The organism is Leuconostoc mesenteroides subsp. mesenteroides (assembly GCA_009676745.1).
Classification (GTDB): Bacteria; Bacillota; Bacilli; order Lactobacillales; family Lactobacillaceae; genus Leuconostoc; species Leuconostoc koreense.
The window spans coordinates 1,358,136-1,415,806 of the sequence record CP046062.1; the positions used below are offsets into that span (position 1 = coordinate 1,358,136).

The window sequence follows — 57,671 nt, forward strand, 5'->3', positions numbered from 1 at the left end:
TTTTGATTAATAAACGTAGCAAAGTCGTCCACGAAATTGACAATATCACGCGTTACAAATCTTTCTACAGCAATATTGTGTTCGTGACAGTAATCAAAGAACCCCTGTTCGCGAATAGACGATATATTACGCACAGGTGCCTTTGAAATAAATAAAAGTTGTTTAGCGCCAGACTTAACTAGCGTTTCGCCCGCTAGCTGTCCTCCGGAATAATTATCTGAAACAACCAATGGAACTTGGTCGGAAACTTTTTTTTCAATTGAAACGAGTGGTATATCTGTTGCAATCAAATTAGCTGCATCCGCGTAGGACATCGTGATTAATCCTGCAACTTTTTGCGTATTAGCCATCTGTATATATTCGATTTCATCTTCTGATCGATTATTAGAGTTGCATAATATCATTTTATAGCCTTTTTTTTGCAACTCTTGCTGCATGTAGTAGCTTAATTCCGAAAAGAAAGGTGAATTGACTGTCGGAATGATAAAAACAACGAAATTTGATTGACTAGTTTTTAAAGAACGTGCTGTAGCATTTGGCACGTAGTTTAGTTCCGCTATGGCTTCTGCTATTCTTTTCTGTGTATTTGGCTTGGTTCTCTTCCCATTAATGTAATTAGACACAGATCCTCTAGAAACCTCAGCTAAACGAGCTACATCGTTCATATTAACCAATTTCAAATACCTTCTTCAATAAATTATGTAATAAAAAAGTGCCGACTGGCACTTTTACAATGATTATGGTGTAAACCTTCCTGATAACATTTTATCAAATAATTCTGACATTTGTTGTTGTTTCATATTTTCTATTTGTTGCACCTCTAAATGATTGAAGTCTTCTATCATGAAGTAGGCTTCTAAATAAAGCGTCAATTGATTTTTAATAAATCGTTGGTTTGTGATCTCATTTGGATGATTTGTGTTGTTTATCAGAGACATAGCAAACTCGTGTGGATTAATAGTAAAGTTTTTTTCCATAATTGTCATCCTTTCTGTGATTATTGAATACTATCTTCCAAATTTTCTCTAGCGTGTTTAGCATCAATATAACGTGTCATTTCTAATTCTTTTTCGGGAGTCAAACGATAGAAGAGTATTAGTATGAACGAAATAACAAGGGCGATTAAAGGCACCCAAACATAGTTTGCTTCGATACTAAACAGTGCTGCTGTCGACTGGGTTTTGTTTGGTACGTAGTGGCCAAGTGATAAAAGCATACCGGTAATTGCGCCACCAATACCCATGCCAAACTTAGCGGTAAAACTCGAGGCAGAGGTTACTATCCCTTCGGCACGAACGCCGTTTTTCCATTCTCCATAATCAACAGAATCCGCTAATAAAACGGCAATTAAGGCGCCAACGAAACCATTTCCAAAGTTTCCGATAATCGTACCAATAATTACTAGTGGGATGTTCAAGAATTGTGCACCGAGGCCAAGGATTAATTGACCCAATATACTCAGACCTAGTCCTGATAGTAGTGTCTTCTTTTTTCCTATTTTCATAACAATTTTAGGTGTTAAGAATACAGAAACCAAACCAACAGCATTGAAGAATAAAGCCAAGGAAGCTAGCTCAGGTTTATCTAAGTTGTATTTAAAGAAGTAGATGGTTACCTGTCCTTTTGTCTGCATACCTAACCAATAAATAAAGTTTAAGCCAACAACAATAACCCATGGCCAATTATTTTTAAGCGCTTTTAAGGATGTTTTAATTGGAAGTGCTTGTTGTGACTGACGGGTTTGTACATGTTCACGTAGATTGGCAAACACAACCAGGTAAATGACGAAGAATACTGCCGCTGCCATGACAGCAACCCAGAAAAAACCACGGCGTGGGTTATCTTCTCCTCCGAATAAGGTGACCAGTGGTAAGGCAATCACTGAAATCAGTGTTCCACCAAAGTTAGAAAATAGTGATCTGATTGTTGAGAGTAGAACACGCTCATTTGGATCTGTTGTCATACTTGGCAAAATCGAAGTTAGTGGAATATTGACGGCTGAATATAAAACGTCAATACCAATATAGGTGACATAAGCCCAGACAATTTTCCAATTCATTGGTAAATCTGGTGTTGTAAAACATAAAATTGTGAAGATTGTAAAAGGGGCATTAAACCAAAGAAAGTAGGGGCGGCTACGACCCCATTTTGTGTGCGTATGGTCGATCATAATGCCCCAAAATGGTCCATCAAGTGCATCAATTACACGTGCAACTAACATCAATGTGCCGACAGCTCCGGCTGTGATACCAAAGACGTCAGTATAGAAATACATTAAATATGTGCCGATTAAGCTAAATGTAAAACTACAAGCAAAATCACTAGCACCATAACTTAAACGTTCATTCCAAGGCAACTTTCCATTGCCTTTTTTTACTGTAACTGTTCCATTACTAGACATGTCATACACCTTCCTTTTTATAGATGCAACGTGGTTGAAGAAGTATACAAGTACACTCTGACTTCATATGGTTTTAATGTTTGATTGTCATTTGTTGGGTAATTTTCAACAAGTAACTTGCTTTCAGAGGGGACATCGTATCGGCGTGTGACCGAATGAGAAGTGAAGTTTGCAATGACGAACAAGGTTTCTTTTTTATTTTTCCGTGTGTAGGCGAAGACTTCCTTATCATCTTCGTTCCCTTTGAATAAATTGAAATCACCATCTGTGATTACTGGCAAAGTATGGCGCAATTTGATCAACTTTTGATAAAAATAAAACAATGAATTTGGATTTGACAATTCATCTTCTGCGTTGATTGTTTGATAATTAGGGTTCACAGATAGCCAAGGTTTAACATGACTAAAGCCTGCGTAAATATTGTTGTTCCATTGCATCGGCGTTCTTGAATTATCACGTGACCGTGCACGAAGATATTTCATCATGTCTTCAGATGTAATAAGCTTTTCTTTGTTAACTAGCTCTTCATATGCGTTAATGGATTCCAAATCTTCATATTGTGACAATTCCTGAAAACCAGCATTTGTCATTCCTAATTCTTCACCTTGGTATATATAAGGTGTCCCTTGCATGAAATGTAAAAGGGCAGCCAACATTTTTCCAGAAATTTCTCGATATTCTTCTGAGTCATTACCAAATCTTGATATAGCACGAGGTTGATCATGATTGTTCCAATACAAGCTATTCCACGCCTTACCATACAGCGACTTCTGCCATTTGGTCAAATTATCACGTAAATTTTGTAATGACACTTTTTTATCAGACCATTTTCCGAGCGCTGGGTTGTCGTTACCATCCAGGCTAACATGTTCAAACTGAAAAACCATGTTTAGTTCTGTTCCGTTCAAATTTGCATATTTCTCTGCTTCTTTTGTGTCGACACCGATAGTTTCACCAACTGTAATCCAATCATGTTTTTTCAAGACATGATTGTTCATTTCGGTTAGATAGTCATGAATATGAGGCCCATTGGCAACAACTTCAGCAGCATCACCATATAATTCTGAGCCATGTATTCGACCATCAGGTAATCCCGCTGGTTTTGAAATAAGAGAAATGACGTCCATACGAAAACCATCAATTCCTTTTGTAGCCCACCAATTCATCATGTCGAATATTGAGTGTCTAAGTTCGGGATTATCCCAATTTAAGTCCGGCTGTTCTTTGGCAAATAAATGTAGATAATACTGTCCAGAGTTCTTATCAAATGTCCAAGCAGGACCAGAAAAGAATGAACCCCAGTTATTTGGTTCATGACCATTAACTGGGTCACGCCAAATATAGTAATCTCGGTACTTATTGTCCGAATCTTTACTACTGATGCTCTTTTGGAACCACTCATGCTCAAAAGAACTATGGTTAACTACGAGATCCATCATTATTTTTAATCCACGTTGGTGGGCACTGGCTAGTAGTTCTTCAAAATCGTGCATGTTGCCAAAAGTAGGGTTAATGCTTTTATAATCTGAAATATCATAGCCACCGTCAATATTTGAGGTTTTATAGACGGGATTCAACCAGATAACGTCAACACCTAGTTTTTCGATATAGTCAAGACGATTTATTATGCCTCTCAAATCACCTATACCATCATCGTCACTATCTTGAAAACTTTTTGGATAAACTTGATATACAACAGCATTTTGCCACCACATTGTCTTATTCATAAGATCTCCTTCTCTATAATTGGAACGTTCCATTTATTTACCACATAGTATAAACCGAATAAGGCGTAAATGCAAGCGCTTACATTTGGAAAAGAGATTTTATATTACAATGATGAAAATAGTATATTTAAATTGAAAAGCTAGTAATAATAATGTATAATTCGGGAGACAGTCTCTAGCCCATTTGCGGGACGGTTGCTGTTGTTAGTGGAGTAGAATACAAAACGATTGATATGTATGTGCAATGAAATAAAGCATAATTAAAGATATTTTTTAAGTCTATGAAAACTAATGGTTATAAGTTAAAGGGAGGTATCGTTAATTGCGTTTCAAAAAGATATTAATACTAGTTATTTTGTCAGTAAATTTATTGACAGTTGCCTTATTGTATCCAAGCCTAGTCAAGGCGGATACAGCAAATGATTACAATATTACAATTGATGGTAATTTTTCGGATTGGGCAGACAAACCTAAAACGGACATCTTCTTTGACTATAACAATGGTAATGTTACCAAACAAGGTTCTTTTTTAGCTGACGATAAGTATTTATATATTTATATTGATATGGATCCTTATAATCAGGGACATAATTACAGGTTTCAAGGAAGTGGTTGGAATGTCCAAGTTGGTAACAATGTTACTAGTTTATCATTTTCAGTTGATGGCGGAATATGGTCTTTGCAACCTGGTTCGAAAGCCGGTATTTCTTCCGTTTGGGCTTGGAGTAATAATGACCCTGATAAATTATTTATTAACCAACAAATTCCAGGTGTTACAGGTTATGTGGCTTCTAAAAAAGCGAGTAATGGATGGGCATATCATGATCAGGCAGAGATTAGAATTCCATTAAGTGGCTTTTTAAAAAATCCAGATATGGCGCAAAGCCTTATAATTTATGATACTGATAACATGGGACAACAAAAAGTAACGGTAACTGGTGCTAGTACAGGTGGAAATTTTATCGTTGTGAGTGGTTTTATTATGGCGATCCTATTAGTATTATCTGGCAAATTTTTAAAAAATAGAAAGAGGGGCTAATTTTTTTGAGTATCTTTTTATTAATTAGTGGTGTTATTTGGCTTTATGCTTTATCTGTTTTTAAAAGAGCGAATCTTCCAGCTTTTTATTTTATTGTAGGTAGTATAGGGCTATTTTTTATTTTATTTTTCTTTAGCAAACCTTACTTTATTTGGATAATGGCGCGAGCGGTTACGTTTGCTGTTTCTTTGGTCGCGCATCCCTTAAATTTGGCTACTGTATATTTAGATTATGGTTTAATTGCTATTAATAATGGGTTTAACATGATTACAATGTCAATTGACTATGAATGTTCAGGAGTCATAGAAACAGCGGCATTCTGGGCCTTATTGGCGTTCTATCCAATGTATCAAGCTAAAGAAAAAGCTGTGCTAGCTTTACTAGGCCTTTTATGGATGTACGTTACTAATGTTATTAGATTAATTTTGATTGTATTGATTGTTCATACTTTTGGTGTGGATTATTTCTTTTTAGCGCATTCAATTATCGGCCGAATTGTTTTTTATATCTTTGCAGTTTTCTTTTACTACAAAGTATTTACATATGGTTATTTAGCAAAAAATAAAAAGAAGGTGTAAATGAACTACGTATTTTTTTCAACGTTAAGTCAAATGGGATTCTGGATTACTTGGCTACTGGTTCCTATTTTAGTAGAAACAGTTCCGGCAATCTCATCTTTTCTAAAAATATTCTTTCATACAATTGGTCATTCAAAATCTGAAAAAAGTCCAACTTTTTGGCCTTTTATTTCAATTATTATTCCAGTATACAACTCTGAAGATACACTTTATGAATGCATTCAGTCAGTGTGTCAATCAACCTATCCTATAGATAAAATTCAAGTCATAGTGGTAGATAATAAAAGTAAAGACCAAAGTTTCAAAGCATTTCAATCCGCACAAAATAGTTTTCCAAAAATAAATATGCAGTGGATGAAAACCGAGCAAGGAAAAGCTCGTGCGCTAAACTCTGCGATTTACAATAGCTCAGGTACGTATATTATTAATATTGATAGTGACGGTATTTTAGAGCCTAATGCTTTAAGAAACTTAATCAAAAAGTTTGAAAGTGATATAACCATATCTGCTATGACAGGTAGTATATTGACACAAAAATCTTTGATTAAACGTACTAAAAATGTTGGATTGAAATGGTTGCAACGTTTAGAATATTTTGAGTATGCACAAGCCTTTATGTCAGGCAGGAGTATTGAATCACAAAACAATCATCTATATACCATGTCCGGTGCATTTTCAGGATTCCGAAAAGATGCCTTGATGAAAACCTTTATGTATGACGTCTCAACTGTTGGTGAGGACATTGATATTACTTTTCAAGTTAGAGACAAAACGAATGGAAAAGTCGTTCTTTGCGCAGATGCTTTCTTTTTCGTTGACCCGATTGAAAGTTGGAATAAGCTATATATGCAGCGGCAACGTTGGCAGCGTGGTCAAATTGAAGTATCGAAAAAGTATTCTGGAAATCGTTTAGGATTAAAATCATTTTTCTCAAATTTTTTGGTGAGAAGACTAATCATAGATCATACGTTTATGTTTCTAAAAACAATATGGATTTTCGCAAGCATTGCTCTCTTGTTTTTAAACTATTCACCCTTACTGCTGTTGCTATCATATGTTGCTATTTATCTTCTATATGTTTTCATGAGTATGATGGTTTTTGTTAATGTAAACATGATGTTAAAAAAATTTAGTGACGAGCGTAAATTTTATTTTTCATTATTCGATTGTATATTCTGGATACCTATATATAATTTTATTTTGTCTTGGATACGTTTAATTGGTGTAATTAATACAGAATACCTTTCTGCTAAGTGGACTGCGAAAAATTATCATGAAGAATTCAAGACAGTAGGAACAATTGTTAAACAAGACTTTATTAAAATTAAAGGAGGTAGAAAAAAATGAATTTAGTAGGAACTTATCATTTGAAATATTATATTCATGCTACTCATGCAATTAGATGGGAAAATGGTGAAGGTGAAGAACATGCACATTCTTGGGAAATAGCAGTAGAGTTCCGTTCAACTAACGAAGATATGATTGTATTTGATAAAATTGAGGGCTCTTTAGATGAGCTTTTTAAAACATATTCTGGTAAATTTCTGAACAAGGTTGAACCTTTTACCACAATAGATCCTACTTTAGAAAACATAACAAAGTTCTTTTTTACGTTAGTAGCAAAGCAGATTTCACCAATGCATGCACAACTAAATAAAATTGAGATTGGTGAATCACCAATGAGATTTTACTATGTGACCCGAGATGATATGAGCGGTGAATAGCATATGAAAGAGAAAATATTTTCTTTGGGAAATACTGCTATTCTAATTTTATTTTATTTACTCTTTGGTATTACCTATATTTCAGCGATTCTATCCGATAATTTTACTATCGGCGATAATTTAAAAAGAGGTACCACAACTACGTTGGGACTGCTTATTTTTCTTGGCATCATCTTATTGGTTATCAGTCTGATTTATTTTGTACCTAAAGTCAAAAATTCTGTAATATTTATTTTTAAACAGCATAAAAATATTACATCAGTTGCATTATTTTTATTGCTAGTTTTAGTACAATTTTTATTTGTAACAGTCTTTCATCCTAAAATTGGTTGGGATCCATCAGCATTAATTAATACACTAGACAATGTAGATGATGTAAATAATAGAGCATATTTTAGTTTGAATTCAAATAACCTGCCCATTCTGTTGTTCATGTCATTTCTTTCAAATGTTTTTCAGTTGAAGACATGGTTATTTTTTGATTATCTGACCATAGTTATGGTTGATCTATCGATTGTTTTTTCGGTTGCTACCTCTTATATGGTTGACAGACGTTACTTTGCTGTTTCTTTGTATATTAATATCTTAGTATTCGGCTTTTTCCCTTGGATTGTTGTACCTTATACAGACACATGGGTTTTACCATTTGTATCAGCATTTTTGTTTTTCTATTTCAGCGCAAAGAGAGTGTCTAAACTGTGGCAGAAAAATTTATTAATGGCACTCTTTGCTTTACTGGTGTGTGGAACGTATTTCATTAAGCCATCCGCAATTATTCCTGCTATCGCAATCGGTTTCGTTGAGGTGCTCAGCTTGCTGAAAGAACAACATATGTTGCTACCTAAGGTGCTCAAAAAAATTAGTACAGTTTTGGTAGTTATATTTTCTTTTATTTTTTTATACACGATAACCCAAAGTACAATTACGCAGCAGACATTGATTCACGTCAACCGTGATCGAGCTATTCCGGCGGTACACTTTATGAACATGGGCATTTCCGGTGAAGGTGGATATAATGCACAGGACACCTTAAAAATGGGTGAGTTAGCAACTAAATCTGAAAAAATTGCATATTCGCAAAAAATGTATGTTAAGCGGTTAAAAAAACTAGGTGTTATTGGCTATTTTCGTTTTATCATTCAAAAGCAAATAAACAATACTGCCGACGGCTCGTTTGCGTGGGGAAAAGAGGGACATTTTATTCAAGGTGACCAGATTCCAAGATCCCATGGCTTAAAAAGGATGATAGAAAACTATCTGTATATTTATGGAGAAAATGTGGCCAACTTTCGTTTTATTGCGCAATTTATTTGGTTAATTATCTTAAGCTGTATATTTTTTGGTTGGCATAATAAATCACATGCAACACAAATAATCAGACTAGGCATAACGGGAGCTTTTTTGTTTCTTCTTTTATTTGAAGGCGGTAGAAGTAGGTACATTATCCAATTTTTACCACTATTTTTATTGGGTGCTAGTCTCTTGGTTCATGATTCGAAACAAAATATTCAAAAAATTATGGATGCTACATTATTAAAAAGGACGAACAACGAAACATAATAATTAAAATTTTGGTAGTATAATGTCACTGGTAACAGTGGCTTTTTAATTATGAAAGCGTAAAAATTAAAAGTATAATTATTTTATTTAAAAACACAAATACGGGTTAATGCTAGCAGATTTCAAATTGTATTTTGAAATGTTACGTTGATCTATGAGTTATCAAACGAAAAATGGAGAACATAAAGGTATGACCAAACAAAAAATAGTATTAATAACTGGTGCTAGTAGCGGTATTGGGTATCGAACAGCAGAAAAATTAAGTACACATGGCTTTAAAGTTTATGGTACAGCACGTCGAACCGAAAGAATCAGTCCATTGTCTTCTTTAGGTGTTATTCCTCTTGAGATGGATTTAACTGATGAACACTCAATTAAATCAGCCGTAGCAGAAGTTATCAGTCGAGATGGCCAAATTGATATTCTAATTAATAATGCTGGATATGGTTCGTACGGTGCTATTGAAAATGTTCCTATTGAAGAAGCTAAAAAGCAATTTGAAACGAATTTGTTTGGCCTTGCTACGCTTGTTCAACTGGTTTTACCACATATGCGCCATCAAAAATCTGGTCGTATCGTTAATATTTCATCCATGGCAGGACGTATGACAACATATATGGGTGCTTGGTATCATGCCACTAAGTATGCTTTAGAAGGGTTTAGCGATGCGCTACGAATGGAAGTGAAACCATTTGGTATTGATGTCATTCTTATTGAACCAGGCGGGATTAAAACTGACTGGGGAACTATTGCTGCAGAGAATCTTCGAAAAACTTCAGTTGATACACCCTATGCTGAGCATGCTTTAGCGGCATCCAAAAGAATGCATCAACTTTATACATCTAATAAGCTGACAGATCCAAATGTAGTTGCTTCAACGATTGTAAAGTCAGTAATGACTAAACGACCAAAGCCTAGATACTTAGTGGGTTATGGTGCCAAGTTGTTGGTTAGTTTACATGCCATTTTGCCTACACGAATGTTTGATAAATTAATTCAAAAGGTTGTTTGAATTTAAGTTAACAACAAATAGACAGTTTCTAGAGAATGAGTGCTGACTTTTATCGTAGCATTGCCCGGTTGTGCATGAGAATTTACATTTTCTGTACAAAATTACATTTTCTGTACAGAAAATAATTAAATTTATATACACAAATTGTAAGCGTTGACATATAATATAATTAAAGATATTTATGTCTTTCAAAATTTAAACTGATAGTTAAAAGGAGAAAAAATGAAAGCAGCTGTATGGCATGGTGTTAAAGATGTTCGTGTGGAGGATGTTGAACTTAAACCAACAAAATCTAATGAGGTAGTAGTACGTGTTGCTTATGCTGGAATTTGCGGCAGTGATTTACACGAATACCTTGAAGGGCCCGTATTTATTCCCGTTGATCAAACAGATGAATTGACTGGTGGTCAAGCACCATTAACGATGGGACATGAGTTTTCCGGTGTTATCGAAAAAGTAGGTCCCGATGTGGTTAACTTTAAAGTCGGAGATCACGTTTCAGTCAATCCAACTGTGACAAAGGGAATCTCTTCTGATGATTTGGATGTTTACGATGGCTATAGTTTTATTGGTTTAAGCACGGACGGTGGTTTCACATCATTCGTTAATGTACCAGAAGATAACTTATACCATTTACCCGAAGAATTCTCATTGAAATTAGCAGCTACTATTGAACCAACGGCCGTTGCGGTCCAAGCTATCAAAGAAGCTGATCTTCGTTTTGGCGAAAAGGTTGTGATTTTTGGTGCCGGACCAATAGGTGTGTTGGTTGCTGCTGCTGCAAAGGCAGCGGGGGCCACTAAAATCGTGGCTGTAGATTTGTCAGAAGTTCGCTTGAAAAAGGCGCTTGCAATGGGTGCAACAGACGTAATTAATCCAAGTCAAGTACCTGATACTATCGCAGCTATCAAAGAAATTATTCCTGGGGGTGCTGATGCCTCATTTGAAGTTGCCGGGGTACAGCCAACTTTTGAACAGGCAATAGATGCAACACGTCCGCGCGGAAGTGTCGTTATTGTTTCAATTTTTGCAAAGCCAATCAGTTTTAACCCAATGCAATTGATGAATGCAGGCGTTAAGTTGACTACAACAATTGCATATTCAAAAGAGACTTTCCAACAAACTGTTGCCCTTGTTAGCAGTGGACAAATTAACGTAGAGCCAGTTATTACGGATATAATTTCATTAGACAATATTGTTTCTGATGGTTTTGAGTCATTAACAAGCGATAAGTCACAGGCCAAGATTTTGATTGAGTTAAATCAGGATTAACTACTCCAACATACCTAAGTATACAAGTTGCTACTATCTTTTATTTTTGTTTAGGATAGCAGTGGCTTTTTATTATGAATTACACAGTTAACTTAGCTTTTAGAATTGATAACTAGTCATAGATAATACTTTTAAGAGTATGATTCATTTTAGGCTAACACCGATTTAGTCATGGTTTTAATGATTAAGATAATTAATTGAGTTACATGTTCAAAAATGTCATCTATACTTGGTTCGTACAAAAAGAATAACCGATACTGGTTGTTAGCAATTAAAAAAGTTTATTTGTCAAAATATTTTCCTATCATTTACCCAGTATCAAGTAATAATATTTGGTTTAATCGCAATTTCCGGATGAAGTATAAAAAAGTTATTTGTGTAAAATAAAAGGAAACAAACAACATGTTAGAACAAAAAAATCATACAAAGCAAACTACTATTTTAGCAACCATCATAGCTTTCAACATTGCATTATCATATCTTGTTAAGATACCTGTCCCAGCGACGAATGGATTTGTTAACTTAGTTGAAGCTGGAATATTTTTAGCGGCCTTAATTGGTGGTGCGCGCAGTGGGTTGATTGTCGGTAGTTTAAGTGGACTGCTGTTAGATTTGCTGGCTGGTTATCCCCAATGGATGATTTTTTCTTTAATGATTCATGGAATAGAGGGCTTAATCGTAGGGTATTTTGGCTATAAGAAACATATTATTAGTCAAGTGATTGGCTTAATTATTGGATCACTGATTATGGTGATTGGGTATATGTTAGCTGGTGCTATTTTGTATAATTGGGCGACAGGGCTGGCCTCAATTGTCGGAAATATTGCACAAGCAGTGATAGGCTTAATCGTTGCATTAGTTGTTTTACCAGTATTTAAACGTCTGCCACATGTTGATCTAGAAATCTAAGCTGTTTTGGCAATATTCAAACGGCACGATTTGATATAAAGAATTTGAGGAGAAAAGATTCAACAACATAATGAATCTTTTCTCTTTTTTTGTTGACTTCAGCAAAGAGTTGACGTTCTAACGGAAAAAACTGTGTTCATTTAAGTTGACAAAATAAAGTCAAAGGACTATTATTGTAAGCGGTTACAGGTAGTGGTTTATCGATTTTACTCGAGTAATGTTTTATGTAGCGTAGCAAATTAATTATACAGAAATGGGTTTAAATTAAAGGAAAGTAGGCAATAAAATGGAACAAGCAGATTTTGGTGTTGTTGGGTTAGCTGTAATGGGTCGTAACTTAGCGCTTAATATTGAGTCCAAGGGGTATCGAGTTGCTGTTTACAATCGTTCTCGCGAACGAACTGATGATTTAGTCCAAAAACATGACGATAAGGCATTTATTCCAAGCTATACTACAAAGGAATTTGTGGGGGTTATTAAAAAGCCACGCCGAATTTTGCTGATGGTGAAAGCTGGTAAGGGTACGGATGCTGTTATTGACGAATTATTACCACATTTAGAAAAAGGCGATATGTTGATTGATGGTGGTAATACTTACTTTGAAGATACGATACGTCGTTCAGATAAATTAGCGCAAGAAGGCATTAATTTTATTGGTATGGGTGTATCAGGTGGTGAACTAGGTGCTTTGCAAGGACCATCATTAATGCCAGGTGGTCAACGTGAAGCGTATGATTTGGTTGCTCCTATTTTGACACAAATTGCGGCAAAAGCTCCAGAAGATGGTAAACCAACTGTTACGTATATTGGTCCTAATGGTGCAGGACATTATGTCAAGATGGTGCATAATGGTATCGAATATGGTGATATGCAATTGATTGCAGAGTCTTATGATATTTTAAAGCGTGTCTTACATCTCAATCAAGAGCAATTATCTCAAACTTTTTCTGTTTGGAACGAAGGAGAATTGAATTCTTATTTAGTTGAAATAACTGCTGATATTCTAACTCGAAAGGATGATTTAGATACTGACAAGCCAATTGTTGATGTCATCTTAGACCGAGCTGGAAACAAAGGTACAGGTAAGTGGTCTTCCCAATCAGCGCTTGAAGTTGGAGCGCCACAATCGTTAATAACTGAATCAGTTTATGCGCGTTACATATCAGCAATGAAAGATGATCGTGTTGCGGCTTCAAAAATATTGAAAGGACCAGAATATTCGTTTTCTGGTGATGAGCAAAGCACGATAGAGGATATTCGGAAAGCCTTGTATTTTGGAAAAATTATGTCGTATGCACAAGGATTTGATCAACTTCGTATGGCATCAGAGTACTATGATTGGCATTTACCATTTGGAGAACTAGCGCAATTGTGGCGTGCAGGCGCGATTATTCGTGCCCAATTCCTACAACGCATTACAGATGCCTTTACAACACAAGTGGATTTGCATAACTTGCTTTTGGATTCTTACTTCCAACGTATTGCCGAGGAATATCAAGATGCTGCCCGTCGTGTCGTAGCGATAGCTGTTACGGCCGGTGTGCCGACGCCTTCATTGTCTGCTGCTGTGGCTTACTACGATTCGTATCGTTCGGTTGTTTTACCTGCTAATCTTACACAAGCACAACGTGACTATTTTGGCGCTCATACCTATGAAAGAACAGATAAGCCTGCTGGAGAAATGTACCATTTTCCTTGGTATGACGAAGCATGAAAAAAAGACCGTCTTGGACGGTTTTTTTCATGCACTTTCGTATTAAAATGTGCTACAATTCTCTACAAATATAATCTGAGAGGTAAAATGATGGCAACAATTTTTCCTAAAAAATTACAAAAGGACGATGAAATAAGAATCATATCGCCGAGCTCTTCAATCAAGCGAGTTGGTGGATTTGAACAAAATTTAGTGGCGAAAGAAAGATTAGAAAAATTAGGGTATAAAGTAACATTCGGAAACCATATACATGAAAATGATCTGTTTTATTCTAGCTCAATTACTGCTCGTGTTCAGGATTTACATCAGGCTTTTATTGATGATAACGTTTCGGTGGTGATGACGACAATTGGTGGTTTAAATTCAAACGAATTATTGCCTTATATTGATTGGGAAATAATTAGAAGCCACCCAAAATTGTTTGTTGGCTATTCGGACATAACAAGCTTACACAATGCAATTCGATCCCAGACAGGATTAGTAACATATTATGGACCATGTTACTCGTCTTTCAAAATGGACGAATTACAGGCGTATCAAACAGATGAATGGATAAAAGCATTATGTCAGTCAGATTATGATTTACAACCAAGCAATATTTGGACAAGTGATATGTGGTTTGACCCCAATATACCAAGAAAGCCAATGCCGAATGCGTGGCAGGTATATAACTCGGGTCAAGCAACGGGAATCAGTACTGGTGGTAACATACAAACGTATGGACTTCAAGCTGGGACAAAGTTTTTGCCTGCCGTCACAAAACCTATTATATTCATTGAACAAGCCGAGGGTGGTGAACCACTTGAATTTTCTAGAGAATTGTCTCAAATACTCCAAATTCACCCAGATATTGCTGGACTAATTATTGGCAGGTTTCCAGTTGAAAATAAAATGTCAGAGTCTAACCTCCACAGCATATTAGCTAAATTTCCTGTTCTCAATACTATTCCAGTAGTTTATCATGTTGATTTTGGTCATACTCAGCCTATATTCACTTTTCCTCTGGGCGGATTAATTACTGTGCGTGCCCAAAACACTGGTGATATTACGATAGAAGTATTAAAAGGATAGCATTTGCGTCAGAAATAAACATAATGAGGTAAACGTGATATAATTATAAAAGTATTACATTTCGTTGGGGGACTTGACTACATTTTTAATGACCGTTAAGTTAGAAATATATCTTAACTCAGGGGGTACTGGTTATTGGGCAAAAATAATCGAAAAGTTGCTAACACATTGATTTATTTAACTTTTATTATTTGTATTTGGTTTATTTATTTTTTATTTACTGCTGCTATATTAGTTTTGTTTTGCAATGTTAGTCGAGCGGCTTTTCTAGCTATGATAATAGCTAGCATTCTAACAGTCATGTTTGTCATAATACAGACTTCATTTAAGCATTTGAACTCAGTCAATAAAGAAGATGATTAGATTGAAAAATCTGCCTGAAAAAGGCAGATTTTTTTTGTCTTTTTTCAAGAAACAAAATAACTTTCTGGATGCTAATATTTTTGACTAATTATTCAAGTCAATCCAGTATCGACAAAATAGCTTTCCTGTGCTGGGCTCTTTGATGATATTTTCAAGGACGCCACCATGAGCTTCAATCGTTTTGCGGCTAGCAGTATTCCATTTTTCAGCGGTAACCAAGACGGGTGAAATTTTGCGTTGTTGATACATGTGTAGGGTTAATTCTAACATTTTCTTAGCTATTCCTTGTTGACGCCAAGCAGGGGCAACGCCGTATCCTATGTGTCCGCCAAATTGAAGCAAGTGTGCATTTAACTCCCATCGAGCTGATACACCACCTTTTATCAAACCATCCTCAATAAAGAAATAGTTACTGACGGGAACAAAGTTATTCATACTATTATTTTTCATTTGCGCTAGATTAGTTAAATATTCAGCGAAACTGACAGAAATAGGTTTGGCTACAGCAACAATTTCCGGTTCATTTATCCAACTGTTAATCCAGTCGTTGAAAATTTGTTCATCAGGTTGTTTTAATTCTCTAAAAGTCATTTTTTACCTTTGATTTAACCGTAGTTATTGAATATATTTACTAGTAATCTTATCACACGAATTTATTTATGTTGAATAATTATTATAAAAAGCAATTTTGTAAGATAATTTCCGCAAGTATAAGGAAATCAATCTAATGGAAATGTAAGCGCTTACTTGATAAAATATGAGTAGTTAAAGGAGGACTAAATATGTCTAAACAATTATCTGAAGATTTTCTTTGGGGTGGTGCTGTTGCAGCGCACCAACTAGAAGGTGCGTGGCAAGAAGGCGGTAAAGGAGTTAGTGTCGCTGATGTCATGACGGTCGGTGGACCAGACAAAGAGCGAAACATTACGAACGGAGTCATTTCTGGAGAATATTATCCGAATCATGAAGCGATTGATTTTTATCATCACTACAAAACAGATATTGCCTTATTTAAAGAAATGGGATTTAAATGTTTTCGAACGTCAATTGCCTGGACAAGAATTTACCCTACTGGTGAAGAAAGCGAGCCAAATGAGGAAGGGTTAAAATTTTATGATGATTTATTTGATGAACTTATCAAAAATAATATTGAACCGGTCATCACATTATCTCATTTTGAATTACCATACAATTTAGTTACAAAGTATGGTGGTTTTCGGAATCGAAAATTAATTGATTTATTCGTTAAGTTCGCGACGACTTGTTTAAATCGGTACAAAGATAAGGTCAAGTATTGGATGACGTTTAACGAAATTAACAACCAAGCCAACTATGACAATGATTTTTTAGTTTTCACAAATTCCGGGCTCCATTTTAATCCTGGTGAAAATCGTGAGGAAGGTATGTACCAGGCTGCTCATAATGAATTAGTAGCTAGTGCACGAGTTGTTAAAATCGGCCATGATATTAACCCCAATTTTCAAATTGGCTGTATGATTGCGATGGGCCCTGTTTACCCAGCATCTATGAATCCAGATGATGTTCTTGCAGCTCAAAAGAGCATGGAAAAAAATTATTTCTTTGCAGATGTGCATGTCAATGGTCAATATCCAGCATTTTTAACGAAATATTGGCATCGGAAAGGATTCAACATTGAGGTTACCCAAGAAGACTTGGCAGATTTACAAGCCGGTAAGGTTGATTACATTGGCTTTAGCTATTATATGTCACATGCAGTTAAAAAACCAGAAGGTTTGAACTTTGATGACATGACACCCAAAAATAGCCAAGTGCGTAATACCTATTTACAAGCAAGTGATTGGGGATGGCAAATTGATCCTAAGGGTTTGCGTTATGCCCTGAATTGGTTTACAGATAAATACCATTTACCATTATTTATTGTTGAAAATGGTTTTGGTGCATACGATAAAGTTGAAGAAGATGGGACAATACATGATTCTTATCGCATTGCATATTTACAAGAACACATTCGAGAAATGAAGTTGGCGGTAGTTGAAGATGGTGTTGACCTGATTGGATATACACCTTGGGGATGTATTGACTTGGTTTCAGCTGGTACTGGAGAAATGGACAAGCGATACGGATTTATCTACGTAGATAAAAATAATCAGAATGAGGGCTCATTGAAACGCAGTAAAAAAGATTCCTTTTATTGGTTTAAAGACGTTATCGCAACCAATGCAGAAAACATTAATTAAAAAGGAGAAGTACGATGAAAAAAGCGTTAATTATTTGTGCAGCTGGTATGTCATCCTCCATGATGGCAAAAAAAACAACTGACTATTTTAAAAATAAAAATATGGATATTGAAGTGGATGCAATTACTGCTACAGAAGGAGAAGATGCTATTCGTAATAGTGATTTTGATCTATTTCTAGTTAGTCCGCAGACAACAATGTATCTTGAAGGTTTTGAAAAGATTGGAGATGAGGTCGGTAAACCTGTCGTTTCTATCCCCTTTAATTCCTATATACCCATACCAACAGGTATTGAGGGCATGGCGAACTTAGTAGAAGAAAATATTGGGTAGCAATATGCATGGTAAATGTTGCGCGAGGTGTGATGATGAGGAAAAAAGAGCGTGATTTACTAATCTATTTAGTAGATAATTCAGACCGTTTCGTAACCAGTGACGAATTATCTACACTTTTGTCACTGACACCTAGAACAATTCGTAATTACATTAGGATTTTAAAAGAGACCTTGGTTTCACACGGCGCCCAACTTGATTCAAAACCTAGCATGGGTTATCGGTTGCACATATCTCATCCCGTTACATTTGACTTATTTTTAAATAAACACTATGAATTATCCCAGTGGCTAATTAGTGAGGACAGCAACAATATTTCAGACCGTCAAAAGTATATTTTGAATAAACTTATTATTGAAAACCAAAAATTTTTGATTGACGATTTGGCTGAAAAATTATTTGTTACAAGGGCAACACTTTCAAAAGATTTATCGACCATTCGTAAATTGTTGATGCCATATCGAATCACTATCGAAAGCAAAGCTAATATTGGTATCTTCATTACGGGATTGGAGCGCGATAAGCGTCACTTTATTTTAGATTACTTTTTCAGTCATAGTGAAAATTCTATTCAACATTATATGAAAAATAAATCTTTCTTTAAAGCCGTTAGTTTTGATCAAATTACGATTATAGTTCTTGATGAATGTCGAGAAGCAGGTATTCATTTAACGGACTATACCATACAAAATATTGTTTTATATATTGCATTAAGTGTTCAACGCTTGAAATGCGGATTTGAATTACAAGCTGCTCAAATAAACCTTAATCCTGAAATGAAAAATGTTCGCGAGGTTGCTAGAAAAATTTTTTCTCGTATTGAAAGTAGCTTGTTATTAAAATTTCCCGAAAGTGAAGTAGATTATTTAACTATTCAGTTAATAGCTCAAGGGAAAAACATTAATATACAAAATGATAGTTCATTGCAACGAGATGTAGACATGATTTTGCAACGAATTGAATTAGAAACCGGTTATCCAGTTACTAAAGATTATGCGCTCAAGAAAAATATCATCGAACATCTAAAACCGATGGTAGTTCGTCTTGAGCAAAATATTCAATTAAAAAATCCTTTGCTACATGAAATAAAAGCAAATTATTTAACTGAGTTTATGGATACTAGGCGCTATATAGCATGGTCGTCATATTTATCTCAGTTTGACATGAATGATGATGAAGTTGCTTATCTAGCACTTCATTTGATGGCAGCGGCGGAAAAATACAAAAATTTAAATAAACCAAGAGTTTTAATTATTTGCGCGACAGGGTACGGATCAGCACAATTACTCAATAATCGAATCGAAAAAGAATTTGGTATGTATTTAAACATTGTTGATATTAAAGGATATTATGCAGTTGATGACAGTACGTTAAGCAATGTTAATCTCATTATCAGTGCTATTGATCTGTCAACACGAGTGTTCAAAGTCCCAGTCATACAGGTCAGTATTTTTTTAAACGAAGCAGATATTCAAAAAATAAATGAATTTTTAGATAATGAGCAAGTCCGAAATAAATATATCACTGCAGAAAGAAAGCAACCAGGTAATAACGCTTTAAACCACTTTGATCAATTTATGGATCAATCAACTTTTAAAATATGGCAGTTATCACCTCATCGAAAAGAAGTACTACAAGAGTTAACTAATATGTTGATGCCCAATGAATCTAACAAAGTAAAAGATGAATTTTTGGGACAAATCAATCAGCGTGAACAAATGAGCTCAATCGTCTTTAGCGATACTATCGCTGTCCCTCATCCTGCTATGCCGATGAGTCGTGTGCCTAAAATTGCTATTGGCATTATACCAAACGGCATTAAATGGTCTGACGAGCATCCAAATATTCAGTTAGTTTTTCTGCTTTCACCATCTTATCTGAGTAATAAGGGTCTGACAGAAATCACACAGACAATTGTAAAATTCACAGAACATATGGATAAACAGTATCAGTTGGTTTCATCAAAAAATTTTTCGGAATTTCGGCATCATTTTCTGTTAATGATGAAAGGAGGTAAGTATATATGAAATCAGAAGACATCCAGGTTGTCGCTTTTGAAATTATTTTACATAGTGGCAATGCGCGCACAATGGTTCATAAGGCTTTTGCAGCCATGAAAGAAAAAAACTTCAAGCTATCTACTGAAAACCTCAAATTATCAAATGACGAATTACTACTAGCTCATAAATCGCAAACAAACTTATTACAAGAATATGCTGAGGGTAGTCATATTGATATGGAAATTATATTAGTTCATGCACAGGATCACCTAATGACAACGATGACTTTACGTGAAATGGCCATTGAGATGCAGACTCTGTATGAGGAGGTACAGAACATTGAAAAAAGAAATCAAACGAAGGCCAAAAAAACTACAGGATAAGAATCAAAGTTTAGAGCTCACAATCGAAAAAAATCGTACAGAAATGAGCCTTAAAAGTATGCAGTTTAACCGGTTCATGCTAATACGTTATGCCACAGCGTTCTTCTTGTTCGTAAATTTGTATTGGGCCATAATTATGTGGCAGACCTTAGTGGCACTAATACCTGTTGTTTTAATGCTTATCGCTTTGCTAGCAATTATTGAACAAATTAAGTTGTTTGGACATCACACGAACCAACTGACTTATTCAAAAGTATTTTTCAGATCACAGCTTGTCGTTAATATCATTTTAATGATAAGCATCCCAACATCATTATTTACATTTTTTTACCAATTTATACAAAATACTGGTAGTAACCGCTTAGTGGTACTAATCTTGTTATTACTCAGTAGTAGCTTACTTCTCATAGTTAACAAAAGGTTAGGCTTGATTGCAACCAATCATGATAAATATTATGCGCGTTTGACAGCCTATCAGTCCGTTATTAAAAATAATAAGGAGATGAAATAATTATGGAAAATGGACCTGTGTTTAACTTCCTACAAAAAGTGCTTTTGAAACCAATGACCAAAGTTTCGCAATATAGAATTGTGAGGGCTATCATGGCTGCTGGTATGGCTTCAATTCCTTTTACAATTGTAGGATCTATGATATTAGTTTTGAATATATTGCCGACAGTATTTCCGTTCTTAAATGATTTTTTCGACGCAACATTCTTTAAATTTAGTGATTTGTACATGATTGCTAACACCGCAACTATGGGTATTTTGGCGATGTATTTTAGTTTAGCAATTGGCTTTGAATTAACGCGTATTATTCAAACAGAAGATAAATTAAAAGTTGCACCATTAAATGGGGCATTCTTATCACTATTTGCCTTCTTTATGTGCTTGCCAGAATTAGTTTTGAAAGGCGGAAAAATTGTTCTGCTTAATACCATATCCAAGGACGAGACAGTCATCAATGGATTTAGAATGACTAGCACAATCGACCGTATTGGAACAAGTGGTATTTTCACCGCGATTATCATGGCCGTTTTAGCAGTTTGGTTATATTCATTCTGTGTGAAACACAATTGGACAATTAAAATGCCAGATGCTGTACCGGAAGGTGTATCAAGATCATTTACAGCATTAATTCCAACTTTTGTGATTGCTGTTGTTGTATTGGGAATTAATGGTTCCTTAGTATTACTCGGTACGGATATTTTCAAAATGATTGCAATACCATTTGGTTTCGTGACAAGTATGACGAGTACTTGGCTAGGTATTATGGTAATTGAATTCTTAATTCATGCCTTGTGGATTGTTGGTATTCATGGCGCTAATATTATTTCAGCGTTTATTACGCCTATCTTCTTAGCAAATATGGTAGCAAATTCAAATGGGGCTAACATACCGTTTGCTGGCGAGTTTAACAATTCTTTTGCTATCTTAGGTGGTTCCGGTGCGACACTCGGATTATGCATATTTATTACTTTACTAGCACGTTCCGAACAGTTAAAAGTTTTAGGCCGAGCTTCAATCGTACCATCACTATTCAATATTAACGAGCCGTTAATATTTGGCTTGCCAATTGTTTATAATCCTTATCTGGCTATTCCATTTTTCTTGGCACCAATGGTAACAGCTTCAGTTGCTTATGCAGCCATTAACTTCCATATCATTCGACCAATTGTTATTCAAGCACCATGGCCATCCCCAGCCGGAATTGGTGCGTTCATTAGTACGGTTGATTGGAAAGCGGCAGTCTTAGCAATAATCTGTGTCGTAATAGCTTTCATTATTTACTTACCATTTATCAAAATATATGACAATAAGTTGTACAATGATGAGCAGGGAAAAACACAAGTATAGCCTTAATGGCGATGTATAAAAATACCGGTCTGTATTTAGGTAGCAGATTGGTATTTTTATATTCTCAACTTGGACGATTTGCGACATTGAAATTTCAGCAGTAAGGTTATTACTTGATGATAAAGTTATGTGAAAAACAGAATGAATTATTGACATTTAATAAAAAAATTATGATACAATAGTGCATGTGCTAGGGGCGCCAAAATGGCTGAGAAGAACCCTTCGAACCTGAACTGATTAATATCAGCGTAGGAAAGTGCTACATTTTTTAACGTAGCATTTTTCTCTGGTTGAGAAAAATGTTTTTTTATTGCACAAAATGATTGAGCGAAAGGAATTTTGAAAAATGAATAATAATCACTAGGGGCGTCGCGAAGACTGAGATGATGTATATCGGTCCCTTTGAACCTGATCTAGTTAATACTAGCGTAGGAAAGTGACCAATGTTTGACAACGGTTTGTATTGTTGTCAGAAGTGTCCTTTTTTGTGTATTTAGGGACACTTTTTTTATTGGGAAAGGAATTTAATTATGATAATAACAAGACGCAATCGCATTATCAATCATGGCCTAGCCGGAATACAACACGTGTTTGTTTCTAACGTATGGTTAGATCCAATTTATGTGGCAGCTGCCGGAGGGCTCTCGCTGAGCTTATCAACTAATCTCGTGAACACAATTTTTATTGTTTCAGGATTAGTTACGCTTACACAAGCAACAAAATTAGTGAAATTGCCTATTGTTCAAGGACCGTCAGCTGCTTTTGACGCTTTAATGATTAGTGCTGGTAAAAACGGTCAGTTAGCAACAGCAAGTGGTTCAATTTTACTGAGTGCACTTATTGTATTTTTATTGTCGGTTACAGGGCCTATTAATAAACTGATCAAAGTATTAACACCGGCAATTACGGGTACACTAATATTTCTTGTTGGTATTTCTTTAGCTGGATTCACACTATCTGAATTTTTAGGTGGTTATCCAGGGGATAAAGGCTTCTCTTCACCAACAACACTTATTTTGTCTATTACTACAGCAACTATTGTGATGCTATTGTCAATATTTGGTAAGGGGTTTTGGAAGCGTTTTTCATTTTTAATCGCTTTAGTTGTTGGTGATATTCTAGCCGTTTCTTTAGGTGTTGTAGATTACAGCGTGTTATCCACGAAGCCATGGTTTGGCTTGCCTCATTTATTACCCTATGGACCACTATCGTTTAATTGGGTTATGTTTTTGACATTTTTTATTGCTTATGTAGTGGCAGTGATAGAGGCTCTAGGAGTTTATCAGGCAGCTGGTGGTACTTTAAAAGAAAATATCTCACCAAGGCGCATTCAAAATGGGCTAATCGGAGAATCTGCGGGATCAATGTTTTCGTCCTTATTCGGAGGCTTTCCAACAACTGCGTTTGCACAAAATGTAGGGATTTTAAATCTAACTGGTAACATTTCGAGAATACCAGTAATTATTGCAGGAATTTTGTTTGTCGTATTAGGTTTCATTCCTAAAATTGGTGCGTTTTTAGCAATAACACCTAGTCCAGTGATTGGTGGCATATTTTTGCCAGCAGCAACAACTTTAATTTTGACTGGATTCAATATTTTGAAAAAAGCACCTGATAATCATGAGAATAACATGATTATTGGATTGTCTATCATACTCGCGATTGCTCTGCCTAACTACGCGACCGGTTGGTCAGGTGTGACGGGTGAACTATTATCTAACAGTATATTAGTTGGTGCGGTGTCTGCTATCATTTTACAAATTGCCTTAGTTAATTTGCCACGCTTGATAAAAAGTATAAGGGGATCTCATGATTGAAAACTCTAAAAAAATTCAAAGCGACATTATAACTTTCATCAACAAATATAAAGATTATCAAACAGATCAATACGAATTTGAATTTAATCAACTAGCTATGCGTATTTTTGCATATCAATTTCAAAACAATGTACCATATAAAAAGTTTGCTCAATTACGAAACAAAAATCTCTTGACTGTAAAAAACTGGCGTGAGTTTCCTTTAATCCCGATTCAAGCGTACAAAGAATTAACCCTGTCAACCGAAGATATTAATCAAGCAGCGGATATTTTTTATTCGAGCGGTACAACGAATATGAATCATAGAAGCAAACATTATATTTCGAATTTAAATATTTGGGAGGAATCTATGCGGGTAGGATTCAGGAAAAACGTTTTGCCTAACACGAATAAAATTCGAATATTTTCTTTGTTTCCGGGGATGACAGATAATCCTAACTCGTCTTTATCTCGTTACATATCAACTGCTATGCGGGAATTTGGTACTAAAGATAGCCATATATTCTTTGAAAATAACCAACTAAACTATTCGAAATTAATCACTGCTCTTCGAGAAGTGGAAAAAATACAAGAACCCATATTACTTTTAGGTGCTTCATTTTCTTATGTTCATTTAATAGCATATTTACAGCGACATCAACAGTCCTTTAATCTAGCAAAAGAAAGCATTGTTTTTGATACTGGTGGGTTCAAGGGCAAGTCAAGAGAAGTGAGTATGTCTGACTTATATGCTGAATTAGAGAGCACATTTCAGGTGAAACGTGAACAAATTATAAATATGTACGGCATGACAGAAATCAGCTCGCAATGTTACGATCGAAATGTAAAAGATTATTCAGAAAATAAAACAGTTTATTTTGATAAAACAGCTCCTGCTTGGGTAAAAACTCAGGTCTTGGACACTGAAACGTTACAGCCTGTTGCACAGGGTCAACGTGGGCTATTAGCATACTATGATTTGGCTAATTGGGATTCCTGTGTATCCGTTTTAACTGAAGATATTGTTACCCAAAATAACTATGGTTTCAACATTATTGGTAGGGCAAAAGGATCAGTGGCGAAAGGATGTTCCATTACTGCCGATGAGCTATTACAACTACAATAAAGGTGTCAATAATGTCTAATAAAGAAATGACAAAAATTAATATTTTTTATGTGCCAGGTAATATTATTTTTGATGATTTAACCGAAAAGGTAGTTGAAAATGAAACACATCAACTTGTGTTGTGCTATCCAAAGATATCCGAACAAGAAATAAAAAAAATTACAAAAATAATAACGCACAACCGTAATCATTACTTAAAGCATTTAACGGTAAATGAAATTATTGATATTATCGCTCGAGCGGCAGAAAAATGGACTAATCCAGCATATCATTTTCGTAAAATAGCAGAGAAAGCAGTCCCTATGGTAACAGGTTATGATGTGGATCAATTTAGTTTAGAGATCAAAAACTTTATTCGCTTATTTCGGGAGAAAGAATTAAAACGATTTGTTAATAGTGAGCTCGGTCAGTCAGGTACAGTACTGGATGATTTTCAACCAAACCTTTCCGGTGGCTTTTCAAAATTTTACGGACCGGATTTAATATTTCAAATATTTTCTGGTAATGTGCCAGGTATACAATTATGGACACTTATCATGGGGTTACTTGTAAAATCACCAACATTGGGGAAAACTTCTTTTTCAGAGCCTATTATGCCAGCATTGTTTGTTCAAACGTTAGCTGAAATTGATCCGAAATTTGCGGATACGATTGCTATTATGCCATGGCATAGTGGTGAAAAATTCGAGAAGCACTGCCTTGATTTGGCCGATACTATTATTGTATGTGGCAGTAAAGAAACAGTTACATCTGTAAAAAGTAAAGCATCATTAAATAAGCGGATTTTAAGTTATGGGTACAAAATTGGTTTGGCAGTAGTGGGTAGGGAAACGCTGACACCAGATCGTTATGTCCAAGTCATTAAAGACTTAGTTGAAGATATAACCACTTATGATCAACAAAGCTGTCTAGCTCCGCAGTCAATTTTCATTGAAAGAGGCGGAGCAATAACACCGCAAGAGTTTGCAAGTATCTTGTCCAATGAGTTGGATAACTACCAAATTAAATATCCTCGTGCACCGATAAACGAATCAGATAAAATCGCTATCGAAAAGATGCGGCAAGAAGCTGAGATAACATCTATAAAAAATGAAGCAACCTCACTATTTCGTAGTGACAATAGTACCGCATGGACTGTTATTTTACATAACAAAAATGGATTTAGCGCTTCTCCTTTAAACCGCTCAATTCATATTTTTATGGTTGATGATTTGACTGATTTACCACTTGCGCTCACGCCATATCAACAATATTTACAGTCAGCCGGAATTGCGGTTTCTCCGGATCGTTTGTTCTTATTGGCAAATATCTTGGGAAAAGTTGGCGTTAATCGAATGAGTGCCCTAGGAAAAATGAACCATGTTTCCAGTGGATGGCATCATGATGGACACTTTAACTTATTGGATTTAGTTCGTGTGACAGACATTGAGCAGAGCTTAGAATGCTATAGTGAGCAGTTTGATCCAGATGTGGAGTGAGGAAAATAAAAATGTTATTGAAAAATAAAGTTGCGCTGGTGACGGGCGCCAGTCGAGAAATTGGGGCAGCTATTGCCAAAGAGTATGCGAAACAAGGCGCCTTTGTTATTATCAATTACCTGAGAAATACCAAAAAGGCTGACGCAGTTGTTTCAGAAATTATTTCAGATGGTGGCCAAGCCATTGCTATAGCATGTGATGTACGTGATGAAAAACAAGTAAATAACATGCTGTACGATATTTTTGAAAATTTTAGTACGATTGATATCATTGTAAACAATGCGCTAAGTCAATATCGATTTGATCCCAAGCATCGAAAAATGTTCGACCAACTGCAGTGGGTTGACTACCAAAATCAAATGGAAGGTAGTATAAAAGCGGTTTTAAATGTTACTCAAGGTGCTTTATCAAAATTAAAAACTAATAACAGTAGTCGAATTATAAATATGACTAGTAATTTAGTCAAATCGCCATCAATTCCCTATCATGATTATATTGCCGGAAAATCTGCACTTCTTGGATTGACGAGGACAATGGCTAGCGAGTTAGGCGCCTTTGGTATCCGAGTAAATGCTATCGCACCAGGATTGACATATCCAACAGATGCTAGTCAGTATACACACCGTGATATTCGCGAAGCACTTATTGCGCAAACACCGACTAAACGTTTAACTACGCCAGGGGATGTGGCAGGTTCGGCCGTATTTTTGGCATCCAATCTGTCAAACAATATGACCGGTCAATGCCTGTTCGTTGATGGTGGTCTAACGATGCTTTAATCAATATAATAATTAAAAAATAAAAACGCAATGGATTATGAACAAAGAAAGCATAATGAATAAAAATATTAAGTTAACAAAAATAATGGTCGTTACGATTATAATAGCGCTAGATATCACGTTATCTCCAATTTTTAGAATTGAGGGAATGGCACCAATGTCCAGTGTCATGAATATTATTGCTGGTATAATTATGGGACCAGCATATGCAGTTGTTATGGCGGTAGTCACTGGAATAATAAGAATGGTAATGTTGGGTATACCACCATTAGCTTTGACTGGTTCGATTTTTGGAGCTTTTGGTGCGAGTATCTTGTATAAATATGGCCGTAATATGTATTGGGCAATGTTTGGTGAATTTCTTGGGACCGGAATTATCGGATCACTAATTTCAGTTCCAGTGATGGGGTGGTTTACCGGACAACAACAAAACTTGTACTGGCTTTTGTATACACCCCGTTTTGTAGGTGCAACCATAATTGGGTCAGCTATCGCTTATTTTATTTTAGTAAATTTGCTAAAAATAAATACCTTTAAAGAAATTCAGAGATTGTTTATTGGGTAGCATAGTTATGAATATTTTGTATAGTGTAGGCTATGGTCCGTCATTATTCAACACTTAACAAAGAAATATTACAGGGTTACTTTTGTATACTAAATAACTTTAAAGTGCTCATTGTCAATTAGTTTGAAAATGTACGATAATTATTGTATAAAACAAAATAAGTGACTAAAGATCACCATGAAGATAACAATTTTTGGTAAAGACCATAGGAGCTGATTTTGAAAAAGCTGGTAATGGTGAAGTAAAGAAACTATTTATATACTGCGGCATATCAGTTACTAAGAAAAAAGCAACTATTTTTAACATAGTTGCTTTTTATAGTACAATCATCCGAACAATACATATGCTTTAATTTTATTGTTCTAATAAATTTTTTCTTTTGTCTGGATTTTTGTCAAGATCAAAACTGCCTCAAGTAGCCATTGAGTCAATAGCTGGACGAATACTTTGGCAAAAAGGAGATAAACTATACCCTACTTTAAGCGGTACTACTGCAAAAACCTGACGACTAACGAATTCGTATTCTCCCATCTCTCTTAAACTTTAGGTTAACATCTTTTCATTGATACCAACAAAACTACTTTTTAGTTCTGGAAAACATTTTGTTCCTTAAAGTAGTATAGATTTTATTCGACAATTTTTAATTTGAAGTGATATTAGTTGTCATATATGTCGTGCGCGATATAATATTATTTAGGAGGTTACATTATGGATAAAGATGAACATCTTTACGATGAATTGTGCTTATCAATATACAATACAAATCGTTATTTTCATCATCTGTATGGTTATGTACTAGAAAAATATGAGCTATCATATTTGCAATATATGAGCTTACTGATTATTTATAAACAGAAATCGGTGAAATTAATGGATATCGGTGCCGAGCTTGAGTTGTCAAGTAATACATTAACACCTGTAATTGAGAAACTTGTCATTAAGTCTTGGGTTGTTAAAGCACAGAGTTCGCAGGATAGACGTGTCAAAGTTTTAAACATTTCTGATCAGAAGGTAACCACTTTTGAACATATTTTGTCTGAGATAAAAAATATACGTGACAACTTAATACATCAAAGTGGACGTCCAATCGGTGAAGTATTGCGAGACAATGAAGCCCTTAATCAGATTCTAAAAAATATGATACAAGAAAAAAGAGGTATGAAAAATGAATTATGATGTTATTTTTATTGGTAGTGGTCATGCTGCATGGCACGGAGCACAAACGTTAGCTCGTTCAGGAAAAAAAGTAGCCTTAGTGGAAGAAAATAAGGTTGCTGGTACATGTACAAATTTTGGTTGTAATGCCAAAATACTGTTAGATGGTCCAGCTGAAATGGTGCATCATTTGAAGCATTATCACGGTATCGGAATTAATGACACGCCCAACATCATTTGGCCAGAATTGATGGCTTATAAGCACCAAGTGATTGATCCTTTATCGGATGGTTTAGCACACATGCTTTCTGTTGATGGAATTGATATTATTAATGGACATGCTAAATTTTTGAATAATGAAAAAATTGTTGTTGCTGATCAAGTTTATCAGGCTGAAAAATTTGTGATTGCTACTGGACAGCGACCCGCAAAACTACCAATTTCTGGTTCAGAATTTATGAAAGACAGTACAGATTTTCTAGACTTACCTGATATGCCAAAGTCCATAGTATTTGTTGGCGCGGGTTATATTGCAATGGAATTTGCTTCAATTGCTCATGCTGCTGGGAGCGATGTTACTTTAATTGAATACGGGGACCATGCTTTAAATGGATTTGATAAGGTCTATTCTCAAAAAGTCGTTGAGGATATGACCGAGAAAGGTATCCATTTTACATTCAACCAAGCTGTTTCAAGTGTATCGTTACTTGACAATGGACAATATCAAGTTGATACAGTGCAGGGAGAAACGTATCATGTTGACTATGTTATGGATACAACAGGTCGTGTGCCCAATATTGAAGAATTAGCCTTAGACGACATTAATGTTTTGTATGATAAGCAAGGTATTGTAGTTAACGATCATTTACAAACTTCTGTTGACAATATTTACGCTAGTGGCGATGTGATTTCTAAAACAATACCAAGATTGACACCAACTGCTACTTTTGAATCGAATTATATTGCCAGCGTTTTACTAGGTAATCAGGAACCCATAAATTACTCTGTGGTGCCAACAGTAGCTTTTACATTACCTCGTGTAGCACAAATAGGGGTAACCGTCGACGAAGCGGCTAAGGATGAGAACCTACAGGTACATGAAATTCCTTATGGAAGAGTTATGCGATTTCAGACAAAGAACGATGTTCACGCAGCCATTAAAATCGTAGTCAATGAAAATAAGCAGCTAGTTGGTGCAGCTTTAATCGGTGATTTTGCTCCAGAGGTTGTCAATGCATTAGTTCCTGTGATTAATCAGCAGTATACAAGTTCGGATATCAAATCGCAAATTTATGCGTTTCCAACTGACTCAGGTATTATATTGCCAATGATTTCAAATTATTTAGCATAATTAAGGAGATTTTATTTTGAAAGCAGCAGTCATTGATCAGTATGGTGGCAGAGAACAGCTGAAAGTTATCGATATACCTGTTCCGACAATACAAGCAGACGAAGTTTTAGTAGAAAACATGGCCACAAGTATTAACCCAATCGACTATAAAGCGCGAGAAGGTTTTTTAAAACAGATGTTTCCATGGCAATTCCCAGTGATTCTAGGTTGGGACATCGCTGGTATAGTTGCTTCTACTGGATCTGAGGTAGCAAATTTTAAAGTTGGAGATCCAGTGTTTTCTCGACCAGATATTGACACAAGAAGAATGAATGGTTCGTATGCAGAATATACAGCTGTTAAAGCGGATAAATTGGCACTAAAGCCAAATAATATTAGTTTTGTTGAGGCTGCTGCTGTTCCTTTAGCTGGGCTAACTGCCTTACAAATGCTGAGAAAACTTCAGTTATCATCCAATCAAAAAATATTAATTCAAGCTGGTGCTGGTGGCGTTGGTATTTATGCAATTCAACTGGCTAAAATGCTTGGTGCATATGTAGTAACAACTGCTAGCCAAAATAACCATGAATTTGTGAAATCTTTAGGGGCAGATTTTGTAATTGATTATCACAAAGACAATATTCAAGATTTGTTATCTGATTTCGATGCTGTGTTGGACACAGTTGGTGATGTTGATAATGGGATTGCTATTCTTAAATCCGGTGGACATCTTGTCACTATTTCCAACAAGTTAACTGATCAACAGAAAAAAACATCAGACAAAACTGTGACAGAAGGGTGGTTAAACCCGAGCGGGCAAGATTTATCAATCTTAGCGTCGTATATCGCCAAAGGTGAGCTTCAAATTGTAGTGGATTCTCTTTACCCATTAACTACAGACGGCATTCAATCAGCCCACGAGCGCAGCGAAACACACCATGCCCGAGGAAAAGTAGTTGTTCAAATTAAAGAGTAGCAATAAATACTTGTTTATATTAGTTAAGTCTATATTACTGAATTAAAAAAGCGCAGCTAGTGCTGTGCTTTTTGTGTATAGAATATCACTTATAGTTTAGTTCTAGCATATGCTGATAATGTTGATAAAGAATAGTGAATCGATTAATATTGTGTTTATCCCACGGTTTCGGACGTCCACAAAAATGTAAAATAGACGTGTTAGTTATCACCCAGTTTGTATCAACCTGACCACGGCTCTTAGCAAAGTGAACGATATTATCTCGCGTATCAAAATTCCAAACTTCTTCCGGTATACTCAAGATTTGATCACCATATAAATAATTTAAAATATCCTGATCAGGAAGTACCAGCTCTTTGGCATGTTCCCTAATTAAATTTAAAATATCATCTTTATGAACTTTTGCGCGCATTTTGTTTAAATCTAACAGCATCACACCGGAATTAAAGTATTCATTTTTAGTGCGCAGTCTAACATTGTTAATGGTTTGATTGATTCCCGTTAGCCCCAAATGACTTGCTGCTGCTATCATATTGCCTTTTAAGTCTATCGACCATAGTGCTTCAATTGGATTTAATATCAAAGTGTCAGGGTCTAAGTAAATAATGCGTTCTAAATCAGCTGGCAGATATTCAGCGCAAAGTAATCGATAATACATTTCCGTTGGATATTGTTTAAGCGTAGGGGCAGTTTGCCAATAAGTTGCGTCAATCTTTAACGGATGAAAGTCATACGCCAATTTGTCTGTAAAACCTTTAAAATCATCGATTTCGGCTTTTGATATCGAGTCGTGTAGCAGCCAAATAGAAAACCTAGATTTAACATTTGTTTCTTTCAGCGATAAGAGCATGACTTTTAAGGGCTTTATGTAGGACTTGTCTAAAGTGACTAAAATGCTTATTTCTTTCATTATTATGAGATCCTTATATCTGGCAGTTTATTGATAAAATACTTGCAATATAAATTATACAGTATCTATTCTCTATTAGAAGTACGAAAAAACAGAAGAAAGATGCAGAAAAACCTTTAATATAAGCATCAAGCCTAATTGATAGCCATTTTTAGACGACCATGATACACTTAAATTGTAATTGGAAACTATCAACTAGCTGTGTCAGCCAAGAAGCAGCTAGTTGATAGTTCATCAATTCGAAAATAAACAATGTTACGACGCACTTATTTCAACTGTAGGTTTTAAACGCGCCTTTTTTGCGTGCACGAAAGTTTTGGCTGAGAACACTCTAAATTTAAAAGCTCACACTCGAATTAATGCGAAGAACATTAGGAGAGTAAGAAAACTATGATTAAAGTCCGCGATTTGACGGTGGCCTATGATGGCACACCGGTTTTCACGAACCTATCAATTCAATTTGAGCCTGGTAAAATCACCGGTATCATCGGACCTAACGGTGCAGGAAAATCAACAATGATTAAAGGCATTTTAGGATTGATAAACAAGCAGAATGGTAAAGTTACATTACACGACGAGCCAATCGCAAAGCAGTTAAAAAAAATTGCTTATGTGGAGCAACGTGCTGCTTTAGATCTAACTTTTCCAATCAACGTTTTTGATACTGTTTTAACAGGCACGTACCCTAATTTGGGGCTGTTTAATATTCCCGGCACGAAAGAAAAAGATGCCGCCAAAAAAGCATTAGAAGACGTTAAATTATCTACGTTTAGCCAACGACAAATTGGCGAATTGTCTGGTGGCCAATTGCAACGTGTTTTCGTTGCGCGTGCAATTGTTCAAAATGCTGATGTTATTATTTTAGACGAACCTTTTGTCGGTATAGATATGAAGTCTGAAGCTGATATTATGGCTATCTTAAAACAATGGCGTACTGCAGGGAAAACCATTATTGTTGTACATCACGATTTGAATAAAGTAACAACTTATTTTGATAATCTGGTGATTATCAATCACGGTATTACTGCATATGGGGCTACAGCCGATGTTTTCACAAAAGAAAACATTGCCTCTGCATTTAGTGGTGATCTATCATCGATCTTGTTTGAAGAGGAGGATCAACATGCATAGTATTGAATTATTCATTGACGGACTAACAAAATATAATTTCTTGCAAACAGCACTAATTACATCAATATTAGTTGGTATTATGTCAGGAATCATCGGATCCTTCATCATATTGCGAGGCATGTCTTTAATGGGTGATGCAATTTCGCACGCCGTATTACCTGGCGTTGCGGTTGCATACATGCTCGGAATTAACTTGTTATTCGGTGCTTCTGTCTTCGGTATTTTAGCAGCATCATTAATTGGTGTTGTTACGATGAAGTCAAAGTTGAAAAATGATACAGCCATAGGAATTGTATTTTCTGCCTTCTTTGCATTAGGATTTATTCTTATCTCATTAGCAGAGTCTGCGACCAATTTGCACCACATTTTATTTGGAAACGTCCTAGCTGTTTCTGACAATGATTTAATTACTACTGCAATTGTGCTTGCCATAGTATTATTGTTTGTTGTTATCTTTTATAAAGAGTTACTTATCACATCATTTGACAACACCTTTGCTAAAGCTTATGGTCTTAAAACTCAAATTATGCATTACGCTCTAATGCTTGTTTTGACGTTAGTGACGGTGACAGCTTTGCAAACGGTCGGAATTATCTTAATAGTAGCCATGCTAATTACACCAGCAGCTACAGCTTACTTATTAACGAATCGTATGTCTCATATGATGATTGTTGCTGCGGTCTTTTCTGTCATATCCTCGATTGTAGGGTTGTACCTAAGTTTCACATTTAACTGGGCATCAGGTCCAGCAATTGTTCTTACAGCAGCAATTTTCTTTACATTGGCCTTTATTTTTTCACCAAAACAAGGCATTGTCTTTAAAAGAAAGTCTTAAATCAAAGTAGTCTAAATTGAAACAAAAAGAATTATCAAAGCCAGCGTATATTACGCAGAATATAGTGGAGAAATTGAAAATGATTAAACGCTTGAGTATTATCGTAGTGGCCGTTGTTGTCATATTAAGTGGTGTGCTGTGGTTTGTTAATAGTAGTCAAGGCGGAAAAACAAGTCAACATGATAAGTTACAAGTTGTTGCGACAAACTCGATTATTGGTAACATGGTTGAGGAAGTTGCTGGTAATAAAGTCAACTTACATATCATCGTGCCACGTGGTACTGACCCGCACGAATACGAACCGCGTCCACAAGATATTTCAGCAGCACAAGAAGCTGATGTACTCTTTCACAATGGACTAAACCTTGAAACTGGGGGCTCTGGTTGGTTCAAAAAAATGTATCAAAATGCAGGAAAGAAAATAGACAAGCAAGTGTTTGCTGTTTCAAAAGGCGTGGTAGCTAAGCATCTGACTGACAAAGGGAAGGAAAATGAATTAGATCCTCACGCTTGGTTGGATATGCAAAACGGTATCAAGTATGTTAAAAATATTGAAAAAGTATTAATTGCTCAAGATCCTGATAATGCTAGCACATATAAGAAGCGAACAGCAGCCTACGTTGAGAAACTATCTTCCTTAGATGAAAGTGCTAAAAATAAGTTCAATAATATTCCTGAAAATAAGAAATTATTAGTGACTTCTGAGGGTGCATTTAAATATTTCTCAGCAGCTTATGGTATCACACCAGCATTTATTTGGGAAATCAATACAGAGTCTCAAGGTACACCCGAGCAGATGAAACAAGTATTGGCGAAAATTAGAGCTACTAATGTACCTTCATTATTCGTGGAAAGTTCAGTGTCTCCTAAGGCAATGGAGAAGGTTTCTAAGGAAACTGGCTTACCTATTTATTCAAAAATTTATACGGATTCTTTGGCTAAAAAAGGTCAGCCAGCGGATACTTATTACGGTATGATGAAATGGAACCTGGATAAGATTTCAGAAGGCCTGTCAAAGTAAAATAAAAACAGTGTCAATCTTTTTTATAAAAACGCCACAACTATTCAAACTGCTGTGGCGTTTTTATTGTTATTAAACTTTAGTTGGCTATCTTAAATAAACATTGTCAATGAACAAAAATAAGGCGTCATTTACTGATTTAGTTTGATGTCATGATACAATAAGCCAAATACAATAAACGACGAATGCTATCTGAACAATGAAAGGAAGAAATGCTTTGTTAAAAAAATGGTTAACTACTGTCTTGCTAGCTGTTATCACTTTATTGTTGATAATCATTGTATATTTGCTGTATTCTAATCACAACAATACTAATACTCCAAGAAGAACCGACACTACTTTTAATGCTAGTTCTTCTAATGAAATTTCATCCAATGATGCCTTGCTAAGCCTAGCTAAAATAAGAAGGATATTTTATAAAAGATATCCTAATACGTCTATCACGTCAATTGAATTAGAAAAAAATTTATCTTCGAAACATTATGATATTACAGGGGTAGATGACAATACAGCGTATACATTAAAAATTCATGCTGATACTGGTAAAGTTATCGCTCACAACACCGAACAGTTGGATGCTGATGAAAAGAATGGTACTACTAAAAATAATGATGCTATAGCATTTGATAATATTATATCTCTAGAAAGTGCCGTAAATAAGGCCAAGGATGTTGCCGGCGGTGGCTCCTTAAAGGAATGGTCTTTGGAAAAAGATGATGGTCGCACTTATTGGGAAGTTACATTAAAGGACGAAAATTCTGATGTGACAGTTAAGCTTGATGCAAGTGATGGTCAAGTTATAGAAAAAGACGAAGATGACTAAATATTGCAAGACAATAGTAGTTAAAATTCGAAACATTCTTCATTAATTTTCAAGAAACCGTATGTTATAATGGATAGCATCCAATAGACAATTCGTCAAAATTTAGGGGTAACGGGGAATAATGAAGAAAAATAGAGATATGAATACGCCATCAGTTACTAAAAGCCGTATGGCGTTATTTCATAGTAAAAAACGTAGCTCATCATTTAAATTGTATATCGTTTTAGCAGCGACTACTGTGTTACTATCTGCTTTTGGCTATGCTGCATACTATTTTTATAGTTTAAATAACACGCTTAGTAAATCATTTTCATCAACAGGTCTGGATTCTGAAAAAAAAGCTACACAATTAATTCAGGATAAAAAGCCAGTATCTTTCTTAGTTTTGGGCACAGATATTGGCACAGACGGTGGATTTGGCACAGATCGTAGTCGTGTAGGCTTAACTGACTCTATGATGGTTGTAACTGTTAATCCCAAATCTGAGACAACTACTTTAATTTCTATTCCAAGAGATATCATGACATCTATTTCTGGTTTTGAGAGCAGTTTTCCTCAAAAATTGAATGCTGCCTATGCATTTAAGACCGCTTCGGATAAGAATGTTTCGTTGGGGGATGGTGTAAGTACAACAATGGATACCATACAAAAAATGTTTAATTTTCCAATCAACTATTTCGCTATGGTCAACATGAGTGGGCTTGGGGATGTCGTCGAGCAACTTGGTGGTGTGCAAGTTAAGTCACCTTTAACGTTTGCCTTTAGCCAAGAAACTGCCCACGAAAGTGGCAAAGATTTGTATCAGTTTACGGAGGGCGTTAGTACATTTAAGTACGCTGCTGATGGTGAAAATTTTAAAACCTATAGTAAAATGAATGGACAGGCAGCCTTGGCGTTTTCTCGAATGCGATATCAAGATCCAAAGGGTGATTACGGCCGAACTGAACGACAACGCTTGTTATTGCAACAAATTATTAGTAGAGTTAAGCAAAATCCGACTCAAGTAGTTAATTTAAAATTCATAAATTCGACGACAAAAAACATTGCTTCTAATCTAAAATCGGAAGATATGTTGAAATTAGGTACTAACTACCTTAATGCTTCAAAGCATATTGTTTCATATACTGTTCAAGGACAAGGTGAGACATTTGAAGGTATTTCATACCAACGTGTCACCACTGCACAGCGACAAGCAATAACGGACAAAGTTAGAAGTAGTTTGAATTTAAAAGCAGCTACAACTGGAAATGAATTTGGTAGTCATATTACAGAAAATAATTTAGCTCAAGTAGGTACCGCAGATCAATTGTATCCAGAAAACAATACTGACGAAAATATGCAGTTGCATGAAGAGTAAATGTAGCATTAGAAAAAGACATGTTATTTAACGTTTCTTTTATAAACATAATAAAAAGCAGCCTTGGGAGGGGGCTGCTTTTTGGGAGAGAAAAGAATATTATCTTATAGGGAGAAAGAAAATATATTCTTATTATAAATAGTGGAGTATACCTCTGTTAAGGTATGTAATTATAATACTGCGACAATGTTAAATGAATATAAAAATTTTTTACTTTTAGTTGCTTTACTTTACTTGTTGTTTTCGACAGGTTCTTTGTCCGATAAAAGATAAGAAAGAAATGAAATCACTATATTAGACAATAAAAAAATAGCATGATACACTTGTACTATGAATTAATGTGTTTTTAATTTAACAACCTTGCGGGAGTAGCGGCGCATGTGCGTGGGAAACTGACTTACTAGATTGTTTACTTTCTAGCGGCCAACCTTAAACAGCAAGACGCAAAGAATATTTTCTCTTAAAGGAGTGTATCAAAATATGAACACAAAGTCGAAAGAGGTAAATGACGACGTTCCGTTATCGTCCTCAGCAAAGTCTTACCACCAGGAGTGGTCTAAGGTAGTCAAGGATTTACATGCCAATTATCCTAACGGCCTATCAGACAAAGAAGTAAAAGATCGCTTACAAAAAAACGGTTATAATGAGGTTAATCCAAAAGTTATTCCGAAGTGGTTGATTTTTTTACGGCAATTCAATAATGTTATTGTTTATATTTTAGTAGTAGCTGCATTGTTAACACTTTTTATGCAACACTATGCGGATTCAGTTGTTATTGCATTAGTTGTATTAATTAATGCGTTAATTGGCTATTTACAAGAAGTGAATGCTAGTAATGCATTAGATAAAATAAAAAATATGTTGTCTGTCGAAGCCACTGTTATTCGTGATGGGGAACGATTTGATGTTGCGGCTAGAGAACTAGTACCTGGTGATTTAGTCTACCTAGAGGCTGGAGATAATGTTCCCGCCGATTTGCGAATTATAGATGCTGATAATTTGCGTATCCAGGAGTCGTCTCTAACAGGAGAGGCTGATTCCGTTCTCAAAAATGAAGCTATTTTGTCTGAAAATGTGCCATTGGCAGAGCGTAGTAATATGGCTTATGCATCGACAGCTGTGACTAATGGTAGCGCTACAGGAATTGTAGTAAATACCGGTGTCCATTCACAGATTGGTCAAATTTCTCAAAGCGTTGCTGATGTTTCAGATAAAAAATCACCATTAACAAGAGAATTAGATAGTTTAGGTCGTGGCATTTCTTGGCTAATTATCGCTGTGGCTATAATCATGTTTGCCTTGGGTTGGTTTTTAAAAATATATGACTTATCTACCTTGATTATGGCTATTATTGCGATGATCGTCGGTGCAATGCCAGAAGGGTTACCAGCAGCTACGTCAATTATCTTAGCAACCGGTGTTCAAAAGTTAACCAAAAAGAACGCAATTGTGAAAACGTTACCCGCTGCTGAAACCTTAGGTGCAATAGACATTATTGCATCTGACAAAACGGGAACATTAACGAAAAATGAAATGACCATTCAAGATATTATTATTGGTGAGAATCATTATACGATTACTGGGACTGGATATGAACCCGATGGTGATATTATTCTCGACAACAAAATTGTCGATGCAACACAAGACAAAAATCTTGAAATGTTTTTAACAATGGGACACCAAGCGAATGATACTTTTTTAACCGAAGAAGCAGGTGTCTGGACCATTAACGGTGAACCGACTGATGCTGCATTTCTCTCAGCTTACTACAAGGCTTTTGGACAAAAAACACCTAAATTAAAAGAGTTAGACCGTATTCCGTTCGATTCTGATTATCGATATATGGCTCGCTTAGTTGAAAACAAACATCAAGAGCGATTTGTCGCCATTAAGGGGTCGCCAGATAGATTATTCACATTAGCTCGGAAAGATTCAAATTTTGACTACGAGTATTGGACAAAAGTATCAGCAAAGTTTGCTAAATCTGGAAAACGTGTAATTGCTGTGGGATATGTTGATGTGGATTCAAACACGTCAGAAGTCCTTCACGAAACACTTGAAGCTCAAGGTGTGACATTCTTAGGATTAGCTGCTATTATTGATCCGCCACGTCCTGAGGTTGTTGATGCTATTAGCGACATGCGTGAGGCCGGTATTCGCGTCAAAATGATTACTGGCGATAGTCCTGATACAGCCAAAGCCATCGCGCAACAGCTTGGTTTGGCCGACAAAATTGAAGCTATTACTGGATCAGAAGTTGAAGCAATGACGGATAATCAGTTGGCTAAGGTTGTTACAAATTATGATGTCTTCGCACGAACTACGCCACAAGATAAGTTACGTATTATATCTGCCTATCAAGAAACTGGATTGGTAACTGCCATGACTGGTGATGGTGTTAATGATGCACCAGCGTTAAAAAAGGCTGATATCGGTGTAGCAATGGGAATTAAAGGTACTGATGTTGCGAAAGATTCGGCGGATATGGTTTTGGCGAACGATGATTTTTCAACAATTAAAGTGGCTATCGAGCAAGGCCGACGTTTATATGATAATATTAGAAAAACGATCTTATACTTGTTACCTACAAGTTTTGCCGAAGGGTTGATAGTTGTCTTTAGTATATTAATGCGCCAGCCAATGCCTTTAACTGCTACACAATTACTATGGATTAACTTGGTTTCTGCTTTGACGCTACAATTAGCATTTATATTTGAGCCAGCCGAACCAGGATTGATGAAACGCCCACCGCGGAAAACAACGGCCAAATTAATGAGTCGATACGATGTTTTCCAAATGGTTTATGTTAGTGTCATTATTGCAGCAGTAGCTCTTGTCGTTTTTGAACAGTTAGATGATATCACAGGTTTTTCTGTGGCAAGTACAATGGCTGTTAACATACTTATTTTTGGTAAAATTTTCTATATGTTTAATATCAGAACAGAGGCACCAGCGCTAAGTAAAACATTTTGGACGAATCCAATGGCGTTTGCGGCTATTGGTGCTATGATTATTTTACAGTTACTGTTTACGTATGTACCTTTTATGCAAGGTGTGTTTTCTACAGCTGCGTTATCACTTTCTGACTGGTTGTTCATCATCTCAACAGGTTTGATAGTTCTAATCGTAACAGAGTTAGATAAGTATCGTCGTATGATTGTAAACCGATAGTATATAAATAAAAGATATCATTTAGAAAATAGCAATCACAGCCTAACTGACTGTGACTGCTATTTTATTTGTTATGGAATCCATATAAAAGTCACTCTTTCCAAAAGAATTTTTAACTTAATTTAACCTTATATCGATATAATTAAACTAATCATTAAACTACAAAGGGCAGGATCAAGCTATGGTTAAAAATCCAAGTACAGAGTATACGTTTATAAAATCACAAATTGATTTGGTCATTCATAATATTGTTAGTAATAAATACAATGAGGAACTGACCTATTACGATGTTATATGGCTGCCGAACCAGTTGACTAATTCAAACAGTAAAGAGCTATGGCACCTATTCCAAGACAATCTAGAAAAACTTTCTTTTACAGCTATAAATACTGGTCTACCAAATCCGAATGCCGATGTTGATTTGGTAATTGTTAAAATGAATAGTGATGAATTGAAGCCAAATGCGGTAAAATATTTTGAAGTCGGTAAGCGAAAAAATTATTTAACAACTCAATACCCAGATATAATGCACAAAGACAATGATACGTTATTTCATGCTTGGGATAATGCTAACCATGCGTATCATTCAAATGAGATATCAGTTGTTTAAATTTTAATTTCTATTCGAAAATATTATTGAATTAGGGTTTATCTTAGAAATTGTACGGGAATAATTAAAAGCTCGATACAATACTTAAATCACGAATTGACAATTCGTAATTGTCCATTTAAACTTTACTTATAAATAATAAGTTGAGGAACAGAATTTGTTCAATAAAAAATCAAGTTTATATTCTTTGCGCCTTTGTTTGTCTATTATTGGCACTATTATTATTGCCTTTGGGATTGTTTTATTCCGTTTGGCTAACTTGGGCATTGATCCAGCGACAGCAACAGATATTGGTATATCAAATACTTTCGATTGGAACTTGGGACACTATCAGCTAGCATTTAATGCACTGTTATTCCTTGCCGTTTTGTTTTTTGATCAAACACAGTTTGGTGTCGGTACTTTAATCAATATGTCATTACCAGGATATATTATTGCTTATTTTACACCGAAATTTGAACCTGTAGTTAGACATTGGTTTGGAACTTCTTCTTATCTTGAAAACATATTCTTATTTAGTACTGGTATGTTTTTATTCTCATTAGGAATTGGTATATATACAAGTGTGAATCTTGGTGTTTCGCCGTACGATGCGGTTGCACCATTGTTTAACAAAAAAAAATGGGCTAGTTATCGTTTGACAAGATCTGTTCAAGATTTGGTATTTTTTATAGTTGCCATTATATTTGGTGGGCCACTTGGTATTGGCACCTTTTTAATTGCTACATTAACCGGTTATATTGTGCAATACTGGCGTCAGCTATTTAAAAAAATAAAATATTACACCAAAACTATTCCTCGTAAGCGCATCTGAACAAGAAAATAAAAATAGTGATTTAATATGACCCTCTTCATTAATGGATAAGAATTAATTTTGATTTTCAAAAAGGCTTAAAAGTTAACAACACTTATTGACGAATCTATTTTTACGTTGAGTAGTTCTTTGCGTAAAAACAACGAAGAAAATTGATTTTAAAGATACCGTATTCAGTTTTGTCAAATACTGTGGTTTATTTTTAGTACAATTTTTTACAAAAAATAGAATCGATATATAGGATTTAAAGATTATATTTGCTAGAGAACAAACAAATATTCAAATGGTACTAAGAATGTGATCATTTTGAATTGGATACAATACAATCTTCTAAAAAAGTGGTGATAGTTTAGTGGGAAGCGCAGTAATTGTTAGCCCAGTTGATCTCTGATTTTTCTCTAAAAAACGCTCAAATTATGACTTTTAAATAGTAATTTATCTAGTTCTTATGTCCATTCTAAACTGTCACTTCTTTAATGGATTTAATTAATAAATATAAATTGAAAATATAAAATAAAGTAAACAATGGAAAAATAATTACTTCTATAATTGAGGTTTTGAAGCTTCCTATTATCATAACAATAATCATAGCATCAATAGCTAATAACATTGTAACGTCTTTGATTATGATAACTGTTGTTAATAAGTAGCCAAGATTTTTCTGTTTTATGAATAAAACCCCGCCAATAATAGTGATTGGGACTATGATGGCCAAATCTATTGCTTGAATGGGTAAAGTCGTATAATGCTCCAATCCCGAAGGAACACCACTAAAGGTCGTAGGAATGATTTTTCCAAGCCACATTAAACTAATGAGCAAACTGAAAAGTATAATAGATACACCAATCATTTTTCGGAATTTCAAATCTCTGAATAAATAAATGATTTCCTCTGAGTGGAATGAAGAAAAATTTAACGTAAAGGCAAAAAATGATAGGCTAAATATAGCTATGTAAACTAAAAATAAGGAATTGTACATAGCAACAAAACAATATGAGGCGTAAGTGTATAGAAAATATCCTAGGCTTCCAGTTACCAGAAATCTGCCTTTGACAGAGTTTCTATTTTGTAAGAATAAAGAGATACCCAGCGTGGGTATTGCAATTAACAATGTAACTATATCTTGACCTCTCGCTTGCATGGCCATTGCCAGCGATTCGTTATGATATATGCCTTTACCATACAACTCAATAGATTCTTTGTGAACAGTTGAAATAATCATGCCCGTATTGATGCTATTGTGAGAAAAGATACCATATGCTCCTGATAGGCAAGACAGCATTATTATCAAAATAATCAGTACATTATTAATTTTTTTATAATTCATATTTATTTCTCCGTAAAATGGGATGGCTACAAAGTAATTAGGCTATCATTGTGAGCATGAACGTCATTATGGATAATCGTCGCTTAATTATGGTATTTTCAAGTAGTATAGTTAGTTCCAGTATTATCCAATCGATAAAGATAGACAATTGCAAGAAAAGCTCGTTTACATTATAGCAACATGTTACTATAATGTAAATAGGTCAAAAAGGAGCTAATAATATGGACATTAAAGATATGATTCAAAACTTTTCCGGTACAAGAGAAAAAGAAATCAGAGGAATTTTTGCTAGTATAATAATATTACAAAATCGTTTACAGACAATCTTTGATAAATCAGATGATTTTCTTACACTGAAGCAATTTATGTTACTCACAATGATTATTTATTCTGATGATAAAACAACGTTCACAAGGCTAGGGGAACTTATAGGGTCTTCAAGACAAAATGTTAAAAATCTGGCAAAATGTCTTGAGGAAAAAGGTTTTATCATTATTGAACATGAAGCTAAGAATAAAAGAAATACTGAAATAAAATTAACTCTAAAGGCAAAAAAGTATTCTGTAATCATTTCAGAAATGCATCAAAAAAAATTAAATAGTATATTTTCTGATTACACTGATGAAGAGATTCAGACATTTTACAAGATAATAATGAAATTGTACGGTGGAGTAACGAGAACCGAAGAGGAAATTAAGGGGTAAAATTATTATACATTCAATAAAATACTAAAGGTATAAAATATGTACAGCTAATTTAAAATATGTTAAGATAACAACTATTGGACAATTTTACATAAAAAAATTAAAATATCTTCCAAAAGCTACTTGCTTTTATGTCTGACTTAGGTTGCGTTATTAAAAAATGGGTATAATATTTTCAAAAAATTTAAAAATTATGAAGCTAAATAATTATAATTATATAGCTGTATTTGAATTTGCAAAAAAAGCTAAACCCCGCAATTATCCAGCCAATACGAGTAAATTAACTATAACAATATAATATTAATTAAAAAAATTATAGGAGTTTACTTGTGGAAGATAATTATTTAATCAAAAGGAATCCGAGTAGAGCATTATTGGTATTTTCGATACCTATTATTCTAGGAGGGTTATTTCAGCAAGCATATACAATGGTGGACTCTGCCCTTGTAGGACAATTTGTTGGAGAAAAAGCGTTGGCTGCTATTGGCTCTTCCTTCGCTCTAACAACGGTCTTTATTTGTATTGCTATGGGTGGGGGTGTTGGCGCATCAGTAATCGTTTCTAAACATTTTGGCTCAAAAAATTATGTAAAAATGAAAGAAACAGTTTGGACTTCATTAATTAGTTTCTTGATTTTGAGTATAGTTCTCAGTATCTTTGGTATTATTTTTGGTGAACAGATATTACTTCTTCTAAATACGCCAAGTGATGTTTTAAACATGGCACTTCTCTTTTTAAGAATTTATTTTGTTGGTTTACCTTTTCTGTTTATGTACAACATAATTGCTTCAATTTTCAACTCTTTGGGTAAATCCAAAATACCTTTATATTTTTTGATATTTTCGTCGATAGTTAATGTCATATTGGATCTGATTTTTATTATCCAATTCAATCTTGGTGTGCAAGGTGCCGCATGGGCAACCTTAATTGCGCAAGGTTTATCTGCCATTTTGTCCTTTTTTTACTTGGTTAAGCAATTGCAAAACTTCAATACAGAATATTATCATTTTTTTGATACGCATACTCTAAAAAAAATATCCAATATAGCTTTACCTTCAATATTTCAGCAGTCAACGGTATCAATTGGTATGCTATTGCTTCAATCCGTAGTAAATGGCTTTGGATCAGAGGTTTTAGCAGGGTATACTGCTGCAATGAGAATTGAATCATTGCTGATTGTGCCAATGGCAAGCTTAGGTACCTCAATTTCATCATTTGTTGCTCAAAATATTGGCGCAAATGATTATAAACGAGTATTGGCCGGATTTAAATCAGCAGCTATGATTATTATAATTTGTGCTTTGTTATGTTTCTTAATTATTGATATCTTCGATGAAAAATTAATTTTAATTTTCTTAGGTTCTAAAGGAACACAAACTGCTGTAAGTACAGGGTATAAGTGTTTAAATTTTATGATGTATTTTTACGTTTTCTTTGGTTTTAAAAATATCACTGACGGGCTTCTTCGTGGAGCAGGGGACATGAAAATATTTACCATTGCAAATATTATTAATCTTTTTATTCGAGTTTTTGGAGCAGTTACCTTTGCACCAATTTATGGCGTTGCAGTGGTTTGGTTTGCTGTGCCAGTTGGTTGGTTTGTCAATTGGGTTCTTTCATACGTACGTTATAAAAGTGGTAATTGGCAAAATTTGTTAGAAAATTAATATGCATCAAAAATTTTTTTTAAAATCTTAGAAAAAATCCTTAATCTTATTTGTATTTAATAATGAGTAGGTCAGTAGATTTTTAAAATTTGGCTAAGCAGTTGAAAGAGAGCGTTAGGAAACTTATTTTTACCGATAATGATGAATTAGAAACCACATATAATGTGGTTTTTTCATTATTACTCAGAAAATATCAGTGATAATGTACCATCGTACTGTTGGTACATTATCACAATTTTTTTACAGTGCTGTGCTTAATATTTTCTAGAAAAGCCTAACTATTTATTAGGTACTCGATGACGTGTTCATTTAATCATCCATTTGCCATGACCTGGCTTGCTGAGAACTAGGGTACATTAATAAAATAGACAAAGAGATATTTTTAAATCGCAATTTATCTTTAAATTAAGGGAATATTCAATTTTCAACTTTTCAGCCTAGCAAATGGCACTTAACATGGTGCAGACGAATCTGGATTTTTTGACAATGCTGTACCATTAAAGTGATAATGATAGCTATTTTTTATATGGAGAAGAACAAACGCCTGAATAACCAACTAAATTACAGCTTAAAGCGGCTAAATATTTGTAGCGTATACCAGCTCTAAAGAAATTGATGCTATCCATCAATCAATTTTCACTGCGTTATTGCTCATTGATCTTAAAAAAATTTGATAAAATCTCTGATACAGATATTCAATTTGTATAAAAAGGTTTAAATATAAAAATTAATAATTTAATAACAGTTAGTAAAGCATTAGAATTAAAAGATAACAAGCGTTAATATCAAAAGGCCTGTTATTTATTTTTTTCGATAGGTTAAATTAAACCCACCACTAATTATGTTGATAAACCAAAAATAGTAGTTCTAATAAAGCCATTTTTAACTCTTTTGTGTTAATATAACTTATAAAATGAATTATTAAGTTAAGCGTATTTATGAAGAATAAACAAAACCATGTTCTTTTGACAACAATTTCCATTCTGCTAATTATTTTCTTAGTTAAAACTGGTCAAAAGATGATTGAAACAAAAAACAAATCACAATCTGCCTTTGTAAGTATAACTTCTAACGAGGCGAGTTCATCAACAGAGATTAAAAATAGTGATGTCCAACATTCCACAGACCAACGGCATGTTTTTTCTGTGCCTTATGGGAATGATATGATGCATGGGCATAATTCATCAAATGTTTTTTTCACAACGTGGAGCCTCGATGACTTTCAAAAATGGATTGCAGCATATGAGAACTTGAGTTACACAGATAAAATGGCTGTTAAAAGTACATTTGGTACATCCTACACATTTGATAATATCAAAATCAACGACAATATAGATGCGTCAAGTTTGAGTTTCAATATGCTTGTCCAACAGCGCTGGTTTTATTTCAATACGGTTGCGGATTTTATTGAAAAACATGGCAAGAATGCTGACCCAAATAACATTCAATGAATTGGATAATACTTTAGTAACAGGAGAACGGTGATGGCAAAAAAGGTTTGGATTGGTATAACTATTTTGATACTTGCTACAAGTACTATGTTTTTAATACAGAACCATAAGGAGAAAGAACGTATTCAATTGAAGCAAAAATCAAAAAAAATTAACCAGCAAGAGTGGTCAAAAGCCGATTATGAAGATTTGTTAACGGGTGAAAACCTGTCAGCTGATAAACCTTACACTAGTAACCAGGTCAGTATGTATCTAAAAATTATTCACGATCATGGTAAGCCAATATCGAGAAAAACAGTTAAAAAAGACGATGTTATCGAAACAACAGCAAAATGGAGAAATATAAAAAATCAACCCAAAGAAACAGTTACGCTTGTGTTTCAAGGTACTGGTGATGAATCGTTGATTTTGATGCACAAAGAATCCACGGTATGGGCTAATTAAAAACCTATATTGATAAAGACTGGTATGAGATAACCAGTATTTTTTTGAATGTTACAATGGCATAGATTTAACCTTATATTCGGGATATGAATATTTGAAATATATGATTGGTTAAAATTTGGTTGAAAAATGTTTAAAAGGTCAGTCTATGTTAAAATTTATAATAAAAAGAGGACAGATCAATAACATGGAATACGCAACAGAAAAAACTGCTTTAAGCTTACTCGATGAGCTCAGCATCCAATACGAAAGGATTGAACATAGTACAGTTTGGCATATGGATGACCAAAATTCACCAAAGGACCTGCCAAAAGTCAAAAATTTATTTTTAAAACTTAAAAAAAGTAATCAATTTTATTTATATTTGACTACTGAAAAACCTGTTGATTTCAAGAGTTTGGCGACTCAGTTAGAAGTGAGTCGAAGTAAATTAACCTTTGCTGATGAAGATGAGCTGGAAAATGTATTACATGTAGTATCTGGAATTGTGACACCGCTAGCGTTACCTTATGATAAAAATCATCTGGTTACAGTTTTACTAGATCATAGTTTACAAACATTACCGTCTGTTTCTGCTCATCCAAACGTTAATAATGCTACGTTAATTTTTTCTTATTCAGATTTACAAAAGATATTAAATTCATTGGGGTATACACCATTAATCATTGAATAAGTCCTGGTTAAATCTTTCGTTATAAGTAATAATGTATCAAAATACATTATTAAAACAAGTAAGTAAAAAGTCTGATTAAAGCAATCAGACTTTTTTTGTTTAAAACTTAACTACTTGTTTATTTTCGTATAGGCTACCTAAAAACCTGTCATTAGTATATAATAAAAACTATTGTTATGATAGATTGAGGAGAACATAATGAGAAATATAGTGGCTTTATGTAAAGTCTATATGATTAATATAATAGATAATAAGTTTGCATTTGTATATAATTTGTTGCTTCCAAGTATTTTCTTTATTTATAAAAATATCAATATTCCTTCTGCGACAAGTCATTTTAATGTTGCTACAGCAGAAGTAATCGGAAATTTTTGGGCGTATATCATATTTGTAACAATACTCAACAATGTTGTCGTGTCATTGATTGTTCAACGAGAACAAGGTTTTTATAAGCAAATGCTGTTTATTGTTGGATCTAAAATAAAAATTCTCACTGCAATCTTTTTAGTTCAATTTGTAATCATTTGTGTTGAGCTTAGTATATTCAATATTTTGGTGATGGTAGTCGTACATCAACTAAGCTTTAAATTACTTTTTGCTGGAACGGTTGTTGCACTATTATCTGCTTTGCCAATCGCATTGATAGGTAGTATTTTACTGATATTCAAAATTAAAATTGAGTCAGTTAACATACTACTTGGTTTAATATTATTTGGATTATTTTTTATAATGTCGGTGCCAACATCTTATTCAATTACTGGTATGCTCAACTTGTTTAATCCATTGAGCTTCGTGACTGAAATATCGATACAAGTACAAAACATAGTATTCAATACTGGAGGAGTTAATACTAGTATTTGGCTACAAGTGCTTCTTGTTAGTTTATGTTATGCAGTCATTGGTATTTATTCCATTTCCAAATTTTCTGTAAATGCGATTGCAAATAGAGTGTAAGGAGAGAAAGTGTGGAAGTAAAGAATTATTCTGTGTCATTTGGTAGTCGTCAGCTCTCAACGCATGTAGATATAACATTTTCAAATAGTAAAATGAATATTGTTATGGGTGCTAACGGAACCGGTAAAAGTACGCTACTAGACTTTATAGCTGGCGTAGGACCCAAAGGAGCTGTTGGTCAAAAAGTAGAAATACCTGCCTATCAAGAAATTGCCTATCAACTACAACAAGTACATTTTTTCCCAACGCTGACAGTTGCGCAAACTATTGCATTTTATAGCAAGCTCAGTAACAAACCTAAATCGAAAATATATGAAAACGCACACACTGTGAGAAGTAATTTATTAAGCCCAATTTGGAATACTAAAATGGGGCAATTATCTGGTGGTGAACGACAAATTGTTTTAACGTACGGTCAGTGTTTATTAAATAAAGAAGTTTACATTTTTGATGAGCCGACAAGTGGCGTAGATGAAACCAATGCATCCATTATTTTGAGTATGATCAATGACCTGATTATCAATGATCACAAGATTGTCATTCTGACTTCTCATCATTCTGATCAATTAAAACAATTTGATTTAAACTTGATAACGTTGTAATTTTTTGAAACATGGCAACATGTTTTTTTATTGAACAAAACAAGCATTTGTCCAACAATACATACTAATAGGCAATAAAATGGGGCCTTTTTACTTTAACAGTGAGTCCCATTTAGTAGTCAACGTTAATATTTTACCAATAACTAGTGTGGTATTTATTTGATTTAAAAGTGTTTTAATTACTTATCTTTATTATCTAATCTTACTGAAATAAATTTATTGGAAATGCTATTGTAAAAACTCACCAAATTACCAACTAAAATAACTGCAACTAACGTGCCTACTCCAATAATTGATATATTCCCAATAAATAATACACTAAGGGAAAGGGTTAATAAAATCATGATCAAATCAAAATAGACTTTTGTCTTACCAAACGAATTGTTGTTTTTTTCACTAATTATATTGACTAAACCATCTGGCGGGTTTAATAAAAAATTTGAACGTATCATAATCACAACACCAAGTGCTGTTAACATATTAGCCAATAAAAGCACGAGTACCTTAAGGTTGATTGAAGTTAAGATTAAATATTTTAGGCCTATTTTAGTGTTGTAAAAATCAACAATGTTACCAAATAGAAACGCGACTATAAATTGGCTAATAATTTTACATTCAAATTTTTTCTTGAGAATGAGTTGTATAACCACAAATATAGCAAAAATACCGGATGTAGATTCACCCAATGTGATCGGTAATATTGTTGAAATAGCGAGAGGCAACGCCACTAATGGGCTTGCTCCTAAGTGGCAAATAGTGAAAAAAACTGTGCCTAAAGATAAAATATTGAGTCCTATAAAATAACTGAGAATCTTAAATTTTTTTGATATTATTGTTTTTATCATAGTGTATATAACCGCCATCATTTAGTCAAAAATGTTCGCTTTATTTACTAAGAACGTCAAGGTGCGCGTGCACCTGCTGAAAGAAATAATTTAATCAACATTCAGATTTTCTCTTACATTTTATTCCATTAAAAAATGGTATGATAATGTTACATCTTAGAGCACACTCTAACGCAAGGAGAAAAAATGACCTATTCGATTAATGAGATGAGTGAACTAACAGGATTAAGCAAATATACGTTACGATATTATGAGAAAGAAAAATTAATACCATTGGTTAAGCGAAATAGCAGTGGTCATCGAATATATAATCAGAAGGACGTAGAATGGATTGAATTTTTAATTAATATCAAACAAACTGGTATGTCTATTGAAAATATAAGACAATTTGCAGAGATGAAGTTTGATCCAAAAACTATGTTACTAAGAAAGCAAATGTTATTAAGTCATCGAGATAGCATCATCCAACAGGAAAAACAATTGCAAGATGCATTAGGTATGATTGACAAAAAGTTAGAATTATATCTAAGTATTGAGCAGAATGCTAAATTGTAATCTTTTTTAATTTCAATGAAAGCAGTGTAACATGTGTAGCCTTTCAAAGCGTTTATTTATCGAAATTAGTACTATGACTTAATTTGTCATATATACTTGACATATCAATAAAAAAATTCTAGACTAGTTTTAGTCACATATAAATGACATTGGAGTTCAGTATGAATCGTATTAGAGCATATCGCAAAGCAAAAAAAATGTCGCAATACGAATTAGCGCAAGCAATTGGGGTAGCGAGACAGACCATTAATTTGATTGAAAATGATAAGTATAATCCATCATTATCGCTTTGTTTAAAATTAGCTCATGTGCTGGAAACTGATTTAAATGCACTTTTCTGGGAGGAAGACAATGAAGACTAAAGAAACATTAGCAACAAAATTAATCAAACGGTTTTATGGCGTTCAAGGGGTATTAGATGAATATCGACGGCAAGAACTTTATAAAATTGGTAATACCGGTTTTATGGTCATGTTTTATTATGCCTTAATTAGTAACTTTATTGTTTTATTCGTTTTTAGTCTCGATAATTACAAACATACAGAAGACATCTTAATGTGGTATATTAGCGCAAATATGATATTTTTAATTTGTGGCATTTGTGGGTATGTTATTTTTATGACAAAACGAAAGCATCTAATTGAAAATGAAGTAGAAGTACAAGATATTAAGAGTCAGAAAAGTCGTTTAATTTATGTATCAATAAGACAGGGTATTTTTTTTGGTATAGTCACTTTTATTCTTGATGGTATGATGTCTCCTCATTTTAGTGACTTAACATCGCAGCACGCAATATGGGCCCATATTATTGAGGGTACTTTCTTTGGTGTAGGCATGTACTTTTTTCAAAGAATGAATTTAAAGAAAGTACAGTAAATAATGATTAGACAAAAATATCTTAAGCTTTTCATACTTATCTTTTTGGGTGGTATGATAGGCTATTTAATGCAGATAGCCCCGCATTTAAAGTATCAATGGAGTCAAAACATAATCACCTTTATGGCTACTGATTTATGCTCTTGGGCAGTTATTACGTTGATAATCTGTTCATATTCTGATAGTTGGCAAGAGTCAGCTATGAATACGGTGGCTTTTATGTGGAGTATGGTTATAACTTATTATGTTTTAAATCCACTAACTGTTGAAGGTAACGTACACTGGATTGTTTTAGCAATCTTAATGATGCCTATTGGGGCGGTAGGATACTTTTACAAAACTAAAATAAGTGTGGCGTTATTATTTATTATCGGATGTTTTGTTGCTCTTACAATACAGATCATGACGATTATTAAAATGGTTATATTAAATCAAATGATTATACAAAATCAAGCAGGCATATCAATCATTGTTCATCAAACCTGGTTTGCTTACATAAATCGTATACTACTTGTTTTAATAACTATATCTGGTATGTTTGTGGTAATTAACTATTGGCGAATTAAGTTAAAGAATAATAAACATGAAATCATTAATAACTAAAAAAGATTATGATCGCTTAGTAAATCAACTATAGCTAAAGTATTTCTAACCATCACATGTCTATCTTTGTTTTATAATACGCCACAAACGTTTTATTTTTAGACCAATTACTATTTTGGTGTATGTTATACTAATTACAGCAAGCAAGTTAAGATGGTGGCTATCCTGAATGGAGGTGGTGCTTATGGTGTTAAAACTATAAACCCAGATTCTAGGAAAGGAGATGCCTGGTGTCCGTATCGGATGCGCTACAATTAATGATTAGTTTTGGGATGCTTATCCTAACGCTAATTACTTTAGTTGTTGTGTTGATAAAAAACAGCACAAAAAAATAACCATCTTATCTTTGGGGATAATGGTTATTTCTAAATAACATATTAAATGCCACCGTCGAAACGGGTTTGCTAGGAGTCGTAGTTACCGCTACGGCTCTTTTCTATGTCTTTATTATAGCATAGCTTTTTACTTTGTCACAATTTTAATAATTTTATCGCTTGTTTATACGAACGTTTATGCAATAGATTATACGTACTTGACTGCAATTATAGTAGAGAAGATTAATGTTTTCTTTGATTAACAAAGTGATACATTGGCCTGATCAGATAACAAGTATGGAGAAACAAAATAATAATACAATCATATTTACTATTTTTGTTTCACGTTTTTTTAAATTGTTAGAAAAGATGCATGTAAGCCAAGCTGAATTTGAATTCTTACTTCTGGAAAATAATGAGAACTATTTATCTAAACGTATCAAATTAATTGATAACCAAGCAATTACTAAAAAATTGATTCAAGATTTTTATAAAACAATAAAAAAAGACCAAACAGAAAAATGTGGAGATAATACGCCCGAATTTCTATTAATCTTAGCGAACAGTCTACTTTTGCTGTTAAATCAGGAGGTTAAGGAATGGCCTAGCCATGAATTATATGTGTTAGCTAAACCAGTACGGGATTATTTACTTGGTGTTGAAACCTGGGGTATTTATGAATTACAAATATTCACATTAACATCATTCATGTTGCCAGCTGATATTTTATATTTATTAACAAAGTTAGCGATTAAACGAGTACAACTTTATGAACACTCATTATTAAACATTCAAACACGATTAATGCATGTCGTTTGGACATCATTTTCGACGTTGGTATATGAGCAGCCCGCATCAGCATATAAATTAATTAATATTGCCGAAAACTATTTAATGAATCATGTAGATGTAACTGAAAAAATTACATTAATCTTCAATAAAGGTTGGTATGACATCGAGACTGGAAATATCACAAAAGGCGTTCGCCAATCTAATACAGCTATAGATATTTATAATTCATTGGGTTATACGGAAAAAGCTAACAGTTTACGTACACAGCTAGAACATCATATAAAAAGACAAGAGGATAAAAAGCAAGGGTATAAATCTGATGGATCACGAGTAATTTCAATATTCATTTAAAACATCTTTATTTAATTTTTAAAAAACGGCTAATAGCTTTTTTTATATTTCAAACTAATCTGTGAAAAAAGTAAAAAATTCACCAAATTGAACAAAATATCACTACAAGAGAGGAAATTAAAAAATTAACCTGTGTAGACCCCGATAAAGCTCGAATCTACACAGGTTAATTTTGTGTACTAATGACCTCTGCGTTTTTCTGATTTCTTTTTCTGCGATAATAAGTAACGTTGCTCTTTTATTTCTTGATGTTTTAATGATTTATGTTTCTTTTTTTCAAGTTTTTTAGCAGTCTGCGCTAGTTTAATAGCTTCTTGTGCTTTAGTGCTAAGCCCGGCTGTTAAAGCTTTCTTTGCTAAACGCTGCATTCTTTTAGGGCTGACCTTTTTTTGAATTCGCTCGTTATTTGCTATAGTCACTGTTTTAAAGTGAACATGATGCCAGTTTTTAATTAAAAGTTCATAAATTAAACTGTCTCGCGGTTCTGAAGTACCTAAATTTATTTTTGAAATTTCATAAATATCGCCAGTTCGTTGTTCAAAAATTCCAACATAAAAAGGTTGATCAAAAATAATGGTCAACGATAAAGAATTACTATTTTGGTACATGATTTTTCTCCTTAATTTACCGATAGAAAGAAGGACAACCAAGGAGGAGGTTTACTGAAAACTATACATTTATGTCCGGACTACCAACCGCACAGTGTTTTTACTTTCTGGTTGTTATTATAACACTGAAGATAAGTTAATCATATTTTTTTATTAAAAATATAAAAATTATTCAACAAAATAAGTAGAACAATAATGGCACAATCATCCTAGTTTTCAAATTTCAAAGAACGATTATTTATCAAAATCAGAGATCACTCAGGTGATGCCAATCAAAAAAACTCAAGCAAACTGTTTCAATAGCAGAGTAGAGGCTTGAGATCAATCAAAATTTGTTATATACATTTTTTTAAATAAACTAGTTTAATTACAGGCTAGATAATGCATCAGCAATCGGTGTGTTACCGTCGCTCATTCTAAAAACTTTTTTAATTGTTGAATCATGTTCAATCACATTAGCAAGTGTCCAAGCCACATTTTCAATTGAATTTTTAGATTTTGAAGCTGTATCGATGCTAATTTTGCCAGTTGCGGGACCATCAATTAAAGCTGTAGCTTGTACAATCGTATATTTCAATTGTGTCTGATTAATTAAGTAATTATCTGCAAAAAATTTAGCAATATTATAGTTCAATAAGCTATTCATTTCAGGACTTTGCCATTTTTGGGGTTCTAAGGAATAGGAAGAACTAAGCATAATAAAACGCGAAGCACCAATATTTTCAGCGACCGCCATTGATTTTACGGCACCAAATGCATCAGTTTGTAGTAAGTCCTTTCCCCGAGATCCAGCTACAAAATAAATAACATCAATTCCTTGCAATTGTGCAGATAATTCTTCAACACTATCGTGCAAATCAAAAGGGATTGCGTCAATATTTTTTAGTTTAGGTGACGATTTAGGGTGACGTAATCCAGCTAAAACTTTGTGATTCTGATTTGATAAGTATTTAACTAATTTTTGACCAACACGTCCATTTGCACCAATAACTAATATTTTCATTATTTCTCCTTTAGTGTTTCAACTACTAACTATTAATTAGTATAGCACAATGGCGATATTTATCATGTTTGACTCTTCTATCATTGGTTCAAAAACATAGTATTGGTAAGAAGTACAGCAATAACTTATTTGTGAAATATATAAATACTGCTATTAGTTTCATTGTGTGACAAAAATTATGTTAACAAAGACTATGTTAGTTGAAAAAAAAGAAACTTTAAATTTTTAAAGTTTCTTTTGCATTTTTATATCAGTAATATCGTAATTATTTTTTTGATAAACATGTATTGCTCGTTGATTACTACCAAACACGTGTAAGCCAATGGTACTAAATCCCATATTTTTTGCTTCTTGTTCAGCTAATATGATAGCTTTTGATCCAAGGCCTTTGTTTTGATATTGCTTATAAATTTCAAAATCAAAAATGAAGGCATTTGATTCATTTTCGCTATCAGTGCCTACCCATATATAGCCCACAATATTACGATCATCATAAATCGAATAAAAATAATTGCCAGATGTTTCAAGACCGTTTGGCAATAAACGATTATATGTTTGTTCAGAATATGCTAAAGCATTATTTCTTTGCCAGGTTCCAGCTTCAATTTTTTCTTCAGCATATTCGTTTACCGCAAATGATAGATATTTTTGAAATTCATCTAATTTCATTGGCCTAAGTTGTAGCATTGTGTGACTCCTTGGTAAACTAGTTAGTCCACCAAGTATAGCATAGTTTAAAAATAAATAGGCGGATTAGAATATTCTTGCTTATGTCTCAATTAGATTTTGTGAAAACTACAAAAGGGTTATGTGGATTTCAAAGAATATAATTTTCATGCCTATATTCTAAAGTAAAATGTATCCAGATAAAAGATATTATTTCAAGTAATCTAACTTGAAATAAAACTAAATTCACCAGCACGATTGAATATATTTCAAAATTTCTGGGAATGTTACCACACCATCTGCTGCACGAAAATGAGCGCCCATAGGAAAAAGAATAAATGGAATTTTAAGTTTTTCTGCTACTTCCTGGCTGTAATGAAAGGGTATGATTGGGTCATTCATACTACTAATTATAATGGATTTATTTGAATCAATATTTAGGAGTTCTGGAGATACATGTACAAAAAAATCATCAAATATGTCAAAACCAGGAATATGTTGATTAAACGGAGAAACGAATATAATGCCTTTAGGTATTCTTTTAGTATTGATTAAATAACGCAGTAAAGTAATACAGCCTAAGCTATGACAAATAAAATAAGACGATTCCACTTGGTTGATTTGGCTAACTAAGGCATTATCAAATTTTTTAACCTCTGGTATGTCCGGCTTGTCAATAAAAATTTTGTTAATTTGAAATCTATTTTCAAGATTATCACCAATCCAATCAAGCCAATTGATAGTAGGCGAACCACCATAGCCATCGATTAAAAATAGTTTTTCCATTGTGTTAAAACTCCTTCAAATGTAATGCAATTAATATCTTAGATGCCTATAAATTACAAAGTTATAAAATCTAAAATTGTGTACATTATTTCTTTATTTAATGAAGGAACTGGCCAACTAAGTATTTCATCCGCTGATTGTTTAAGGGCGTTATTAACTGAAGTATATGAATAATCATTAACTACGACTTCATTAACATCACTTTGTTCAGGTTCAAGATGAAACTGTAGCCCAATAACATTTGTATTATAAAGATATCCTTGATTTTTTACTAATTCACTACTAAAAAGCAAGGTGGCTTTTTCTGGTATTTCAAACATATCCTCATGCCAATGTAATACAGATAATTTGTCCGGAAGGTTGGGGATTAAGTTATTTTGCTTAATAACATCTGCCCAGCCGACTTCTTTAA

57 protein-coding genes, 2 pseudogenes and 2 riboswitches (2 of these 61 cut by a window edge) are annotated in these 57,671 nt (G+C 34.2%); of the genes and pseudogenes, 45 read left to right on the forward strand and 14 right to left on the reverse strand.

Annotation, left to right across the window (positions count from 1 at the left end):
• From GJV51_06715 to GJV51_06730, 4 genes are all read right to left on the reverse strand, one after another.
• A protein-coding gene (locus GJV51_06715; protein ID QGM26113.1) for a LacI family DNA-binding transcriptional regulator crosses the window boundary here: on the reverse strand, positions 1 to 665 show its 5' portion. Its footprint begins 310 nt before the window's first position; 665 of the gene's 975 nt are visible here — the first part of the coding sequence; the start codon lies at positions 663 to 665; its stop codon lies off the left edge, out of view.
• Between the two features lie 72 nt (positions 666 to 737).
• Positions 738 to 977 (reverse strand): hypothetical protein, encoded by a 240-nt coding sequence (locus GJV51_06720; GenBank protein ID QGM25684.1) that lies wholly within the window; start codon positions 975 to 977, stop codon positions 738 to 740.
• 20 nt (positions 978 to 997) lie between these two features.
• Positions 998 to 2,401: an MFS transporter gene (locus GJV51_06725; GenBank protein QGM25685.1), complete on the reverse strand. Its 1,404-nt coding sequence runs from the start codon at positions 2,399 to 2,401 to the stop codon at positions 998 to 1,000.
• 17 nt (positions 2,402 to 2,418) lie between these two features.
• Positions 2,419 to 4,128 (reverse strand): alpha,alpha-phosphotrehalase, encoded by a 1,710-nt coding sequence (locus GJV51_06730; GenBank protein QGM25686.1) that lies wholly within the window; start codon positions 4,126 to 4,128, stop codon positions 2,419 to 2,421.
• A 322-nt stretch (positions 4,129 to 4,450) separates the two neighbouring features.
• Between GJV51_06730 and GJV51_06735 the strand changes: the two genes are divergently transcribed.
• The 10 genes from GJV51_06735 to GJV51_06780 all read left to right on the forward strand — a co-directional run bounded on the left by GJV51_06735 (position 4,451) and on the right by GJV51_06780 (position 15,007).
• Positions 4,451 to 5,167 carry a hypothetical protein gene (locus GJV51_06735; GenBank protein QGM25687.1) on the forward strand — a complete coding sequence of 239 codons (717 nt, stop codon included), beginning with the start codon at positions 4,451 to 4,453 and terminating at the stop codon, positions 5,165 to 5,167.
• A gap of 5 nt (positions 5,168 to 5,172) precedes the next feature.
• Positions 5,173 to 5,745, forward strand: a complete 573-nt coding sequence (gene xrtG / locus GJV51_06740; GenBank protein QGM25688.1) for an exosortase family protein XrtG — start codon at positions 5,173 to 5,175, stop codon at positions 5,743 to 5,745.
• The gene (locus GJV51_06745; protein QGM25689.1) at positions 5,746 to 7,092 is read left to right on the forward strand and encodes a putative glycosyltransferase, exosortase G system-associated; all 1,347 of its coding nucleotides are present in this window, start codon (positions 5,746 to 5,748) and stop codon (positions 7,090 to 7,092) included.
• Positions 7,089 to 7,469: a 6-pyruvoyl tetrahydropterin synthase gene (locus tag GJV51_06750; protein ID QGM25690.1), complete on the forward strand. Its 381-nt coding sequence runs from the start codon at positions 7,089 to 7,091 to the stop codon at positions 7,467 to 7,469. The genes GJV51_06745 and GJV51_06750 overlap by 4 nt, the downstream gene beginning before the upstream one ends.
• A 3-nt stretch (positions 7,470 to 7,472) precedes the next feature.
• Positions 7,473 to 9,029, forward strand: coding sequence for a hypothetical protein (locus tag GJV51_06755; GenBank protein QGM25691.1), 1,557 nt, complete (start codon positions 7,473 to 7,475; stop codon positions 9,027 to 9,029).
• 190 nt (positions 9,030 to 9,219) lie between these two features.
• On the forward strand, positions 9,220 to 10,041 hold the full coding sequence (locus tag GJV51_06760; protein QGM25692.1) for an SDR family NAD(P)-dependent oxidoreductase: 822 nt from the start codon (positions 9,220 to 9,222) through the stop codon (positions 10,039 to 10,041).
• A 222-nt stretch (positions 10,042 to 10,263) separates the two neighbouring features.
• The gene (locus GJV51_06765) at positions 10,264 to 11,313 is read left to right on the forward strand and encodes a zinc-binding dehydrogenase (protein QGM25693.1); all 1,050 of its coding nucleotides are present in this window, start codon (positions 10,264 to 10,266) and stop codon (positions 11,311 to 11,313) included.
• Positions 11,314 to 11,715: 402 nt separating this feature from the next.
• Complete coding sequence (locus GJV51_06770) at positions 11,716 to 12,222, forward strand: ECF transporter S component (GenBank protein ID QGM25694.1); 507 nt, start codon at positions 11,716 to 11,718, stop codon at positions 12,220 to 12,222.
• Positions 12,223 to 12,508: 286 nt separating this feature from the next.
• The gene (gene gndA / locus GJV51_06775) at positions 12,509 to 13,936 is read left to right on the forward strand and encodes an NADP-dependent phosphogluconate dehydrogenase (GenBank protein QGM25695.1); all 1,428 of its coding nucleotides are present in this window, start codon (positions 12,509 to 12,511) and stop codon (positions 13,934 to 13,936) included.
• Positions 13,937 to 14,026: 90 nt separating this feature from the next.
• Entirely contained in the window at positions 14,027 to 15,007 is a 981-nt protein-coding gene (locus GJV51_06780; protein QGM26114.1) for an LD-carboxypeptidase, read from the forward strand.
• Between the two features lie 447 nt (positions 15,008 to 15,454).
• On the opposite strand, the gene GJV51_06785 is transcribed toward GJV51_06780, so the two are convergent.
• The gene (locus GJV51_06785) at positions 15,455 to 15,961 is read right to left on the reverse strand and encodes a GNAT family N-acetyltransferase (GenBank protein QGM25696.1); all 507 of its coding nucleotides are present in this window, start codon (positions 15,959 to 15,961) and stop codon (positions 15,455 to 15,457) included.
• 191 nt (positions 15,962 to 16,152) lie between these two features.
• Here GJV51_06785 and GJV51_06790 point away from each other — a divergent pair, with 191 nt between their 5' ends.
• The 11 genes from GJV51_06790 to thiW all read left to right on the forward strand — a co-directional run bounded on the left by GJV51_06790 (position 16,153) and on the right by thiW (position 27,905).
• Positions 16,153 to 17,589, forward strand: a complete 1,437-nt coding sequence (locus GJV51_06790; GenBank protein QGM25697.1) for a 6-phospho-beta-glucosidase — start codon at positions 16,153 to 16,155, stop codon at positions 17,587 to 17,589.
• Between the two features lie 14 nt (positions 17,590 to 17,603).
• Positions 17,604 to 17,921 (forward strand): PTS cellobiose transporter subunit IIB, encoded by a 318-nt coding sequence (locus GJV51_06795; GenBank protein QGM25698.1) that lies wholly within the window; start codon positions 17,604 to 17,606, stop codon positions 17,919 to 17,921.
• A gap of 35 nt (positions 17,922 to 17,956) precedes the next feature.
• On the forward strand, positions 17,957 to 19,948 hold the full coding sequence (locus tag GJV51_06800; GenBank protein QGM26115.1) for a PRD domain-containing protein: 1,992 nt from the start codon (positions 17,957 to 17,959) through the stop codon (positions 19,946 to 19,948).
• Positions 19,945 to 20,304 carry a PTS cellobiose transporter subunit IIA gene (locus GJV51_06805; protein QGM25699.1) on the forward strand — a complete coding sequence of 120 codons (360 nt, stop codon included), beginning with the start codon at positions 19,945 to 19,947 and terminating at the stop codon, positions 20,302 to 20,304. The genes GJV51_06800 and GJV51_06805 overlap by 4 nt, the downstream gene beginning before the upstream one ends.
• Positions 20,261 to 20,815, forward strand: a complete 555-nt coding sequence (locus GJV51_06810) for a sugar transporter (GenBank protein QGM25700.1) — start codon at positions 20,261 to 20,263, stop codon at positions 20,813 to 20,815. The genes GJV51_06805 and GJV51_06810 overlap by 44 nt, the downstream gene beginning before the upstream one ends.
• 2 nt (positions 20,816 to 20,817) lie before the next feature.
• Positions 20,818 to 22,161 (forward strand): PTS cellobiose transporter subunit IIC, encoded by a 1,344-nt coding sequence (celB, locus tag GJV51_06815; protein ID QGM25701.1) that lies wholly within the window; start codon positions 20,818 to 20,820, stop codon positions 22,159 to 22,161.
• A 182-nt stretch (positions 22,162 to 22,343) separates the two neighbouring features.
• A riboswitch (TPP riboswitch) is annotated at positions 22,344 to 22,433 on the forward strand.
• 80 nt (positions 22,434 to 22,513) lie between these two features.
• A riboswitch (TPP riboswitch) is annotated at positions 22,514 to 22,613 on the forward strand.
• Between the two features lie 78 nt (positions 22,614 to 22,691).
• Positions 22,692 to 23,978: a uracil permease gene (locus tag GJV51_06820; protein ID QGM25702.1), complete on the forward strand. Its 1,287-nt coding sequence runs from the start codon at positions 22,692 to 22,694 to the stop codon at positions 23,976 to 23,978.
• Positions 23,971 to 25,083, forward strand: coding sequence for an AMP-binding protein (locus tag GJV51_06825; protein QGM25703.1), 1,113 nt, complete (start codon positions 23,971 to 23,973; stop codon positions 25,081 to 25,083). Before GJV51_06820 ends, GJV51_06825 begins: the two co-directional genes overlap by 8 nt.
• Positions 25,084 to 25,094: 11 nt before the next feature.
• Positions 25,095 to 26,561, forward strand: a complete 1,467-nt coding sequence (locus GJV51_06830; GenBank protein ID QGM25704.1) for an acyl-CoA reductase — start codon at positions 25,095 to 25,097, stop codon at positions 26,559 to 26,561.
• Between the two features lie 11 nt (positions 26,562 to 26,572).
• A complete protein-coding gene (locus tag GJV51_06835) occupies positions 26,573 to 27,340 on the forward strand; it encodes an SDR family oxidoreductase (GenBank protein QGM25705.1) in 768 nt (255 codons plus the stop codon).
• 55 nt (positions 27,341 to 27,395) lie between these two features.
• Positions 27,396 to 27,905 (forward strand): energy coupling factor transporter S component ThiW, encoded by a 510-nt coding sequence (gene thiW, locus GJV51_06840; GenBank protein ID QGM25706.1) that lies wholly within the window; start codon positions 27,396 to 27,398, stop codon positions 27,903 to 27,905.
• A gap of 411 nt (positions 27,906 to 28,316) precedes the next feature.
• Here thiW and GJV51_06845 read toward each other — a convergent pair.
• Positions 28,317 to 28,562: pseudogene (locus GJV51_06845) on the reverse strand (transcriptional regulator).
• Between the two features lie 51 nt (positions 28,563 to 28,613).
• Here GJV51_06845 and GJV51_06850 point away from each other — a divergent pair.
• From GJV51_06850 to GJV51_06860, 3 genes are read left to right on the forward strand one after another with little or no spacing between them, the layout of a single operon-like run.
• The gene (locus GJV51_06850; protein ID QGM25707.1) at positions 28,614 to 29,081 is read left to right on the forward strand and encodes a MarR family transcriptional regulator; all 468 of its coding nucleotides are present in this window, start codon (positions 28,614 to 28,616) and stop codon (positions 29,079 to 29,081) included.
• A complete protein-coding gene (locus GJV51_06855; GenBank protein ID QGM25708.1) occupies positions 29,071 to 30,411 on the forward strand; it encodes an NAD(P)/FAD-dependent oxidoreductase in 1,341 nt (446 codons plus the stop codon). The genes GJV51_06850 and GJV51_06855 overlap by 11 nt, the downstream gene beginning before the upstream one ends.
• 16 nt (positions 30,412 to 30,427) lie before the next feature.
• Positions 30,428 to 31,366 (forward strand): zinc-binding dehydrogenase, encoded by a 939-nt coding sequence (locus GJV51_06860; protein ID QGM25709.1) that lies wholly within the window; start codon positions 30,428 to 30,430, stop codon positions 31,364 to 31,366.
• 85 nt (positions 31,367 to 31,451) lie between these two features.
• Here GJV51_06860 and GJV51_06865 read toward each other — a convergent pair whose 3' ends face one another.
• A complete protein-coding gene (locus tag GJV51_06865; protein ID QGM25710.1) occupies positions 31,452 to 32,276 on the reverse strand; it encodes a glycosyltransferase family 8 protein in 825 nt (274 codons plus the stop codon).
• A gap of 390 nt (positions 32,277 to 32,666) precedes the next feature.
• On the opposite strand from GJV51_06865, the gene GJV51_06870 reads away from it, so the two are divergent.
• From GJV51_06870 to GJV51_06905, 8 genes are all read left to right on the forward strand, one after another.
• Positions 32,667 to 33,407: an ATP-binding cassette domain-containing protein gene (locus GJV51_06870; protein QGM25711.1), complete on the forward strand. Its 741-nt coding sequence runs from the start codon at positions 32,667 to 32,669 to the stop codon at positions 33,405 to 33,407.
• The gene (locus tag GJV51_06875; GenBank protein QGM25712.1) at positions 33,400 to 34,242 is read left to right on the forward strand and encodes an iron chelate uptake ABC transporter family permease subunit; all 843 of its coding nucleotides are present in this window, start codon (positions 33,400 to 33,402) and stop codon (positions 34,240 to 34,242) included. The genes GJV51_06870 and GJV51_06875 overlap by 8 nt, the downstream gene beginning before the upstream one ends.
• A 79-nt stretch (positions 34,243 to 34,321) precedes the next feature.
• Positions 34,322 to 35,263 carry a metal ABC transporter substrate-binding protein gene (locus GJV51_06880; GenBank protein QGM25713.1) on the forward strand — a complete coding sequence of 314 codons (942 nt, stop codon included), beginning with the start codon at positions 34,322 to 34,324 and terminating at the stop codon, positions 35,261 to 35,263.
• A 217-nt stretch (positions 35,264 to 35,480) separates the two neighbouring features.
• Positions 35,481 to 36,086, forward strand: a complete 606-nt coding sequence (locus GJV51_06885) for a hypothetical protein (protein ID QGM26116.1) — start codon at positions 35,481 to 35,483, stop codon at positions 36,084 to 36,086.
• Positions 36,087 to 36,207: 121 nt separating this feature from the next.
• Positions 36,208 to 37,443 carry a transcriptional regulator gene (locus tag GJV51_06890; GenBank protein QGM25714.1) on the forward strand — a complete coding sequence of 412 codons (1,236 nt, stop codon included), beginning with the start codon at positions 36,208 to 36,210 and terminating at the stop codon, positions 37,441 to 37,443.
• 480 nt (positions 37,444 to 37,923) lie between these two features.
• On the forward strand, positions 37,924 to 40,614 hold the full coding sequence (locus GJV51_06895) for an HAD-IC family P-type ATPase (protein ID QGM25715.1): 2,691 nt from the start codon (positions 37,924 to 37,926) through the stop codon (positions 40,612 to 40,614).
• Between the two features lie 181 nt (positions 40,615 to 40,795).
• Positions 40,796 to 41,224: a hypothetical protein gene (locus GJV51_06900; GenBank protein QGM25716.1), complete on the forward strand. Its 429-nt coding sequence runs from the start codon at positions 40,796 to 40,798 to the stop codon at positions 41,222 to 41,224.
• Positions 41,225 to 41,381: 157 nt separating this feature from the next.
• Complete coding sequence (locus GJV51_06905; protein ID QGM25717.1) at positions 41,382 to 42,038, forward strand: membrane protein; 657 nt, start codon at positions 41,382 to 41,384, stop codon at positions 42,036 to 42,038.
• A gap of 457 nt (positions 42,039 to 42,495) precedes the next feature.
• Here the strand turns inward: GJV51_06905 and GJV51_06910 are convergent, their stop codons facing one another.
• The gene (locus GJV51_06910; GenBank protein QGM25718.1) at positions 42,496 to 43,365 is read right to left on the reverse strand and encodes a hypothetical protein; all 870 of its coding nucleotides are present in this window, start codon (positions 43,363 to 43,365) and stop codon (positions 42,496 to 42,498) included.
• A gap of 221 nt (positions 43,366 to 43,586) precedes the next feature.
• On the opposite strand from GJV51_06910, the gene GJV51_06915 reads away from it, so the two are divergent.
• The 7 genes from GJV51_06915 (at position 43,587) to GJV51_06945 (ending at position 49,860) form a co-directional block, all read left to right on the forward strand.
• A complete protein-coding gene (locus tag GJV51_06915; protein QGM25719.1) occupies positions 43,587 to 44,069 on the forward strand; it encodes a MarR family transcriptional regulator in 483 nt (160 codons plus the stop codon).
• A gap of 329 nt (positions 44,070 to 44,398) precedes the next feature.
• The gene (locus tag GJV51_06920; protein ID QGM25720.1) at positions 44,399 to 45,736 is read left to right on the forward strand and encodes an MATE family efflux transporter; all 1,338 of its coding nucleotides are present in this window, start codon (positions 44,399 to 44,401) and stop codon (positions 45,734 to 45,736) included.
• 938 nt (positions 45,737 to 46,674) lie between these two features.
• Positions 46,675 to 47,187, forward strand: coding sequence for a hypothetical protein (locus GJV51_06925; GenBank protein QGM25721.1), 513 nt, complete (start codon positions 46,675 to 46,677; stop codon positions 47,185 to 47,187).
• Positions 47,188 to 47,220: 33 nt separating this feature from the next.
• Positions 47,221 to 47,631, forward strand: a complete 411-nt coding sequence (locus tag GJV51_06930; protein ID QGM25722.1) for a hypothetical protein — start codon at positions 47,221 to 47,223, stop codon at positions 47,629 to 47,631.
• 187 nt (positions 47,632 to 47,818) lie between these two features.
• Positions 47,819 to 48,304, forward strand: coding sequence for a prolyl-tRNA editing protein (locus tag GJV51_06935; protein ID QGM25723.1), 486 nt, complete (start codon positions 47,819 to 47,821; stop codon positions 48,302 to 48,304).
• Positions 48,305 to 48,502: 198 nt separating this feature from the next.
• Positions 48,503 to 49,258 carry a hypothetical protein gene (locus GJV51_06940; GenBank protein ID QGM25724.1) on the forward strand — a complete coding sequence of 252 codons (756 nt, stop codon included), beginning with the start codon at positions 48,503 to 48,505 and terminating at the stop codon, positions 49,256 to 49,258.
• Positions 49,259 to 49,269: 11 nt separating this feature from the next.
• The gene (locus GJV51_06945) at positions 49,270 to 49,860 is read left to right on the forward strand and encodes an ATP-binding cassette domain-containing protein (GenBank protein QGM25725.1); all 591 of its coding nucleotides are present in this window, start codon (positions 49,270 to 49,272) and stop codon (positions 49,858 to 49,860) included.
• Between the two features lie 179 nt (positions 49,861 to 50,039).
• Here GJV51_06945 and GJV51_06950 read toward each other — a convergent pair whose 3' ends face one another.
• Positions 50,040 to 50,705 carry a hypothetical protein gene (locus GJV51_06950; GenBank protein QGM25726.1) on the reverse strand — a complete coding sequence of 222 codons (666 nt, stop codon included), beginning with the start codon at positions 50,703 to 50,705 and terminating at the stop codon, positions 50,040 to 50,042.
• 186 nt (positions 50,706 to 50,891) lie between these two features.
• Between GJV51_06950 and GJV51_06955 the strand changes: the two genes are divergently transcribed.
• The 6 genes and pseudogenes from GJV51_06955 to GJV51_06980 all read left to right on the forward strand — a co-directional run bounded on the left by GJV51_06955 (position 50,892) and on the right by GJV51_06980 (position 54,196).
• Positions 50,892 to 51,260, forward strand: coding sequence for a MerR family transcriptional regulator (locus tag GJV51_06955; protein QGM25727.1), 369 nt, complete (start codon positions 50,892 to 50,894; stop codon positions 51,258 to 51,260).
• A gap of 161 nt (positions 51,261 to 51,421) precedes the next feature.
• The gene (locus tag GJV51_06960; GenBank protein ID QGM25728.1) at positions 51,422 to 51,622 is read left to right on the forward strand and encodes a helix-turn-helix domain-containing protein; all 201 of its coding nucleotides are present in this window, start codon (positions 51,422 to 51,424) and stop codon (positions 51,620 to 51,622) included.
• Positions 51,612 to 52,136 carry a DUF3278 domain-containing protein gene (locus tag GJV51_06965; GenBank protein ID QGM25729.1) on the forward strand — a complete coding sequence of 175 codons (525 nt, stop codon included), beginning with the start codon at positions 51,612 to 51,614 and terminating at the stop codon, positions 52,134 to 52,136. Before GJV51_06960 ends, GJV51_06965 begins: the two co-directional genes overlap by 11 nt.
• 3 nt (positions 52,137 to 52,139) lie before the next feature.
• Positions 52,140 to 52,739, forward strand: coding sequence for a hypothetical protein (locus GJV51_06970; protein QGM25730.1), 600 nt, complete (start codon positions 52,140 to 52,142; stop codon positions 52,737 to 52,739).
• 153 nt (positions 52,740 to 52,892) lie between these two features.
• A pseudogene (locus tag GJV51_06975) lies at positions 52,893 to 53,074 on the forward strand (putative holin-like toxin).
• 225 nt (positions 53,075 to 53,299) lie between these two features.
• The gene (locus GJV51_06980; GenBank protein QGM25731.1) at positions 53,300 to 54,196 is read left to right on the forward strand and encodes an Rgg/GadR/MutR family transcriptional regulator; all 897 of its coding nucleotides are present in this window, start codon (positions 53,300 to 53,302) and stop codon (positions 54,194 to 54,196) included.
• Between the two features lie 179 nt (positions 54,197 to 54,375).
• On the opposite strand, the gene GJV51_06985 is transcribed toward GJV51_06980, so the two are convergent.
• From GJV51_06985 to GJV51_07005, 5 genes are all read right to left on the reverse strand, one after another.
• Positions 54,376 to 54,804: a DUF2992 family protein gene (locus GJV51_06985; protein QGM25732.1), complete on the reverse strand. Its 429-nt coding sequence runs from the start codon at positions 54,802 to 54,804 to the stop codon at positions 54,376 to 54,378.
• Positions 54,805 to 55,171: 367 nt separating this feature from the next.
• Entirely contained in the window at positions 55,172 to 55,807 is a 636-nt protein-coding gene (locus GJV51_06990) for an NAD(P)H-binding protein (protein QGM25733.1), read from the reverse strand.
• 225 nt (positions 55,808 to 56,032) lie between these two features.
• Positions 56,033 to 56,494, reverse strand: a complete 462-nt coding sequence (locus GJV51_06995) for a GNAT family N-acetyltransferase (GenBank protein ID QGM25734.1) — start codon at positions 56,492 to 56,494, stop codon at positions 56,033 to 56,035.
• A 225-nt stretch (positions 56,495 to 56,719) separates the two neighbouring features.
• Positions 56,720 to 57,259: a hypothetical protein gene (locus GJV51_07000; GenBank protein QGM25735.1), complete on the reverse strand. Its 540-nt coding sequence runs from the start codon at positions 57,257 to 57,259 to the stop codon at positions 56,720 to 56,722.
• 53 nt (positions 57,260 to 57,312) lie between these two features.
• On the reverse strand, positions 57,313 to 57,671 hold the 3' portion of the coding sequence (locus GJV51_07005) for a type 1 glutamine amidotransferase (GenBank protein ID QGM25736.1). Its footprint extends 313 nt past the window's final position; 359 of the gene's 672 nt are visible here — the last part of the coding sequence; the start codon falls outside the window, past its right edge — the gene reads right to left on this strand; its stop codon occupies positions 57,313 to 57,315.

What these genes read in the sequence shown, in the direction of transcription:
- GJV51_06720 (QGM25684.1), bottom strand. Translation starts at nt 977, where the DNA reads ATGGAAAAAAACTTTACTATTAATCCACACGAGTTTGCTATGTCTCTG.
- GJV51_06725 (QGM25685.1), bottom strand. Translation starts at nt 2,401, where the DNA reads ATGTCTAGTAATGGAACAGTTACAGTAAAAAAAGGCAATGGAAAGTTG.
- GJV51_06730 (QGM25686.1), bottom strand. Translation starts at nt 4,128, where the DNA reads ATGAATAAGACAATGTGGTGGCAAAATGCTGTTGTATATCAAGTTTAT.
- GJV51_06745 (QGM25689.1), top strand. Translation starts at nt 5,746, where the DNA reads ATGAACTACGTATTTTTTTCAACGTTAAGTCAAATGGGATTCTGGATT.
- GJV51_06750 (QGM25690.1), top strand. Translation starts at nt 7,089, where the DNA reads ATGAATTTAGTAGGAACTTATCATTTGAAATATTATATTCATGCTACT.
- GJV51_06755 (QGM25691.1), top strand. Translation starts at nt 7,473, where the DNA reads ATGAAAGAGAAAATATTTTCTTTGGGAAATACTGCTATTCTAATTTTA.
- GJV51_06760 (QGM25692.1), top strand. Translation starts at nt 9,220, where the DNA reads ATGACCAAACAAAAAATAGTATTAATAACTGGTGCTAGTAGCGGTATT.
- GJV51_06765 (QGM25693.1), top strand. Translation starts at nt 10,264, where the DNA reads ATGAAAGCAGCTGTATGGCATGGTGTTAAAGATGTTCGTGTGGAGGAT.
- GJV51_06770 (QGM25694.1), top strand. Translation starts at nt 11,716, where the DNA reads ATGTTAGAACAAAAAAATCATACAAAGCAAACTACTATTTTAGCAACC.
- gndA (QGM25695.1), top strand. Translation starts at nt 12,509, where the DNA reads ATGGAACAAGCAGATTTTGGTGTTGTTGGGTTAGCTGTAATGGGTCGT.
- GJV51_06780 (QGM26114.1), top strand. Translation starts at nt 14,027, where the DNA reads ATGGCAACAATTTTTCCTAAAAAATTACAAAAGGACGATGAAATAAGA.
- GJV51_06785 (QGM25696.1), bottom strand. Translation starts at nt 15,961, where the DNA reads ATGACTTTTAGAGAATTAAAACAACCTGATGAACAAATTTTCAACGAC.
- GJV51_06790 (QGM25697.1), top strand. Translation starts at nt 16,153, where the DNA reads ATGTCTAAACAATTATCTGAAGATTTTCTTTGGGGTGGTGCTGTTGCA.
- GJV51_06795 (QGM25698.1), top strand. Translation starts at nt 17,604, where the DNA reads ATGAAAAAAGCGTTAATTATTTGTGCAGCTGGTATGTCATCCTCCATG.
- GJV51_06800 (QGM26115.1), top strand. Translation starts at nt 17,957, where the DNA reads ATGAGGAAAAAAGAGCGTGATTTACTAATCTATTTAGTAGATAATTCA.
- GJV51_06805 (QGM25699.1), top strand. Translation starts at nt 19,945, where the DNA reads ATGAAATCAGAAGACATCCAGGTTGTCGCTTTTGAAATTATTTTACAT.
- celB (QGM25701.1), top strand. Translation starts at nt 20,818, where the DNA reads ATGGAAAATGGACCTGTGTTTAACTTCCTACAAAAAGTGCTTTTGAAA.
- GJV51_06820 (QGM25702.1), top strand. Translation starts at nt 22,692, where the DNA reads ATGATAATAACAAGACGCAATCGCATTATCAATCATGGCCTAGCCGGA.
- GJV51_06825 (QGM25703.1), top strand. Translation starts at nt 23,971, where the DNA reads ATGATTGAAAACTCTAAAAAAATTCAAAGCGACATTATAACTTTCATC.
- GJV51_06830 (QGM25704.1), top strand. Translation starts at nt 25,095, where the DNA reads ATGTCTAATAAAGAAATGACAAAAATTAATATTTTTTATGTGCCAGGT.
- GJV51_06835 (QGM25705.1), top strand. Translation starts at nt 26,573, where the DNA reads ATGTTATTGAAAAATAAAGTTGCGCTGGTGACGGGCGCCAGTCGAGAA.
- thiW (QGM25706.1), top strand. Translation starts at nt 27,396, where the DNA reads ATGAATAAAAATATTAAGTTAACAAAAATAATGGTCGTTACGATTATA.
- GJV51_06850 (QGM25707.1), top strand. Translation starts at nt 28,614, where the DNA reads ATGGATAAAGATGAACATCTTTACGATGAATTGTGCTTATCAATATAC.
- GJV51_06855 (QGM25708.1), top strand. Translation starts at nt 29,071, where the DNA reads ATGAATTATGATGTTATTTTTATTGGTAGTGGTCATGCTGCATGGCAC.
- GJV51_06865 (QGM25710.1), bottom strand. Translation starts at nt 32,276, where the DNA reads ATGAAAGAAATAAGCATTTTAGTCACTTTAGACAAGTCCTACATAAAG.
- GJV51_06870 (QGM25711.1), top strand. Translation starts at nt 32,667, where the DNA reads ATGATTAAAGTCCGCGATTTGACGGTGGCCTATGATGGCACACCGGTT.
- GJV51_06875 (QGM25712.1), top strand. Translation starts at nt 33,400, where the DNA reads ATGCATAGTATTGAATTATTCATTGACGGACTAACAAAATATAATTTC.
- GJV51_06880 (QGM25713.1), top strand. Translation starts at nt 34,322, where the DNA reads ATGATTAAACGCTTGAGTATTATCGTAGTGGCCGTTGTTGTCATATTA.
- GJV51_06890 (QGM25714.1), top strand. Translation starts at nt 36,208, where the DNA reads ATGAAGAAAAATAGAGATATGAATACGCCATCAGTTACTAAAAGCCGT.
- GJV51_06895 (QGM25715.1), top strand. Translation starts at nt 37,924, where the DNA reads ATGAACACAAAGTCGAAAGAGGTAAATGACGACGTTCCGTTATCGTCC.
- GJV51_06900 (QGM25716.1), top strand. Translation starts at nt 40,796, where the DNA reads ATGGTTAAAAATCCAAGTACAGAGTATACGTTTATAAAATCACAAATT.
- GJV51_06910 (QGM25718.1), bottom strand. Translation starts at nt 43,365, where the DNA reads ATGAATTATAAAAAAATTAATAATGTACTGATTATTTTGATAATAATG.
- GJV51_06915 (QGM25719.1), top strand. Translation starts at nt 43,587, where the DNA reads ATGGACATTAAAGATATGATTCAAAACTTTTCCGGTACAAGAGAAAAA.
- GJV51_06925 (QGM25721.1), top strand. Translation starts at nt 46,675, where the DNA reads ATGAAGAATAAACAAAACCATGTTCTTTTGACAACAATTTCCATTCTG.
- GJV51_06930 (QGM25722.1), top strand. Translation starts at nt 47,221, where the DNA reads ATGGCAAAAAAGGTTTGGATTGGTATAACTATTTTGATACTTGCTACA.
- GJV51_06935 (QGM25723.1), top strand. Translation starts at nt 47,819, where the DNA reads ATGGAATACGCAACAGAAAAAACTGCTTTAAGCTTACTCGATGAGCTC.
- GJV51_06940 (QGM25724.1), top strand. Translation starts at nt 48,503, where the DNA reads ATGAGAAATATAGTGGCTTTATGTAAAGTCTATATGATTAATATAATA.
- GJV51_06950 (QGM25726.1), bottom strand. Translation starts at nt 50,705, where the DNA reads ATGATAAAAACAATAATATCAAAAAAATTTAAGATTCTCAGTTATTTT.
- GJV51_06955 (QGM25727.1), top strand. Translation starts at nt 50,892, where the DNA reads ATGACCTATTCGATTAATGAGATGAGTGAACTAACAGGATTAAGCAAA.
- GJV51_06960 (QGM25728.1), top strand. Translation starts at nt 51,422, where the DNA reads ATGAATCGTATTAGAGCATATCGCAAAGCAAAAAAAATGTCGCAATAC.
- GJV51_06965 (QGM25729.1), top strand. Translation starts at nt 51,612, where the DNA reads ATGAAGACTAAAGAAACATTAGCAACAAAATTAATCAAACGGTTTTAT.
- GJV51_06970 (QGM25730.1), top strand. Translation starts at nt 52,140, where the DNA reads ATGATTAGACAAAAATATCTTAAGCTTTTCATACTTATCTTTTTGGGT.
- GJV51_06980 (QGM25731.1), top strand. Translation starts at nt 53,300, where the DNA reads ATGTTTTCTTTGATTAACAAAGTGATACATTGGCCTGATCAGATAACA.
- GJV51_06985 (QGM25732.1), bottom strand. Translation starts at nt 54,804, where the DNA reads ATGTACCAAAATAGTAATTCTTTATCGTTGACCATTATTTTTGATCAA.
- GJV51_06990 (QGM25733.1), bottom strand. Translation starts at nt 55,807, where the DNA reads ATGAAAATATTAGTTATTGGTGCAAATGGACGTGTTGGTCAAAAATTA.
- GJV51_06995 (QGM25734.1), bottom strand. Translation starts at nt 56,494, where the DNA reads ATGCTACAACTTAGGCCAATGAAATTAGATGAATTTCAAAAATATCTA.
- GJV51_07000 (QGM25735.1), bottom strand. Translation starts at nt 57,259, where the DNA reads ATGGAAAAACTATTTTTAATCGATGGCTATGGTGGTTCGCCTACTATC.